The sequence below is a fragment of the Streptomyces sp. NPDC056160 genome (assembly GCF_042268205.1).
GTDB lineage: Bacteria > Actinomycetota > Actinomycetes > Streptomycetales > Streptomycetaceae > Streptomyces.
The window spans coordinates 1-50,957 of sequence record NZ_JBHJUW010000053.1 but is presented as its reverse complement, the minus strand read 5'-3'; the positions used below and the strand labels follow the sequence as shown (position 1 = coordinate 50,957).

At 70.5% G+C, this 50,957-nt stretch carries 46 protein-coding genes and 6 pseudogenes; 27 read left to right on the top strand and 25 right to left on the bottom strand.

The annotated features are described in order from the left end of the window. Positions 1-217 precede the first annotated feature (217 nt). Positions 218-907 (top strand): hypothetical protein, encoded by a 690-nt coding sequence (locus ACFC02_RS20925; protein WP_376359177.1) that lies wholly within the window; start codon positions 218-220, stop codon positions 905-907. Positions 908-914: 7 nt separating this feature from the next. On the opposite strand, the gene ACFC02_RS20920 is transcribed toward ACFC02_RS20925, so the two are convergent. Then, the gene (locus ACFC02_RS20920; protein ID WP_376359168.1) at positions 915-2,126 is read right to left on the bottom strand and encodes a right-handed parallel beta-helix repeat-containing protein; all 1,212 of its coding nucleotides are present in this window, start codon (positions 2,124-2,126) and stop codon (positions 915-917) included. Between the two features lie 215 nt (positions 2,127-2,341). Between ACFC02_RS20920 and ACFC02_RS20915 the strand changes: the two genes are divergently transcribed. Beyond that, complete coding sequence (locus ACFC02_RS20915; RefSeq protein WP_376359165.1) at positions 2,342-3,499, top strand: Dyp-type peroxidase; 1,158 nt, start codon at positions 2,342-2,344, stop codon at positions 3,497-3,499. Positions 3,500-3,606: 107 nt separating this feature from the next. Here ACFC02_RS20915 and ACFC02_RS20910 read toward each other — a convergent pair whose 3' ends face one another. After that, entirely contained in the window at positions 3,607-4,500 is an 894-nt protein-coding gene (locus tag ACFC02_RS20910; protein ID WP_376359161.1) for a helix-turn-helix domain-containing protein, read from the bottom strand. 96 nt (positions 4,501-4,596) lie between these two features. On the opposite strand from ACFC02_RS20910, the gene ACFC02_RS20905 reads away from it, so the two are divergent. From ACFC02_RS20905 to ACFC02_RS20890, 4 genes are all read left to right on the top strand, one after another. Further along, complete coding sequence (locus ACFC02_RS20905) at positions 4,597-5,187, top strand: non-oxidative hydroxyarylic acid decarboxylases subunit B (RefSeq protein ID WP_376359158.1); 591 nt, start codon at positions 4,597-4,599, stop codon at positions 5,185-5,187. Between the two features lie 56 nt (positions 5,188-5,243). Further along, positions 5,244-6,671: a non-oxidative hydroxyarylic acid decarboxylases subunit C gene (locus ACFC02_RS20900; protein ID WP_376359155.1), complete on the top strand. Its 1,428-nt coding sequence runs from the start codon at positions 5,244-5,246 to the stop codon at positions 6,669-6,671. 101 nt (positions 6,672-6,772) lie between these two features. Further along, the gene (locus ACFC02_RS20895; RefSeq protein WP_360970827.1) at positions 6,773-7,006 is read left to right on the top strand and encodes a non-oxidative hydroxyarylic acid decarboxylases subunit D; all 234 of its coding nucleotides are present in this window, start codon (positions 6,773-6,775) and stop codon (positions 7,004-7,006) included. A gap of 74 nt (positions 7,007-7,080) precedes the next feature. After that, the gene (locus ACFC02_RS20890) at positions 7,081-7,212 is read left to right on the top strand and encodes a hypothetical protein (RefSeq protein WP_376359152.1); all 132 of its coding nucleotides are present in this window, start codon (positions 7,081-7,083) and stop codon (positions 7,210-7,212) included. Positions 7,213-7,225: 13 nt separating this feature from the next. Here ACFC02_RS20890 and ACFC02_RS20885 read toward each other — a convergent pair whose 3' ends face one another. The 4 genes and pseudogenes from ACFC02_RS20885 to ACFC02_RS20870 all read right to left on the bottom strand — a co-directional run bounded on the left by ACFC02_RS20885 (position 7,226) and on the right by ACFC02_RS20870 (position 11,380). Next, positions 7,226-9,553, bottom strand: a complete 2,328-nt coding sequence (locus ACFC02_RS20885; protein ID WP_376359149.1) for a spherulation-specific family 4 protein — start codon at positions 9,551-9,553, stop codon at positions 7,226-7,228. A gap of 462 nt (positions 9,554-10,015) precedes the next feature. Further along, positions 10,016-10,267: a tautomerase family protein gene (locus tag ACFC02_RS20880; RefSeq protein WP_376359174.1), complete on the bottom strand. Its 252-nt coding sequence runs from the start codon at positions 10,265-10,267 to the stop codon at positions 10,016-10,018. Between the two features lie 59 nt (positions 10,268-10,326). Further along, positions 10,327-10,548 (bottom strand): annotated as a pseudogene (locus tag ACFC02_RS20875) (MBL fold metallo-hydrolase); the annotation flags it as partial. A 97-nt stretch (positions 10,549-10,645) separates the two neighbouring features. Next, positions 10,646-11,380 carry a CDP-diacylglycerol diphosphatase gene (locus ACFC02_RS20870; RefSeq protein ID WP_376359146.1) on the bottom strand — a complete coding sequence of 245 codons (735 nt, stop codon included), beginning with the start codon at positions 11,378-11,380 and terminating at the stop codon, positions 10,646-10,648. Positions 11,381-11,902: 522 nt separating this feature from the next. On the opposite strand from ACFC02_RS20870, the gene ACFC02_RS20865 reads away from it, so the two are divergent. The 3 genes from ACFC02_RS20865 to ACFC02_RS20855 all read left to right on the top strand — a co-directional run bounded on the left by ACFC02_RS20865 (position 11,903) and on the right by ACFC02_RS20855 (position 15,586). Then, entirely contained in the window at positions 11,903-13,726 is a 1,824-nt protein-coding gene (locus ACFC02_RS20865) for a glycoside hydrolase family 15 protein (protein ID WP_376359143.1), read from the top strand. Between the two features lie 274 nt (positions 13,727-14,000). Then, the gene (locus tag ACFC02_RS20860; RefSeq protein ID WP_376359140.1) at positions 14,001-14,951 is read left to right on the top strand and encodes a zinc-binding alcohol dehydrogenase family protein; all 951 of its coding nucleotides are present in this window, start codon (positions 14,001-14,003) and stop codon (positions 14,949-14,951) included. A 2-nt stretch (positions 14,952-14,953) separates the two neighbouring features. Continuing rightward, positions 14,954-15,586, top strand: a complete 633-nt coding sequence (locus tag ACFC02_RS20855; protein ID WP_376359137.1) for a TetR/AcrR family transcriptional regulator — start codon at positions 14,954-14,956, stop codon at positions 15,584-15,586. A 697-nt stretch (positions 15,587-16,283) separates the two neighbouring features. On the opposite strand, the gene ACFC02_RS20850 is transcribed toward ACFC02_RS20855, so the two are convergent. Next, positions 16,284-17,123 carry an SDR family oxidoreductase gene (locus ACFC02_RS20850; protein WP_376359135.1) on the bottom strand — a complete coding sequence of 280 codons (840 nt, stop codon included), beginning with the start codon at positions 17,121-17,123 and terminating at the stop codon, positions 16,284-16,286. A 497-nt stretch (positions 17,124-17,620) separates the two neighbouring features. On the opposite strand from ACFC02_RS20850, the gene ACFC02_RS20845 reads away from it, so the two are divergent. The 4 genes and pseudogenes from ACFC02_RS20845 to ACFC02_RS20830 all read left to right on the top strand — a co-directional run bounded on the left by ACFC02_RS20845 (position 17,621) and on the right by ACFC02_RS20830 (position 21,225). Continuing rightward, the gene (locus tag ACFC02_RS20845) at positions 17,621-17,848 is read left to right on the top strand and encodes a ferredoxin (RefSeq protein ID WP_376359132.1); all 228 of its coding nucleotides are present in this window, start codon (positions 17,621-17,623) and stop codon (positions 17,846-17,848) included. Then, positions 17,845-19,236 carry an NAD(P)/FAD-dependent oxidoreductase gene (locus ACFC02_RS20840; RefSeq protein ID WP_376359129.1) on the top strand — a complete coding sequence of 464 codons (1,392 nt, stop codon included), beginning with the start codon at positions 17,845-17,847 and terminating at the stop codon, positions 19,234-19,236. The genes ACFC02_RS20845 and ACFC02_RS20840 overlap by 4 nt, the downstream gene beginning before the upstream one ends. A 13-nt stretch (positions 19,237-19,249) precedes the next feature. Further along, positions 19,250-20,485, top strand: a pseudogene (locus ACFC02_RS20835) (cytochrome P450). A 62-nt stretch (positions 20,486-20,547) separates the two neighbouring features. Continuing rightward, on the top strand, positions 20,548-21,225 hold the full coding sequence (locus tag ACFC02_RS20830) for a GAP family protein (protein ID WP_376359126.1): 678 nt from the start codon (positions 20,548-20,550) through the stop codon (positions 21,223-21,225). A gap of 253 nt (positions 21,226-21,478) precedes the next feature. Here the strand turns inward: ACFC02_RS20830 and ACFC02_RS20825 are convergent. Continuing rightward, positions 21,479-22,033 (bottom strand): annotated as a pseudogene (locus ACFC02_RS20825) (alcohol dehydrogenase catalytic domain-containing protein); the annotation flags it as partial. Positions 22,034-22,056: 23 nt separating this feature from the next. On the opposite strand from ACFC02_RS20825, the gene ACFC02_RS20820 reads away from it, so the two are divergent. Together ACFC02_RS20820 and ACFC02_RS20815 are read left to right on the top strand one after the other, a co-directional pair. Beyond that, positions 22,057-22,209 carry a hypothetical protein gene (locus ACFC02_RS20820; protein WP_376359123.1) on the top strand — a complete coding sequence of 51 codons (153 nt, stop codon included), beginning with the start codon at positions 22,057-22,059 and terminating at the stop codon, positions 22,207-22,209. Positions 22,210-22,368: 159 nt separating this feature from the next. Further along, positions 22,369-22,803: a VOC family protein gene (locus ACFC02_RS20815; protein ID WP_376359120.1), complete on the top strand. Its 435-nt coding sequence runs from the start codon at positions 22,369-22,371 to the stop codon at positions 22,801-22,803. Between the two features lie 121 nt (positions 22,804-22,924). Here the strand turns inward: ACFC02_RS20815 and ACFC02_RS20810 are convergent, their stop codons facing one another. Both ACFC02_RS20810 and ACFC02_RS20805 read right to left on the bottom strand, forming a co-directional pair. After that, on the bottom strand, positions 22,925-23,773 hold the full coding sequence (locus tag ACFC02_RS20810; protein WP_376359117.1) for a class I SAM-dependent methyltransferase: 849 nt from the start codon (positions 23,771-23,773) through the stop codon (positions 22,925-22,927). 316 nt (positions 23,774-24,089) lie between these two features. After that, positions 24,090-24,425: a hypothetical protein gene (locus ACFC02_RS20805; protein WP_376359114.1), complete on the bottom strand. Its 336-nt coding sequence runs from the start codon at positions 24,423-24,425 to the stop codon at positions 24,090-24,092. A gap of 439 nt (positions 24,426-24,864) precedes the next feature. On the opposite strand from ACFC02_RS20805, the gene ACFC02_RS20800 reads away from it, so the two are divergent. The 3 genes from ACFC02_RS20800 to ACFC02_RS20790 all read left to right on the top strand — a co-directional run bounded on the left by ACFC02_RS20800 (position 24,865) and on the right by ACFC02_RS20790 (position 28,669). Further along, a complete protein-coding gene (locus ACFC02_RS20800) occupies positions 24,865-25,239 on the top strand; it encodes a hypothetical protein (protein ID WP_376359112.1) in 375 nt (124 codons plus the stop codon). Between the two features lie 32 nt (positions 25,240-25,271). Next, the gene (locus ACFC02_RS20795; protein WP_376359110.1) at positions 25,272-25,628 is read left to right on the top strand and encodes a hypothetical protein; all 357 of its coding nucleotides are present in this window, start codon (positions 25,272-25,274) and stop codon (positions 25,626-25,628) included. A 440-nt stretch (positions 25,629-26,068) separates the two neighbouring features. Beyond that, positions 26,069-28,669 carry a M4 family metallopeptidase gene (locus ACFC02_RS20790; RefSeq protein ID WP_376359107.1) on the top strand — a complete coding sequence of 867 codons (2,601 nt, stop codon included), beginning with the start codon at positions 26,069-26,071 and terminating at the stop codon, positions 28,667-28,669. Positions 28,670-28,858: 189 nt separating this feature from the next. On the opposite strand, the gene ACFC02_RS20785 is transcribed toward ACFC02_RS20790, so the two are convergent. From ACFC02_RS20785 to ACFC02_RS20770, 4 genes are all read right to left on the bottom strand, one after another. Continuing rightward, positions 28,859-29,659 carry an MBL fold metallo-hydrolase gene (locus tag ACFC02_RS20785; RefSeq protein WP_376359104.1) on the bottom strand — a complete coding sequence of 267 codons (801 nt, stop codon included), beginning with the start codon at positions 29,657-29,659 and terminating at the stop codon, positions 28,859-28,861. 344 nt (positions 29,660-30,003) lie between these two features. Then, positions 30,004-31,440, bottom strand: coding sequence for a hydrolase (locus ACFC02_RS20780; protein WP_376359101.1), 1,437 nt, complete (start codon positions 31,438-31,440; stop codon positions 30,004-30,006). 713 nt (positions 31,441-32,153) lie between these two features. Next, complete coding sequence (locus ACFC02_RS20775) at positions 32,154-32,891, bottom strand: polysaccharide deacetylase family protein (RefSeq protein ID WP_376359098.1); 738 nt, start codon at positions 32,889-32,891, stop codon at positions 32,154-32,156. Further along, positions 32,888-34,279 carry a glycosyltransferase gene (locus ACFC02_RS20770; RefSeq protein WP_376359095.1) on the bottom strand — a complete coding sequence of 464 codons (1,392 nt, stop codon included), beginning with the start codon at positions 34,277-34,279 and terminating at the stop codon, positions 32,888-32,890. Before ACFC02_RS20770 ends, ACFC02_RS20775 begins: the two co-directional genes overlap by 4 nt. A gap of 165 nt (positions 34,280-34,444) precedes the next feature. On the opposite strand from ACFC02_RS20770, the gene ACFC02_RS20765 reads away from it, so the two are divergent. From ACFC02_RS20765 to ACFC02_RS20750, 4 genes are all read left to right on the top strand, one after another. Beyond that, positions 34,445-34,861 carry a BlaI/MecI/CopY family transcriptional regulator gene (locus ACFC02_RS20765; RefSeq protein ID WP_376359092.1) on the top strand — a complete coding sequence of 139 codons (417 nt, stop codon included), beginning with the start codon at positions 34,445-34,447 and terminating at the stop codon, positions 34,859-34,861. A gap of 4 nt (positions 34,862-34,865) precedes the next feature. Beyond that, the gene (locus ACFC02_RS20760; RefSeq protein WP_376359089.1) at positions 34,866-35,882 is read left to right on the top strand and encodes a M56 family metallopeptidase; all 1,017 of its coding nucleotides are present in this window, start codon (positions 34,866-34,868) and stop codon (positions 35,880-35,882) included. Positions 35,883-36,094: 212 nt separating this feature from the next. Then, positions 36,095-36,382 carry an ATP-binding cassette domain-containing protein gene (locus ACFC02_RS20755; RefSeq protein ID WP_376359086.1) on the top strand — a complete coding sequence of 96 codons (288 nt, stop codon included), beginning with the start codon at positions 36,095-36,097 and terminating at the stop codon, positions 36,380-36,382. An 82-nt stretch (positions 36,383-36,464) separates the two neighbouring features. Next, a complete protein-coding gene (locus ACFC02_RS20750; RefSeq protein ID WP_376359083.1) occupies positions 36,465-36,866 on the top strand; it encodes a hypothetical protein in 402 nt (133 codons plus the stop codon). Between the two features lie 219 nt (positions 36,867-37,085). Here ACFC02_RS20750 and ACFC02_RS20745 read toward each other — a convergent pair whose 3' ends face one another. From ACFC02_RS20745 to ACFC02_RS20735, 3 genes are all read right to left on the bottom strand, one after another. Continuing rightward, the gene (locus ACFC02_RS20745; RefSeq protein WP_376359080.1) at positions 37,086-37,985 is read right to left on the bottom strand and encodes a dihydrodipicolinate synthase family protein; all 900 of its coding nucleotides are present in this window, start codon (positions 37,983-37,985) and stop codon (positions 37,086-37,088) included. A gap of 77 nt (positions 37,986-38,062) precedes the next feature. Further along, positions 38,063-38,797 (bottom strand): B3/4 domain-containing protein, encoded by a 735-nt coding sequence (locus ACFC02_RS20740; protein ID WP_376359077.1) that lies wholly within the window; start codon positions 38,795-38,797, stop codon positions 38,063-38,065. A gap of 37 nt (positions 38,798-38,834) precedes the next feature. Further along, positions 38,835-39,671, bottom strand: a complete 837-nt coding sequence (locus tag ACFC02_RS20735) for an EamA family transporter (protein ID WP_376359074.1) — start codon at positions 39,669-39,671, stop codon at positions 38,835-38,837. 118 nt (positions 39,672-39,789) lie between these two features. On the opposite strand from ACFC02_RS20735, the pseudogene ACFC02_RS20730 reads away from it, so the two are divergent. Both ACFC02_RS20730 and ACFC02_RS20725 read left to right on the top strand, forming a co-directional pair. Further along, a pseudogene (locus ACFC02_RS20730) lies at positions 39,790-40,238 on the top strand (helix-turn-helix domain-containing protein); the annotation flags it as partial. Positions 40,239-40,607: 369 nt separating this feature from the next. Continuing rightward, complete coding sequence (locus ACFC02_RS20725; protein WP_376359071.1) at positions 40,608-41,306, top strand: hypothetical protein; 699 nt, start codon at positions 40,608-40,610, stop codon at positions 41,304-41,306. Between the two features lie 85 nt (positions 41,307-41,391). Here ACFC02_RS20725 and ACFC02_RS20720 read toward each other — a convergent pair whose 3' ends face one another. Further along, positions 41,392-42,102 (bottom strand): DUF4232 domain-containing protein, encoded by a 711-nt coding sequence (locus ACFC02_RS20720; protein WP_376359068.1) that lies wholly within the window; start codon positions 42,100-42,102, stop codon positions 41,392-41,394. Positions 42,103-42,448: 346 nt separating this feature from the next. Here ACFC02_RS20720 and ACFC02_RS20715 point away from each other — a divergent pair. Both ACFC02_RS20715 and ACFC02_RS20710 read left to right on the top strand, forming a co-directional pair. Next, positions 42,449-43,333, top strand: a pseudogene (locus tag ACFC02_RS20715) (hypothetical protein); the annotation flags it as partial. 405 nt (positions 43,334-43,738) lie between these two features. After that, positions 43,739-44,164, top strand: a complete 426-nt coding sequence (locus tag ACFC02_RS20710; protein WP_376359171.1) for a MarR family winged helix-turn-helix transcriptional regulator — start codon at positions 43,739-43,741, stop codon at positions 44,162-44,164. A 285-nt stretch (positions 44,165-44,449) separates the two neighbouring features. Here the strand turns inward: ACFC02_RS20710 and ACFC02_RS20705 are convergent, their stop codons facing one another. The 4 genes from ACFC02_RS20705 to ACFC02_RS20690 form a co-directional block, all read right to left on the bottom strand. Then, positions 44,450-44,749, bottom strand: a complete 300-nt coding sequence (locus ACFC02_RS20705) for a hypothetical protein (protein WP_376359065.1) — start codon at positions 44,747-44,749, stop codon at positions 44,450-44,452. 387 nt (positions 44,750-45,136) lie between these two features. Continuing rightward, a complete protein-coding gene (locus ACFC02_RS20700; RefSeq protein ID WP_376359062.1) occupies positions 45,137-46,399 on the bottom strand; it encodes a sialidase family protein in 1,263 nt (420 codons plus the stop codon). Between the two features lie 253 nt (positions 46,400-46,652). Beyond that, a complete protein-coding gene (locus tag ACFC02_RS20695; protein ID WP_376359059.1) occupies positions 46,653-47,147 on the bottom strand; it encodes a hypothetical protein in 495 nt (164 codons plus the stop codon). A 63-nt stretch (positions 47,148-47,210) separates the two neighbouring features. Continuing rightward, complete coding sequence (locus ACFC02_RS20690) at positions 47,211-47,354, bottom strand: hypothetical protein (protein WP_376359056.1); 144 nt, start codon at positions 47,352-47,354, stop codon at positions 47,211-47,213. 403 nt (positions 47,355-47,757) lie between these two features. On the opposite strand from ACFC02_RS20690, the gene ACFC02_RS20685 reads away from it, so the two are divergent. Beyond that, entirely contained in the window at positions 47,758-48,678 is a 921-nt protein-coding gene (locus ACFC02_RS20685; RefSeq protein WP_376359053.1) for an endo-beta-N-acetylglucosaminidase H, read from the top strand. Between the two features lie 243 nt (positions 48,679-48,921). Here ACFC02_RS20685 and ACFC02_RS20680 read toward each other — a convergent pair whose 3' ends face one another. From ACFC02_RS20680 to ACFC02_RS20670, 3 genes and pseudogenes are all read right to left on the bottom strand, one after another. Continuing rightward, positions 48,922-49,248: a hypothetical protein gene (locus ACFC02_RS20680; RefSeq protein WP_376359051.1), complete on the bottom strand. Its 327-nt coding sequence runs from the start codon at positions 49,246-49,248 to the stop codon at positions 48,922-48,924. A 34-nt stretch (positions 49,249-49,282) separates the two neighbouring features. Continuing rightward, positions 49,283-50,515: pseudogene (locus ACFC02_RS20675) on the bottom strand (IS256 family transposase); the annotation flags it as partial. Positions 50,516-50,571: 56 nt separating this feature from the next. After that, the coding region (locus ACFC02_RS20670) for an HNH endonuclease (protein ID WP_376359048.1) at positions 50,572-50,957 on the bottom strand (386 nt) is incomplete at its 5' end.

Sequence of the window (50,957 nt, the reverse complement as noted above, 5' to 3'; positions counted from 1 at the left end):
GGCCGAGACGTCGTCTGTCACCGGACCGCCGAGTGACGCCACGACCGCACGGCGGCGGGGCAAGAGGACGAGCGAGAGGATGAATCGAAGAGTGTCAGCGTCGAGCCGCACGCGCAGTGCGAGAAGCCGGCAGGCCCCACCGGACCGTGCGGCCCAAAGACGCCGATGGCCGCGACCTCGCCGGGCGGCAGCCGCCATCGGCGCAGCCGCCGCCGTGGTGGCTGCGGTAGCCGTGTTCCTGGCCGTCGGCGACGGCTCCGGTCCCACCGGTCCGCGCGCACTGACGTCGGACGAGGCGAACCGGCTGGCGATCACGCGGTTCCGCAACTACGAGGCGCGCGGTCGCGCGGTGACCATCACCGTGCCGGGCACCGCCGGCGGGCTGACCGTCACGGGATCCGTCGACTACCGGGGCAAGCTCGGTTACGGCGTGGTGCGCGGCACCGGGCGCGCCACGTCCAGCGACGGGCTGATCGAATGGACGGCCACCTCGGTGTCGGTCCACCCGATGACGAAGACTCCGGCGTACGCACCCGCGGCGCCGCCCCGATCGGGCTGGTACAGCCGTCCGATGCTGTCGTCCGGCAGCGCCCTGGACAGTTCGCTGACCATCGCGCTCGGTCTCGGCAGCGACCGTCCGGACAACGCCGAACTCCTGCCGCAGAACGGCGCCGCCTGGTGGGGACGGGACCAGGTGGACGGCCATGGCGTGGACGTCATGACCGGGCCGGCCGCCCGCAACCGCTCCGGTACGGCGGGCAACGTGCGTTACTGGGTCGGCTCGGACGGCACCATGTACCGGGTCCGCGTCGGCGTGGGTTCCGAGCCGCAACCCGTGGTCATCGATTTCGACACCCACGAGTACGTTCCGGTCAAGCCGGTGCCGGGAGCCACCCCGGCACCGTAGCCGCAGTTCAGGACGTCTGCACCCGTGCGTTCGAGGCGAGCAGGGACGCCGGCGGCAAGGGGATGCCCGCTGTCTTCGGCAAGGCCGGCACGGCCGGCACGACGGTGGCGCCCGTAGTGGCGGCGTGGGGGAACTGCGGCTGCGGACCAGGCGCCGTGACCTCGGTGAAGGGGATGCCACCGGGCGCTGTCGGCGTCGCCCACCTGCCGGCCGGCGAGGGCGACCCGGCCGGACGCGGACAGGACGCGGTGGTCGCGAGCCGGGCGGGCACCGTGGTCCGCAGATCGTTGCCCCGCAGGCAGTTGCCCCGCCCCCGGGTGGCGGTGGGGAACGTCCAGCCGACGTCGACACCGTTGCCGGTGAACGTGTTGTCCACGATCTGGTTGCCGACCGGGGGTATGTCGGCGGTCGCGGTGATCACCAGCCCGACGTTGCCGTTGCCGGAGATGCGGTTGCGGACGAACTGGTTGTCGCTGCCGCCGTCGATGCCGATGCCGGTGCCCCACCCGCCGTCGGCCTGCTGCGGGGTGGCCCGCTGCTGGTTGGCGGCGATCAGGTTGCCCGCGATGACAGCGCCCTGCTGCGGGAGCAGCTTCTCCTGGTGGTCCGAGTCGGTGGTGAGTCCGACCCGGTTGCCGACCAGGCGGTTGCCGACCACGTACATGTCTCCGCCGGCGTTGGTGCCTTCGTAACCGACCGCGTTGAGTTCGGCGATGTTGTCCCGGACCACGATGCGACAGGGTTTGCACTGTCCGACGTAGATCCCCGAGTCGGCCCCGCCCGACGCGTACGAGTGCTCGATGACACCGTTCTGCGCGGAGAACGCGTAGATGCCGTACAGGCCGTTGCGGGTCGCGGTCACGTACGAGACCAGGAACGACTTCAGGAAGGTGACGGGCTCCTCGCCGGTGTCGTAGCCCCCGCTTCGCCCCGGCAGCCCGGCGGCCGCCTTCGCCGAACCGGTGACCAGGACCCCGTTCTGCGTGTTGTTCTCCACGGTCAGGTTCTCCACGGCCACCCCGGGCGCCGCGACGACGACACCGTTCGGCTGCTGCAACCGTCCGTCGATGACGACCTTGTCCCGGGACACACCGCGAAGAGTGACGCGCGCCGTGTCGATCCTCACCGACTCGTGGTACACCCCCGCAGAGACCAGCACCAGGTCACCGGGCCGGGCCAAGGACACCGCAGCCGAGATCGTCGGGGCATCGGCAGGCACCCGGATCGTCACCTGCGCACCGGCCGGTCGCCGGCCTTCGCCTGATCCGCCGTCACCACCGCCGCACCCGGCCACAAGGGTCAGCGTGACCAGTACCGCCGCCAACACACGAAGAGCTAATCGAGGCATGATCCCAGTCTCGCACGAGGTCCAATTCCTCGCCCAAAACAGGGGGTTGACCGGCAGGCGCTCTCCGGTTGTGGCACTCTGCCCCCATGCACCGACCCGATCACCACCCGTCGCGCCGCACGTTCCTCGATGTCACCGGCGCCGTGGTGGCCGCGGGCCTCACCGCCGGGTGCACAGCGGACGCCGCGCAGCCGGGCCGGCACGCTCCTTCCGCATCGTCCACGCCCGTGACGGTTCCGGCGACGGGCCGGCACCAGGCAGGCGTCACGCTTCCCCAACCGGCCCAGCGCAACCTGCTGGCCGTGGTGGCCGACCTCGATGCCGACGTGGCTCCCGGACCGCTGCTGGCCGAACTCGGCCAGGCCATCCGCGCCCTCGTCGCGGGCACCGACCGGCGGCTGCTGGGCCTGCCGCCGGGCGACCTCACCGTGACCGTCGGCGTGGGCCCCCGGCTGGTGCGCACGGCCGGGGTTTCGCTGCCCGGCGCGATCGACCTCCCGGAATTCTCCCGCGAGCGGATGGACCCGCGAGCGCGCGGCGGCGACCTGCTGATGCAGATCTGCGCCGGCGACGCGCTGCTCCTGCCGGTCGTCGCCGCCGCGCTTGTGGACCAGGCCGGTGAACGCATCCACGAACGCTGGCGGCAGTCCGCACGCCGCGGTGCGAACGTGCCCATGGGCAACGGCCTCACCGCGCCACGGAACCCGCTCGGTTTCATCGACGGCATCGTGGGCCCGCACACGGCCGCCGAGCAAGAACGCGACCTGTGGCTGGCCGGCCCCCCTGCGGTCGCCGGCGGCACCCTTGCCGTACTGCGGCGCATGGAACTCGATCTGCCCCGGTTCGCCGCCCTGTCCGTGGCCGAGCAGGAAGCGGTCTTCGGGCGGCGCCGAGCCAGCGGCGTCCCCCTCTCCGGCGGCACCGTCGCCTCGGGGCCGGAACTCGGCGCCAAGACGGCGGACGGACGCTACGTCGTCCCCGCGGACGCCCATGTGCGCAGGGCCAACCCCGCCGTGGTCGGCACCGGCCTCATGCTCCGCCGCTCCTACAGCATCGACGACCCCGCCCCGGGCCTGCTCTTCATCAGCTTCCAGAACGACCTGCGGACCTTCACCGCCACCCTCACCCACATGGACACCTCCGACGCACTGCTGTCATTCACCACCACAACCGCCGGCGCGACGTTCCTGATCCTCCCCGGCTTCGACCGACAACACCCCCTCGGCTTCCAGCTGTTCCGCTGAACACGCGCCTGTGGCTCCGACCTGATCAGGCGGCCGGCTCGCGGCGGCGCGGACCAGGAAGGAGGGGGAGGAGCAGGTCTCCCAGTGGTCATCGAGACCGACGGTCGCTACCCGCCCCGTGCCGTCCGGCGGAAGGCCGTCGGTGTCGTTCCGGTGCGCTGCCGGAAGAACTTGGTGAAGTCACCGGCCCCGGCGAACCCGAGCTGCTCGGCCACCGCGCCGACGGGGAGCCCGCCGTGGGCCAACTCCCGCTTGGCCTCCAGAACCACCCGTTCATCGACATAACGCTTCGCCGACATCCCGGTGGCCGCCTCCGTGGCCCGGGTGAGGGTACGCCGGCTGTAACCGAGAGCGGCGGCGTAGTCCTCCACCCGCCGGGTGACGGCGAAGTCCCGCTCGACGGCCGTGTGGAAGCGGCGGAACGTCTCGCTCGGCACCGGCCTGCCGGGTTCGGCTGCGTAGGCCGCCGTCAGCCGTTCCACCAGCACTGCCAGCAGGTGCCGCAACACCCTGAGATGCGCTTCCAGCGGCAGCTCCGACGCGGCGTCGTACTCGTACCGCAGGTGGTCCAGAGCCCTCCGCAGCCCCTCGGCAACCGGGCCGGCCGGGCCGAGCGGGCCCCGCGCGAAGGGCGGGTCGGCGACGGTAGCGGCGGTGGTCGCCGCGTCCGGGAAGCCGGGCGGGAAGGCGACCACCACGCCGTCCGCCTCGGGCAGGTCCGGGCCCCAGCGCTGCACCTGTCCCGGCCGGATCCACAGCCAGTCGCCCGCCGCCGGCTCGTACGTCGTGAAGTCCACGGAGACGGTGAGCCGGCCGGAGCGTACCGCGACGAGCTGGTGGAAGGCCGGCCGCAGGGGAGCGTATGGATCGTTGCCGTGCCGCAGCGCGCGCCCGGCCAGCCCCGCCAGATCCATCAGCTCCAGACCGGGCGGCGACCCGGCCGTGTGCCGGAACACCAGCTCCCGGATCACCGGTGAGGAAGACTGTCCGTTTTTGCCCATCGTGAGTCCCGAGCTTACCGCCGTGTGCCATGGCCGCGCTCCTAGGGTGAAGACGTCGGCGCAGGTCAGCGCCGCAGGGGTGAGAGGTGCCGTTGTATGAGACTGATCGTGGGGATCACGGGTGCCACGGGTGCCGTCCTCGGTGTCCGTTTCCTTCGGACACTGGCCGAGCTTCCGGAGGTGGAGTCGCATCTCGTCCTCAGCCGGTGGGCACGCACCACGATCGAACTGGAGACCGGCCTGTCCGCGGACTCGGTCGGCGACCTGGCCGACGTCGTGCACCGCCCGGAGGACCAGGGAGCCGTCATCTCCTCCGGTTCCTTCCGCACCGACGGCATGGTGATCGTGCCGTGCTCGATGAAGACGCTCGCCGGCATCCGCGCCGGCTACGCCGACGGGCTGGTGGGCCGGGCCGCGGACGTCGTCCTCAAGGAGCACCGCCCGCTCGTGCTGGTGCCCCGGGAGACACCGCTGAGCGAGATCCACCTGGAGAACATGCTCGCGCTGTCCCGGATGGGCGTCCGGATGGTGCCGCCCATGCCCGCCTTCTACAACCATCCGCGGACCGTGGACGACATCGTCGACCACCTCGTCGCGCGCCTCCTCGACCAGTTCGACCTGCCCGCCCCGGCCGCCAAGCGGTGGGAGGGCATGCGGGCCGCCCGGGCCCTGCGGCCGGCGTCCTGACGCACACCACGGTCGGCTCCCGTCCCGCTTCCGCAGCAACCTGTCACGGAGTACCCATGCCCTACGACGACCTCCGCTCCTTCCTCGACACCCTCGACCAGGAAGGGCAACTGCTACGTGTCACCGAGGAAGTCCTGCCCGAACCCGATCTGGCCGCCGCCGCCAACGCCACCGGCCGGATCGGGGAAGGCGCCCCCGCCCTCTGGTTCGACAACGTCAAGGGCTTCACCGACGCCCGCATCGCCCTCAACGTGCACGGCTCCTGGGCCAACCACGCGCTCGCCCTCGGGATGCCCAAGCACACCCCGGTCAAGGAGCAGGTGGCCGAGTTCGCCCGGCGCTGGGACGCCTTCCCCGTACCGCCCGAACGACGCGAGGACGCGCCGTGGCGCGCCAACAGCCAAGAGGGCGGCGACATCGACCTCTTCTCCGTGCTGCCCCTGTTCCGTCTCAACGACGGCGACGGAGGCTTCTACCTCGACAAGGCCGCCGTGGTCTCGCGCGACCCCGAGGACCCCGAGAGCTTCGACAAGCAGAACGTCGGCACGTACCGCCTCGAGGTCGTCGGCCGCAACCGGCTGGCCATCCAGCCCGTCCCCGTCCACGACGTCGCCCTGCACCTGCGCAAGGCCGAGGAGCGGGGCGAGGACCTGCCCATCGCCATCACCCTCGGCAACGACCCGGTGATGGCGATCGTGGCCGGCATGCCCATGCGCTACGACCAGAGCGAGTACGAGATGGCGGGCGCCCTGCGCGGCGCGCCCGTGCCGATCGCCACCGCCCCGCTCACCGGCTTCGACGTGCCCTGGGGCTCGGAGGTCGTGATCGAGGGCGTCGTGGAGAGCCGCAAGCGCCAGATCGAGGGGCCCTTCGGAGAGTTCACAGGACACTACTCCGGTGGCCGCCGGATGCCCGTGATCCGCGTCGACCGGGTCTCCTACCGCACCCGCCCGGTCTTCGAGTCGCTCTACCTGGGCATGCCGTGGACCGAGTGCGACTACCTGGTGGGACCCAACACCTGTGTCCCGCTGCTGAAGCAACTGCGCGCCGAGTTCCCCGAGGTCCAGGCCGTCAACGCCATGTACACGCACGGCCTGCTGGCGATCATCTCCACCGGGAAGCGCTACGGCGGTTTCGCCAAGGCGGTCGCGATGCGCGCCATGACGACCCCGCACGGGCTGGGGTACATCACCACGGTCATCGTGGTCGACGAGGACGTCGACCCCTTCGACCTGCCCCAGGTCATGTGGGCCGTGTCCGCGAAGGTCAACCCGTCCGGCGACGTGCTGATCATGCCCAACCTGCCGGTCGTCGAACTGGCGCCCGCCGCGCAACCCGCCGGTATCACCAGCAAGATGATCATCGATGCCACCACCCCGGTCTCCCCGGACGTACGCGGCAACTTCTCGACGCCGGCGAAGGACCTGCCCGAGACGCGCGACTGGGTGACCAGGATCCAGGGCCTCATGGCCGCACGCGGCTGAGCCACCTGGCGCCCCAGCGCCCCTCCGCGCCCTTCCGCGCCCTTCCGCGCCCTTCGCGCACCCGACACCCCGACCTCCGACCTCCGAGAAGGAGATACCGCATGACCGAGTGCCCCCGCTGCGCCTTCGGGACCATCGAGACGCTGCACTCCTCGCCCGTCCCCGGCGTCTGGGACGTCCTGCAGTGCCGACGCTGCCTGTACACCTGGCGCACCACCGAACCCGCCCGCCGCACCCGACGCGAGGCCTACCCCGAGCAGTTCCGGCTGACCCCCGAGGACATCGAGGCCGCCTCCGAGGTTCCGACGGTGCCGCCGCTGCGCACTGTGGCCTGAGAGGCGTACGGCACTCGTTCGCCCGGGTCCGGCAACGGGTGTGCCATGAACACCACCTGCCGGCAGGGATCTTCGTGATCCTGACCAAGGGCCTCGCCCGGGCTTGCCTCCTGGTCCAGGCCCAGGGCCTGCCCGGTGGCACCCGGGCCGCGGACGCCGCCGCCCGCCCGCACACCTGGCTGGTGTGCGGGCGGGCGGTCTGCTGAGGCCCCGGACCGATCAGGCGCAGTACCGGCCGTTGCCGTCGGGCCCGCCGCCCAGGGCGGTGGCCGACACACCGCACGGCGAGAAGATCTCCGTGCGGGTGTTGTAGCCCTCCGCCTGGAGCACGAAGTTCTTCGTCGCGGCCGTGGAGGTACCGAGGGGGAGGGTCCAGGTGTACGTGTAGCCGCTGACGGTGACCGGTACGGTCGCCACCGGCGTCCACGACCAACTCCCGTCGTACACCGTACTGGCGTAGCGGTAGAGCGTGGTGCCCTCCACCATGTAGTCCGCGCAGACGAAATTCCACGCGTTGTAGTTGATCGGCCAGGCGGGCGCGTCGCAGCCCGTTCCGTCGCCCGACCAGACGTACAGGCGGTGGAACGAGTACGGGACCAGGAAGTCCGCCGAATAGGTCGTGGACGACGCCGACGCGGACACGCTCACACCGCTGACCGTCTTGCCGCCCGGCAGCGACATGGTCGTGACGGTGACGGGGGCGGAGTAGCCGGAGGCGTCGCCGTTGGCGGCCCGGGCGCTCACGGCGATGCCGTATGCCTTGCCGCCCGGTGTCAGTCCGCCGACCGTCGCAGTCGTCATCGTCCCGGGCAGCTTCAGCACGTGCGAGCCCACTTCGAGCTCGTACTGGGCGGCACCGCTGACGGGCGACCAGGTGAGCGTGGCGGAGGTGTAGTCCGACTTGGTCACCTTCAGAGCGGCCGGCGCGGCCGGCGTGCTGCCACCGGTGGTGTAGGCGTCGGCAGGGGCGACGCTCGGTGAGCCGCCCTCGACCGCGCCCTGCTCGGCCGTCCAGTAACTGCCGGCCGGCAGCGTGTCGTAGGGGTTGGAGAGGGTGTCGTCGGTGATGTCGACATACCCCGCTCCGCGCTCCTCGGCCTTCTTGGCCACCGCCTGGACCTGGTCCGCGGGGGTGTCGTAGATGATGTGCCAGATCTCCGAGGGGCTCTTCGGTGTCCAGCCCAGGTTCTGGTAGCCGGAGCCGACGTAACCGGCGTAACTGCCCTCGTAGGTGAGCAGCACATCGGCGGTGCCCTCGTAGCACTGCGGCACGATCGCGCCCGGGTTGAGCACGGTCATCGCTCCCGGGTGGGCGCGCTTCACGTAGTTGTTGATCTCGTGGTACCAGGTGGGCACCTCGTTGCCGGTGCCGCACTCGTTGTAGCCGTCGTCGAAGAAGATGCCGCCCATGGCGCTGCCGTAGAGGCTGTACCAGGCGTTGATGTCCTCCTCGATCTGCATGATCCAGTCGGCGGCGGCCTTCGAACCGAGTCGGGTGGCGCGGTTGTCGGCCAGCCCCATGTACCCGGTGTCGACATAGCCGAGCACCTTCTTGCCGGACGCGGCGGCCCGGTCGATCACACGGGCCCAGGAGGAGTCGGCCGCCGAACCCGGCCCGTTGAGCACATTGGCCACCACGACGGTGGTCTTGTCGGAGGGCGAGGCGATCAGCCGGTCCCACGCGGGGTCGGTGGGATAGATGTACGAGGCGACGGCGATCTGCTGCTCGCTGGTTCCGGTGTTGAGCCCTCCCCAGTCCCGCATCGCCTCGTTGAGGAGTTCCTCCAGCTCGGTCATCTGGTCTCCGACGGCCCGCGCGCCGTCACCGACGGTACTGCCGAACCGGGAAGTGAGCCCCGGGGCCTGCGCCTTCAGCCAGTTGCCGAAGTTCTTGAAGGCCGTGGCGAGGTTGGCCTTCGCCCACGGCGCCAGGTACTTCTCCCAGGTGTAACCGCCGGCCAGTCCCAGCAGACCGGCGATGATGATGTCCCGGGTCGCCTGGGGCGTACCCAGGTCTTTGTCGAAGCCGTGCTTCACGATCATCGTCACCATGGCGGTCACCGTGGTCTGCAACGGGGTGCAGACCAGGGGGATGATCGCGGCACCCACACCGGAGGCCGTCAGGCCCCCGATGCACAGCACTCGCAGTCCGTAGCCGGCGGCCCAGCCGATGACCGTGGAGGCGACCCATGCCCAGAAGCCGCCGGTGGCTTCGACCTCGGCGGCGGGAACGGTGACGGTGAAGCCGTCACCGCCGGAGGTGGCGGCCACCGTGCCGTCGAAACTCGGCCAGTCCGAGGTGTCGATCGCGGCACCGTTGACCGAGTCCGCCGCGATGTCCTGCTTGATCGCTTCGCCCAGCCCGCCGTGGTCGGCTATCTCCGCCTGCATCTGCGGGACGATGTCGCGCAGGGTGGCCGGGTCAGCGCCGATGTCAGAGGCCTTCAGAGTGAGAGCGAAGTCCCCGCTCGACGTGGTGGCCGTGGTGATCGCCGAGGCGACATCGGCCGCCGACCTCGCCGACGTCGCCGCCTGAGCGGTCTGCACCGACGTGAGAAGGCCACCGAGTATCGCCACGGCCACCGTGAGGGCGACCAACGGCCGCCGCACGCTGTGGCTGTCCCGCCGACGGGCCGGACCGCCGGGACCGGCGTACCGCGGTAGTGAAGCCGCGAATACCGCGGCCTTTGCCACCCATGTGCAGGAGATTCTCAGAAATGTGCGCACCTTGGTGCAGCTCTCCCTGGAATGAGAAGGAATCGGTGACCGTCGCCTGTCGGGCGGCGGTCACCGATGGAAGACCTTGTCAGTCAAGAGGAACCAGGAAGCCCGGGCTGGGACGGTCGGTGAATTCCTCCTTCCGGTACGACGTCCTCCGGGTGATCACCAAGTGTGGGTGCGCATCAACCGCTGCATATCGCGCCGTGAGGCAGGACGTGGTGACGCCGGGAGCGGACAGGGGCGCGGCGTGGTCCCACGTTCCTGCGCCCGGTTGCGGGGCGGATGGTGTCAGGGGCTGGGGACGCGCAGGAAGCCTTCGGTGTACTGTGCGCGCCCGAAGCCGGACGACCAGTCCTGAGGCCCGTTCTCGACGATGTCGATGAAGACGTCCTGGCCGCCGACGCCGAGGGGTTCCAGCTGCTCGGCGACGGCCTCGAAGACGCGTTGCTCGACCTCGGTGGCGCGTCCCGACTGGGTGAAGATCTGGATCATCACCAGCCGGCCGGTGCGTGCGAAACCGAGGCCGGCATCGAGGGCGATGACGTGATCCGCGTCGTGCTCGGTGACGACTGGAACCTGTCCCGCTCGGGGATGTCCAGCACGCGTGCCGCCCCGGCGTGCAGGACGGCCGCGTCGATGTCCGGCACCCGGCGGGAGATCTCCGCGACAGTGCGGATCGAGGCGTTGTCGCCGCTGACGTAGACGGTGGGAAGGCCCTGCCCGGACAGCACGAATCCGGTGACTTCGCCGTTGACGTTCCCGTCGGCGTCGCGCTCGCCGTCCTCGGGGCCGTGGACCGCGGGGAGCGCCGGCACGGTCACACGGGCTGCGGTCTTGAAGGGAGTCCGCAGGGTCTGCATGGTGTGGTCGGGGTGGACGGGCTGGCCGGAGTCGGCCCGAGCAGCGGGAGCACCTGAATCACTTGCAGATGAGGACGCTGTCGCAGTAACCGATTCCCTTGGGGACAGGCGCAGTGTGGGGGAGGTCTTTCCGGCTGTTCAGAATGTAATACCCGTCGGCCGGTCCGGCACCCGCCCCGATGACGATCATCGTTTGCTCGCCCATCTGTTCGTGCGTGGGGGTGACGACAGATTCGTACAGCGCATTGAAGAGGTTGTACTGCTGGAAGCTGTCGACGTGGACCACGCGGTAGCTCCGCGGGTCCGGCTGCGGTGGATTCTTCTCCTCGTCCACGCCGGTGACCGTGGTCAACCGGTTGGGCCAGCTCTTCAGATCCCCGGCGACCGTGCCCGCTTGACGGGCTTTGTCGAGCTCGGCTTTCACCCCTTGGCGTACGGCGGACATGTGGATGTGCAACTGGTCGTGGGAGCGGGACCCGGCCGCGTTGATCCCCAGCCCGACAGTCCCCCATCGCGGTTTTGAGAACCAGTAGTCGGATCGCTCCACAGCTATCTGCCAGTAGTTGTTTCTGGCGAATGCGCCGGATATGAGGGCCGGGCACTCGATCCCTCTGATGCGATCGGTGGGAACGAGGAGGTATCCCTTTTTTCCTTTGGACACCAGCCAGAAGGTGCCGACCGGCCTCTCTTGGCACTCCCAAGCCATTTTCCACAGGGAGTCCGGGTCACCGGGGTCTCCGCACAGGACGTCGGACGGTGCGGTGAGGGTGTTCTTCCCATGCTCGCCGGTCATGGCAGCACCTTTCGGGGTGATCGAGCGGCAAGTGGCGTGCCCGGCGGGGAGCGTCCTCGGGCCGGTCCTGTTCAGAGGGATCAAGGCATCCGCTGCCGCCCCGGTCGAAGGGACTTCGCGGGTTGCCTGCGCTGCCGGTCCGCTGTGGCCGGGCGCCGGTGCAGACGGCGTCGTGCTGCCTCGGGAGCGTGACTCACTGCCTCAGGGCTTGACTTCGAGCCGTACCACCACCGTGTCACCAACCCCGAGGCGGCGCATCTGCTGTTGCGACGACGGTCCGCGGGTGGGGTCGAGCGAGGCCGCCGCTGTGGCCTGAGGCCGTCGCTGGTGGAACCAGCGTGCCACCCAGGAGTGCCAGGTGACGCCGACCCCGGGCGTGCTGCCGGCCTGCTGACGACATCGACGGCGACGGCGACGAAGGCGGGTGGTGTCGGCGGTGGCAACCCTCGCTCCTGGTGCCGCATCCCATGGCAGCCGTGCCGCGCAGGGCGGACAGTGGAAGCAGGCGCACGGAGAAGCGAGATGATCATGGACCGTTACCCGCCCATCGCCGACCACGGACTCGTCGGCGACCTGCAAACCGCCGCTCTGGTCTCCTCCCGGGGGGTCGTCGACTGGTTCGCTGCTCCCCGGTTCGACTCGCCCAGTGTCTTCGCCGCCCTGCTCGACCACGACCGCGGCGGCCACTTCCTGTTCGCGCCGGAGCACGAGACCACCACCTGTAAACAGCTGTATTACCCCGACACGGCAGTGCTGGTCACGCGTTTCATGTCGCCGGACGGTGTCGGTGAAGTCTTCGACTGCATGCCACCGGATCGCACCGGCACTCCCACTGACGAGCATGTGCTGATACGCGGTGTGCGGGCGGTGCGCGGCACGGTGCGCTTCGCTCTGGAGTGCCGTCCGCGCTTCGACTACGGCCGGGCCACGCACCGTCTCGACCTGCGGGACGGCACCGCCACGTTCCGGGCACCGGACGTCACTGCCCACCTGCAAGGCACCTTCCCCCTCCAGCGCGACGGCACGGACGTGCGGGGTACGGTGACCTTGAGAGCGGGCGAGGTGGCCGCGGCGGTCTTCACCGTCGGCGGGGCCGATCTCGCGACCCCACCGCCGCTCACCCCGCAGGGGGCGATGGAGCGCTTCTGGGAGGTCGTGGACTTCTGGCAGCGCTGGGTGCACTCCTCCCGGTACCACGGCCGCTGGCCGGGTGTCGTGCACCGCTCGGCGATCACGCTCAAACTGCTCACCTACGCACCCACAGGCGCTCCGGTCGCCGCGGCCACCATGGGGCTGCCCGAGCAGATCGGGGGCGAACGCAACTGGGACTACCGCTACACCTGGGTCCGGGACGGTTCCCTGTCCGTGCGTGCCCTGCTCGACCTGGGGTTCGCCGAGGAGGCGGCCCAGTTCACCCGCTGGATGGGCGATCGCCTCCAGGCCCGGGAGGGCGTGGACGACGAGCCGCTGCAGATCATGTACCGGGTCGACGGGGACCCCCAGGTGCCGGAAGAGATCCTCTCGCACTTCGAGGGCTATCAGGGTTCGTATCCGGTGCGGCTGGGGAACGCCGCGGCCGATCAGCTGCAACTGGACATCTACGGGGAGGCGCTCTACGCCTTGTCGGAGGGACACGATGTGGCCCAGGGAGGCAGCTACCACGGCTGGAAGAACCTGGCGCGGACGCTGGACCGGCTGGCCGATTCCTGGGACCGCCCCGACGAAGGCATCTGGGAGACACGCGGTGGGCGCCAGGACTTCACCTTCAGCCGGGTGATGGAATGGACGGCCTTCGACCGGGGGTTGCGCCTGGCGAGAGAGCAGAGCCGTCCCGCCGACGTGCCGAGATGGACCGCCGCTCGCGACGCGATCCTCGAACAGGTGATGGAGCGGGGCTGGAGCGAGAAGCAGCAGGCCCTCGTGCAGCACTACGGGAGCGAGGTCCTGGACGCTTCGCTGCTGCTCATCCCGCGGGTCGGGTTCCTGGCGCCCAGGACGGCCAGCTGGCTGTCGACCCTGGACGCGATGGAACGCACGCTGGTGTCGGACAGCCTCGTCTACCGCTACGACCCCACGGCCTCCCCGGACGGACTCCGGGGCTCCGAGGGCACCTTCAGCCTCTGCACCTTCCTCTACGTGGATGCCCTCGCCCTCGCCGGCCGGACGCGTCCGGCGCGCTACGCCTTCGAGAAGATGCAGACCTACGCCAACCACGTCGGCCTGTTCGCCGAGGAGATCGGTCCCAGCGGCGAGCAGTTGGGCAACTTCCCGCAGGCTTTCACGCACCTGTCGCTGATCATGGCCGCCACCACCTTGGACGACGCCCTCGATCAGCAGCGGGACTGAGTGGAGCGACCCGGAACTTTCCGAGCGCAGGCCGACGTCTGGCCATGACGGTGCAGTGAGGTATGCCGCCGGGGAAACGCGGCAACGCCCCCCAGCCACCTGCCTGGCCGCCTCGATCCCGCGCAGCAGCACGCTTCCCTCGGGGCGATCACCCGCAACATGTGCGTCCGAGGTCGTATGGCCGACTTTGTGCCGTCGGTTGACGGGGGTCGTCTCGGTCTATTACGTTCCGATGCGAATCGGAATGTTATTGAACGGTGTCAGAGGAGGTCGCGTGGAAGCGGTTGTGGTGCAGGAGTCGGGAGAGCTTTCCGTGAGGGACGTGCCGCGGCCCGTGCCTGGTCCGGGCCAAGTGCTCGTCCAGGTGGAGGCGATGGGGATCGGCTACGTGGACGTCATGGCCCTACGAGGTGACTACGGTGGCTTTCCCGGCGTGGGCGCTGTGCCCGGCATGGAGATCGCGGGCCGGGTGACGGCACTGGGGCCGGACGTGCCGGAGGAAATGGTCGGCCGACGGGTCTTCGCCCTGCTACCCCGGTTCGGCGGCTTCGCCCGCCTGGCCGTCGCCGACGTCGGCCAGGTGCTGCCGGCCGCGGCGGACTGGTCCGCGAGGGACACGGTCGCGCTGGGCATCAACGCACTCGTCGCCGAGACGGCACTTGAACGGGCGGGAGTCTCCGCCGGGGAGCGTGTGCTGATCCGCGGTGCGGGCGGAGGCATCGGCGTGCTGGCCACACAGATCGCACGTGCACGCGGGGCGGAGGTCACGGCCGTCACCTCCTCCGAGGTCCGGGGCGAGCTGCTGCGTTCCCTGGGCGCCGCGCACCTTCTCGACCGGACGGCTGCCGCCGCCACGCTCCCCGAGTCCGCCTACGACATCGTGGTGGACACGGTGACCGGCCCCGACCTCGGCAGGTACCTCGGGCTCCTGCGGCCCAACGGACGCTACGTCCTGTGCGGAGCGGCGGGCGGCCCTCCGGGGCCGGACGCCTTCGCACCGCTGCTGAGGGACTTCCACAGGTCGCCGGCCCTGTTCGCCCACAGTCTCCGCTCGGCGACAGCGGAGGAACTGGCCCGTTCCTGGGAGCGGATCGAGGCGCTGCGTGCGGCCGGTCACCTCTCGGCTGTGATCGACCGGACGCATCCGCTGGCGGAAGCGGCTCGCGCCGTGGCGCACGTGGCGGAGGGCAGGCCCTTCGGAAAGGTGGTGCTGATGTCCCGATAACCTTGTACGGCAGCAGCAGCGGGAAAGGGACCCAGGAAAGCGGTATGGCGCGTACGCGGGACGAACGGATCGACCATGCCGTGCTGACCGCGGTCTCGGAGCTCCTTGAGGAGTACGGCTATGGGGCGTTGACCATGGAGGCCATCGCCGCCAGGGCCGGCACCAGCAAGCCCGCCATCCGTCGCCGCTGGAAGAGCCAGAAGCATCTCGTCGTCGACGCCCTGGCGCACGACCGGGTCGGCGTCGTCAGTATCGATACGGGCTGTACCGTCTGTGACGTCGTCGGACACCTCGAGGCGCTGCGCCGGGGGTTGACCGAGCCGAGGTTCGGGCGCCTGCTTCCCGCGCTCGTGGCGGACATCGCCGACGACCCGGAACTCCACGCCCGTTTCCTCAGTGTCGTGTGGGAACCCCGCAGAGAGGCGTGCCTGCGGTCCCTGCGCAAGGCGGAAGAACGGGGCGACCTCCGACCCGGCCTGGACGCCGACCTGGTACTGGACCTGTTCGCGGCCCCGGTCGTCTTCCGCACGCTTTTCGGGCACCGTCCCCTCGCACCGGATTTCGTCGAGGAGATCGCACACGCCGTTCTGAGGGGCGTGGGAACCGGCGTCGATCACCGTTGCGCGGAGGCTTGAGGCGGTGTGACAAGTGCTGCTCGCGCCCGGCGAGGCAGTGCTCGCACTCCCGGCAGGAGTCGACCACGCAGCCGATGCCGACGCGCGGAGCCGGCGCCGTACCGGATGGGCCGTGCGGCACTGGCGGTGGGGTTGACGGGTTGAGCGTGCGCCCCAGACCTCCGATGACAGGCACCCTCGCGAATTGCGGCTCGAAGGCCCAGCGGCACCAACCAGACCCTTACGGCGGGGCCGATGCCTGGGGCCGGGCCGGCCGGGCAGAAGGGTCGGTGCCCGGCCCGGCTGCGGGCATCGCCGAGGATCTCGTCCCGCGCTGGATGAGCGTCCACAGCGGCCCTCGGCCCGGCCCACCAGGTGCTCGCACACCGTTCCCCTTCGGCGGCTTCCGCCAGGCGTGCTTCCGCCCTGTCCAGTGGCTCGGCTCCCATCGTCGGCCGGGTGTTCGACGGGGTGCCCGGCAGCCAGCACGCCAGGGCGACCAGGTGCGCCGCCGGTTTGTCGTACGCGATTCATGCCGTCTGAAGCAGTCGCTCGGGTACCGCTCCCGCTTCATGCCCCGCATCTCGACATGGACGTGCCCGGCAGGCGGCCCTGCGTGACGATCAGTACCACGATCGAGCGATCACGAACCGAGGAAGATCGCACTTCACGTCCACCGAGACCGAGAAATCCGTACGCCGCGCCGGGACCGAGCGGTTCAGCCGCCGGTGGCGAACCCGGGGAAGAGGGTCATGCCGCCATCCACGTAGAGGGTGGTGCCGACCACGTAGTCCATGAGGTCCGAGGCGAGCCCGGCGACCGCGTGGGCGATGTCCTCCGGATCGCCGACGCGCCCGTAGGGAATCAGCTGCAGCAGTTCCTTCTCCGCGTCGGGGGTGGTCCAGGCGCTGCGGTTGATGGGCGTCTTGATGGCTCCGGGAGCGACTGCGTTGACCCTGATCCTGTGCGGTGCGAGTTCCTGGGCCAGCGTCTCCATCATCATCTGCACGCCGCCCTTGGAGGCCGCGTAGTTGACGTGCCCGGCCCACGGGATGAGCTGGTGCACCGAGCTCATGCAGATGATCTTCCCGGCCGCGCGCGACACCTCGGGGACGACTCCCCTCCTCAGGAACTCCTTCGTCGCTTCCCGGGCGCACAGGAACTGGCCGGTGAGATTGACGTCCAGCACCTTCTGCCACTGGGACATCGTCATCTCGGTGAACGGAGCGTCGCGCTGCAGCCCGGCGTTGGCCACGAGGATGTCGATGGTGCCGAACTCCGCCACCATCCGGTCGATCATCGCGACGACCTGGTCCTCCTGGGAAACGTCCGCCTCGTACGCCATCGCGCGCACGCCGAACCCCGTGATCTCCTCGACCACCTGCTCGGCCTCTTCACTCCCGGCGACGTAGTTCACGACCACGTCGGCCCCGGCGCGCCCCAGGCCGATGGCCGTCGCCTTGCCGATGCCCGAGTTCGCGCCGGTGACAAGGGCCTTCTGGCCCTTCAGAAGGTGTGAGGGTATGACGCCCTGAGGGGCTCGCTGAGTCACGCTCACGCCGGTTCTCCTTCTCGACTGGCTGCCCCCGAACTCGTGTGAGCCCGGTCGGCTCCTGTCGCCACCGAACCACCCCTGCCCCCACGGCACACGCCGGGTTCGGGCGGATTGCGCCGAACGGTCGAACGCGACCGGGCCCCCGGCGGCGCCGGACTCCGACGCCGATCCGCGCAACCGCCCTTCCCGGGGTGCGGGCGAGGTGCGAAAACGCTAGGCTTTTTCGCAGTTAGGTCAGTATTTCCCAGGCGGTTTCACCCGCCGGTCGCCTTGTACGCGATGACCATCAGCATCTGTGGCGACCAGACGATCGCGGTGCAACTCCTCGCTTCCGCGGATCTGAGCACCTCGCTTCCGCCGAGCTGAGCAACGGCTGCATCCCCTCGCTCTCGCCGTCTCGCGCTTTCCGCGCCTCTCGCGTGCCGGGCGCGGTGTGCTCATCGCGCACCGAGTGGCACCGGTTTCCGGGGCCGCGGCTTGTGATCCCTGCGGAGGCCGGGATGAGAGTTGTCGTCGATCTTTCCCGATGCGAAGGATATGCGCAGTGCGCCTTCCTGGCTCCGGAGGTGTTCCGGATGCACGGCGAGGAAGCGCTGATGTACGACCCGAGCGCGGACGACGCCCGGCGCGAGCAGGTGCTGCGCGCCGCGGCGGCCTGCCCGGTCCAGGCGATTCTGGTCGACCAGTTGGAGGGACGGGCCTCGTCGGCGGAGGCGGCGGCGCCATGACCAGTGCCGACAATCTGCAAGCGTTCAAGCGTGACGGCCGCATCGTGGTCGTCGGGGCGTCACTGGCGGGACTGTGGGCCGCGGAGACACTGCGCGACGAGGGTTTCACCGGCTCACTGACCATGATCGGTGACGAACGGTGCGAACCCTACGACCGGCCTCCCCTGTCCAAGCAGGTACTGACCGGGTGGGTGCCGGCCGAGAACACCGCACTGCCGCGCCGTCGCGACATCGATGCGCAGTGGCTGCTGGGAGTGCCTGCCAGCGGGCTGGACCTGGCGGCCAATCAGGTGCGTCTCGCCGACGGACGCGCCGTGCCCTTCGACCGGGTGCTGATCTCCACCGGTGTCCGGGCCCGGCCGTGGTTCGTCGAGAGTGAGGCGGCTCTGGACGGGGTCTTCGTCGTGCGGACGCGCGAACACGCCGCGGGCCTGCAACGAGCCCTCGCCGCCGGGCCCTCCCGGGTGCTGGTCATCGGCGCGGGGTTCACCGGGTCCGAGATCGCCTCAGTCTGCCGCGAGAGGGACATCCCGGTGACCGTCGCCGAACTCGCGCCGGCCCCGCTGGTCGGCGCACTCGGTGCCATGATCGGCCAGGTCGCGGCGGACATGCAGCGCGAGCACGGTGTCGACCTGCGCTGCGGTGTCAAGGTCACCCGGCTGGAGGGCGACGCGCAGGGACGTCTTCGCCGCGCTCACTTCGACGACGGCACCACCATCGACACCGACGTGGCGGTGGTCGCCCTCGGTGGCATCCGCAACACCGAGTGGCTGCACGGATCGGGGCTCGCGGCTGGTGTCTGGGGGATCGCCTGCGACACCGGCTGCCGCGCCCTCGACCTCAACGGCCTGGTCACCGACGACGTCTTCGCCGCCGGGGACGTGGCACGCTGCCCGAACCCCATCTACGAGTACCGGCTCATCTCGCTGGAACACTGGGCCAACGCGGTGGAGCAGGCCGAGGTGGCGGCGCACAACATGGTCAGCGGCCAGGCGGACCGGTGGCCCCACCTGTCCATCCCGCTGTTCTGGTCGATCCAGTTCGGGGTCAACATCAAGTCCGTCGGCGTGCCGACCTTCGCCGACGAGGTGGTCGTCACCCAGGGATCAGTGCCCGAGCACCGCTTCGTCGCCGCCTACGGCTACCACGGCCGCGTCACCGCGGCAGTGAGTTTCAACAACGCGAAGTGGCTGGACCACTACCGCCGGCTCATCGAGACGGCCGCGCCCTTCCCGCCTCCCTCGGCCACGCCCGACCAGCCCGCCGACATGAAACCGGTGCCCGTCGACTTCCCCGGCCCGACCCTGCTCGCCCAGGGCGCCACCGTGGTCGTCACCGGCCACAACCCGAGTGAGCGGCGCGTCACGGCCGCGTACCAGCACCGGTAGGAGGGAGAGCGAGATGACCGCGACCGGGACGACCGGAACGCTCCGACGGATCCTCGACTACTCCTCCCGGGCCGACCCGTACCCGCTGTACGCCGAACTGCGCGAGACGCCCGTGGCCAGGCAGGAGGACGGCACCTACGTCATCAGCACCTACCGTGAGATCACGGACATCCTGCACAATCCCCACCTGAGCTCGGACACCCGCAGTCTCTGCCGTCCGCCGGCCGGGATCGAGGCACAGGCCACGCCGGCGTTCATCAACCTCGACCCGCCCGAACACGACCGCCTGCGCCGTATGGCGATGCGCCACTTCGGCCCCCCGCACACCCCGGGGCTCCTGGCCGGCATGGAACCCGCGCTGGCCGCCATCGTCAGTGGTCTGATCGACGACTTCGAGGGGAAGGAGCGGATCGACATCGTCGACGACTTCGCCTACCCGTTCCCCGTCGCCGTGATCTGCCACCTGCTCGGTGTGCCACGCGAGGACGAACCGAAGTTCCACGTCTGGGTGGACGACCTCATCAACTCCATCGACTACGACCCCAGAACCGACCCGAAGGAGAAACTGGACAAGGGCCAACAGGCCCGTAAGGACCTCCGCGAGTACCTCGGCGGCCTGCTGGAGCGACGTCACGGACGGCCCGGCGACGACCTGCTGTCACGGCTGGCCAACGACGACGGACCCGACGGCCGGATGACCGACGACGAGATCGTCGCCACCGCGAACCTGTTGCTCATCGCCGGCCACGAGACCACCGTCAACCTCATCACCAACGGCATGCTGACGCTGCTGCGCCACCCCGAGGTGCTGCGGTGACTGCGCGACGATCCGGACCTGGTCGTTCCCCTGGTCGAGGAACTGCTCCGTTACGAACCGCCCGTGCACATCATCCCCTGGCGGGCGGCGTACAACGACATGACCGTCGCCGGCACCGTCATTCCCCAGGGTTCGCAGATCATGCTGATGCTGGCCTCGGGCAGCCGCGATCCGGACCGCTTCCCCGAGCCCGACCGCTTCGACCCCGACCGGCGTGACAACCAGCACCTGGGGTTCGGCAGCGGCATTCATCTGTGCTTCGGCGGCCCGCTGGCCCGGCGGGAAACCCAGATCGCGCTGACCGAGCTGGTGCGCCGCCTGGACCGGCCCACGCTGGTGGCCGACCCCCCACCGTACCGGCGCAGTCCCGTGCTGCGCGGGCCGATCCATCTGCACGTCGAGCGGAGTGGTGGTCAGCATGCCTGCCGATGACATGAGTGCCGCCGGCCCGGCCTGGCGGTGCACACGATCCCTCCACCCCTGAGGAGGCCGCCGTGGGTCACGCCGTCGGGGACGTACTCGGTCTGGCAGCCGGTGTCGCGATCAGCCCGCTCCCCATCGTGGCGATCATCCTCATCCTCGCCACCCCGCAGGGACGGGTGAACGGCACCCTGTTCGCGCTCGGGTGGTTCCTGGGCCTGGCGGCCCTCGGCGCGATCATGCTCGCCGTGGGGGGCCCTGGCGGGGCGGCCACGCACAAGCACCCCGCCACGTGGGTGGGGACTCTCAAACTCGCACTCGGCGTGCTGCTCGTCCTGTTCGCCGTCCGGCAGTGGCTACGGCGGCCCCGGGACCCCTCACAGGCGCAGTTGCCGAAGTGGATGGCGGCGATCGATCATTTCACCCCCGCCAAAGTCCTCGGCCTCGGGCTCCTGCTCTCCGCGGCCAACGCGAAGAACGCCCCCCTCACCATCGCCGCCGGCGCCTCGATCAGCTCAGCCGGAATCTCCGTGCCGCAACAGATCGGGTCCCTCGCGATCTTCGTGGTCATCGCCTCGCTCGGGGTCCTCGCGCCGCTGGCCGTCTACCTCTGCCTGGGAGAACGGGCCAAGAGCATCCTCACCGGCTGGCGGAACTGGGCCGCGCGGCACAACACTGCGGTCATGGCCGCTCTCTTCTTCGTGCTCGGACTCAAACTGTCCGGCGACGGGATCAGCGTGATCGCATCCTGAGGACTCCGCCGACGGGCAGCCGCAAGGAGGCCCCTGCAAGCAAGACAAGAGTCCCAGAGGGACGTGCTGGGATGTCCTTCCGGCCCACGGCAGGACGCTCAGGTGGGCAGGGGCTGTGCGTTCGAAGGGTCTCGCGGGCGACGGGCGGCGGCTCGCCGCAGGCCACCGCGACGCCTTCGGCGTGAAGCGGCTGCGCACCGGACTGCTGCTGTCGTGGTCCGGGTTCTGTGCATCGTCAGCCTGGTCAAGGAACTCACCTACGTCCACTCCGAGCGGTCTCGCTTCCCGCGGCGTCGATCACGACGTCGTAGACACCTGCTGCCGGGCCGACTTCGAGGCGTTCCGCCGCAATCCGCTGGTGTGTGTGGCGTACCTCGATGTCGACCTCGTAGCCGCGCTGCCGGGCCGCGGCCGCGGCCAGCAGTCCGATGCTGCCGCCGCCGACGACTGCCACCCGTTCCCCTGGCGTGAGCGCCGCGCTGCGGACGCCGTGCCAGGCCACTGCCGCCGGCTCCACGAGGCAGGCGTCGCCCACGTCCAGGCCGTCCGGAAGCGGGACGAGCATGTCCTCGCGGACCGTCACGGCGTCGCACATGCCACCGTCCCTGAATATCCCGAGCGTTCCATGCACCGGGGCGTCGCACCGCTGGACATGACCGGAGCGGCATTGGGCGCACTCGCCGCAGTAGACCGTGGGCTCGACGGCGTAGCCCCGGCCGTCGGCGGTCGTGCCGGTGAACTCGTGACCATAGGTGTACCCCTGGGCGCCGCCGGCCGCGAAGTTCACGTCGGTCCCGCAGATGCCCGCCGAGGCGACGGCGAGGCGACGCGGTGACCTTCCCTCTCCTCGTCCAGCACGCCGACACCCTCGCGGAGGTCACCGGCGACGAGGAGTTCGAAGTCGGCCTCAACGCCTTGCTGACCGGGTTCCGCGTCCTGATCCAGACCATGGACACCACACGCGATGGGGGCCGTGCAGTGTGAAGCGCCAGGGGCCTGATGGAGGTCCGATTGCCTGAGGGAATCGAGTCATGGCCACAGAGCCGCTGGTCTCCGAGGCGGCCGGAAGCGCGACGGGTGGCGGCCGGATCCGCTTGCGGAAATGAGCGGCAGAGCCCGAGGCCCCCTTGGTACGGTGCACCGATGTCAGAGATCAAGAAGTTCCAAGTCACCTTTGACTGCGCGGAACCTGAGCGCGTCGCTCGTTTCTGGTGCGAGGTGTTGGGGTACGTCGTGCCGCCGCCACCGGAGGGGTTCACCACCTGGGACGATTTCAACCGCACCCTGCCTCCTGAGGAGCGGGGTTCATGGTTCGCCTGCAGTGATCCCTCGGGTGTGGGCCCGCGCCTGTACTTCCAGCGCGTCCCCGAAGGCAAGAGCGCCAAGAACCGGGTGCATCTCGACGTCCGGGTCGGCACCGGGCTCGTGGGGGACGAGCGCCTCGCCACGCTCGAAGCCGAGTGCGCACGACTGGTCGCGCTCGGTGCCACCCACGTGCAAACGCTCTATGCCGATGAGGAAAACGAATCGTGCATCCCGATGCTGGACATCGAGGGCAACGAGTTCTGTATCGACTGAGCATTCTCCGAGCCGGGGAGGCGGGGGCCGCCCCCTGGGACGTCTGTGCAGGGCGGTGGGGGCAGGTCAGGCGGGGAGCTGCCCGGGGTGACCCATGTCCTCGATGTCGCGGAGCAGCGCTCTACCGGCGGACCGCCGAGATCAGTCCGCCGGGCCGCTCCTCGCGCTGGGGCGGGGTGCTGATCGGGCGGCCGTAGGCGGCGGCGCGCTCGCGCAGGGTGTGGCTGTCGGCCGCCCAGCCGTGCCCCGCCAGCCAGCCCACCGGGTCGTCGGGCATCTCCGAGACCCACATGGACACCGCCGATCCCGGCACGGCGTCCGCCCCGAAGCGCTCGATCACACCGCGCGAGCCCAACGTCAGCCCCATCCGGCTGCCTGCCGCCGACCGCGCGCCGATCCGGGCCAGCAGCAGCTCCACCGCGTCCTCGGGCAGATAGATCAGCAGCCCTTCGGCGATCCACACGGTCGGCAGCGCCGGGTCGTGCCCTGCGGCGGCCAGCGCGCCTGGCCAGTCCTCACGCAGATCCACTGCGACGGTGATCCGCTCGCAGCGTGCGACGGCCCGCTCCTGGCGCAGCACCGAAGCCTTGAAGTCCAGGGGCGCGGCGGTGTCGACCTCGAATAGCCGGGTGCCCTCGGGCCAGTCCATCCGGAAGGCCCGGCTGTCCATGCCGGCGCCGAGCAGCACGACCTGCCGGACCCCGGACGCGGAGGCCTCCTGCAACAGGTCGTCGAGGAACTTCGTCCTGATGACGATGGAGAACGCCACGCCCAGCCGGCGGCGTCGCGCGGCCTCGTCACGAGGCGCAGGCGAGGAGGGCCACAGGCCGCCGGCGGTGGCGAAGGCCTGGGCCAGTGGGTCGCGGAACAGTGCGTCCTCCCGCTCGGTCTCCAGCGCCCGCACCCTGGCCACCCCCACCGCCGTGGCCCAGACTCCCGACGGCTGCACCCGCTCCTGCTCATCAGTCACCGCGCCAGCCTAGATGATCGATACCAAGGGCGGATGAGCGGAGCCAGGTTCATGCGCGCCCGGCGGTCATGCGCGCACTGACCGCCTACGACCGCTCACCCCTTTGGATGCGGCGCGACGGCCGTCGGTGGTCAGCCAGTGCGACCGCTCCGCCTTGAACTGCGGCGGACGGCTCAAACTCGTGGCATTCACCTCGGCCGGTCCCCGCCATGTCACGTCAGGTTTGCCAGATCACAGGCGTGCGTCGGCCCCGGTCCGGTCAGGGGCGACGAGGCCTGTCATGCTGGTCCGCGTTCGGACTTGACGTGGTGTGTGGTCATCCCGTCCATCCGGTGTGGTGCAGCCAGTCCTCGAAGGTCATCAGGTCGGGGTGCAGGCGGCGCAGGAGGTTGATGTCCCGGTCTCGGGTGTAGAGATCACGGTCGGCGAAGAACTGGAACATGGCTGCGTAGTCGTGGCTGAAGTCGGGGACGGCGGCGCGCAGGTCGTCATGCGGCGTCGGAATGTAAGTGCTGGGGGTGCCAGTGACCCGCGCGAAGGTGGCGGCGATCTCGTCGCCGGTGAGGCTGTCGCCGATCACGGCGAGGTCGCGGGCGCCCCAGGACTGCCAGTTGTCGAACATGTGGCCGGCGAACCAGGCGATGTCGTCCACGCCGGCTCACCGGGGCTGCGGCCGCTACAGGGCGGCTGGTGGGCCGCATATCCCTGCCCGTGTGCTTCGCGCTTGCCGCGGCCGCGACGGCGCTGTGTGCTGCAACTGTGTCCTGCACCGGCCTCATCGTCCCCCCGGAAGGACGTCCGAGCCTGGAAGTGATACGGGTGTGCCGCCGACGCGCTGAAGCGAGACCGGAACCGGGGGGCCGGCACTCCAGGGGAACGACTCGCGCAGGAAGTCTTCGGCAGCTGTGCGACTACACCGGCCGCGGCTCGCCGGCAGCCGTAACTCACCGGCCGCCCGGCAGGAGTTGCCCTTGAGGAGCCGGACTAGCGGCTGGCCTGCGGCGGGAGGGAGAATGCCGCAGCCGGGGGCGGGGCAAGGTTCCGGCGGTGAGGATGGAGCGCCGTCCGACGCCAAGACGAGGAGGCCGCGGGTGCTGACTGCGCTGGGACTGGCAGACGAGGAGGACGTGGTCTACCGCGTCCTCGTCGCACACCCGGGAGTGCGGGCCGCCGAACTCACACGGACACTGGCTGCCCTGCCCGTCGGCGCGACCCGGGTCGTCGCCTGGTCGGAGCACGGGGTGGCCGCGGTGCTGCACCGGCTGGTCGGCACCGGCCTGGCCCTCGCCGACACCGACTTCGGCGAGGAGCCGCGCTACCGGGCCACACCACCGGCCCTCGCCCTGGAGCCGCTGCTCTCCGCCCGGCGTGACGGCCTGCGGCAGGCGGAGAGACTCATAGCCTGGCTCACCGAGCAGTACCAGGAGGCCCAGAGCAGCCATCCCGGGGCGCTCCCGGAGCGTTGATCATTCATGAAACCGGACTACTGGAAGCCCTGGTGGCGCTCTTTCACGCCTACCGGGAGCGCGGCTGGCGGCTTGTCGGCCCCGAGCAGACGGGGCCTGCCCCGGGTCCGCAGGCCGGCCCGGACGAGGTGGACCTGTCGATCCTGGGGCTGCTGCACGTGGGTCTGACGGACGTCAGCATCGCCCGGCAGCTCGGCCTCGGTCATCGCACGGTGCAGCGCAGGCTCAGCCGGCTGATGCAGCTGGCTGACGCGCGGACGCGCTTCCAGCTGGGCTGCCAGGCGGTGCGGGCGGGCTGGCTGACCGGCAATGACGGAATGTCCGCACCGGCGCCGAACCCGGTGGTGGAGAACGCCGGCCCACCGGAGCCGGCTGAGCCGCGTACCTGAGAGCCCCGGAGTGCGGTCAGCGGCCACCTCAACCCCGCACCGCGACGAGCACGTTCCTTTCGGACGATCCACCGCGTCCACGAACTCCTCGTCGAGCGGCCATGAAGTGAACCCGCCTGCACTCTCCCCCCTGGAAAGCGACAGAAGCGGCCCAACCAGTGCCGGTCCGGCGGGACATGAGGCGTATCTACGCCAAGGCGCATTCACGCCTGTGGTGATCCCTTGTCCGCGGAACGCTTGATACCGAACCATCGAGCCACCGAACGCACAGGACCACGGACTCTGCGTATCGGTGCCAATCCACGTACCCGTGTGAGATGGGGAGAGTTCCCGTGTTCCCGACAAGAACAAGACGGCTCCACCGATCCGTTGCCGCTGCAGTGGTGGTTGCGGCCGCGGTATCGGCGCTGCCCAGCGCGTCGGCCCGGGCCGAGGACGAGGTGTCTCTGCCCGCGAACGTCACCGCCGGCCAGGCCCCGGTCGCACCGGTCATGACCGAGGGCCTGGACCACGCCGCCCGGGAGGGGACTCCCGCCGAGGCAGCCCGTGCGCACCTCAAGGCCCATCAGGACAAGTACAAGGTCCTGGTCTCCGACCTGCAGACCCTGAAGACCACCAAGGTCGGCAAACAGTCCGCGGTCCGCTTCCAGCAGAAGCACAACGGGGTGCCGGTCCTCGGCGCCGAGTACGCGGTGCAGACAGAGCCGGCCGAGGGCGGCCAGAAGGTCACCTCCGCCACGGGCACCCTGTACACGGATCTCACCGTCTCCACCACCCCGAAGGTCACCGAGAAAACCGCCGAGCAGCGGATGTTCTCCCTGGACTCGCACCTGGGCACCGTCAAGGGTGCCCAGACCGCCGAGCACGGTCTCGTCGTGCTTCCGAACTCCCACGGCGGCACACTGACCTGGCACTTCACCGTGACCGGTGCCCGGGGTGACGGCAGTCCGGTGCGCCAGGAGGTGTACGTCGACGCGAGCGTCGGCGGCATCGCCCTGTCGTACGACAACATAGACGCGGCCGACGCCGCGCCCGTGACGGGGACCGGCGTGCGCGTGGACGGCTCTGAGGTGCAGCTGAACGCCAATCATGACGCGGACGGTTCGTACACCCTGGTCGACTCAGCCCGCGACATGTACGCGCGGACCGGTGGCCAGATACGCACCTACGACGCGCAGCGCAAGAACTACACGCTCGTGGCGGGTGGCCCGGTCACCGACGACACCCCTCTGGTGAAGTCCGCCACCGACCGCTTCGACGGCGCGAACACCACCTCCGGCGCGGTCGACGCCCACATCAATGCCGCCAAGGTCTACGAGTACCTCAAGGACCGGCTCGGCCGTGACGGCATCGACGGCAAGGGCGGCAGCATCTACTCCGTCGTCAACGTCGCCAGCAACGGCAAGGACTACGCCAACGCCTTCTGGGACGGCTCCAAGATGGTGTACGGCCACATGAACGGCGTGCCGCTGTCGGTGGGGCTGGACGTGGTCGGCCACGAGATGACGCACGGCGTCACCGAGCACGCCGCCGGACTCGTCTACCTCAACCAGTCGGGCGCCCTCAACGAGGCGATCTCCGACTACTTCGGCAACGCCATGGAGACCGCCGACAAGGGCATCGCCATGAGCGACCCCACCTCCGGCCTCGTCGGCGAGTACCTCTGCAACGGCACCAAGCCGCTCAAGGACTGCGCCCTGCGCGACCTGAACGACGGCCGCAACGCGCAGAAGGACTACCTGCCCATCACGCTCGACATCGACAACGGCGGAGTGCACTCCAACTCCACCATCGTCGGCGGCGCGCTGTGGGACCTCCGCAAGAGCATCGACACCAGGCTCGCGGACCAGATCATCTACCGGGCGGCGGAGAACTACCTCACCCCGCTGTCCGGCTTCACCGACATGCGCAATGCGGTCACCCTCGCGGCCAAGTCCATGAAGGTCTCCACCGCCGACCTCGCCGCGATCGACAAGGCCTTCGACGCTCACGGCATCGAGCAGGGATGGGAGCACAAGGGCGGCACGCACGACGCCACCACCCTCGCCGGCAACATCCTGCCCGCCTACGAGGTCTACGGCGGCGTCGACGAGCAGGCCGCCCAGATCAACGGCGACGTCTACGCCATCCCCCACGGCGATGCCATCGCCTGGGACCAGGGCAGCGCCGCCTTCGGCATCACCGTGGGCCGCTTCTCCAAGCACCCGCGGCACGAGTTGGCCCAGAAGGACGCCTACCTTCTCGACCCGTCCCTCGACAACGACCGCATCGCCTTCACCCGGATCTCCGCCGACGGCGTCGGCATCTACCAGGCCGGAAGCAAGGGCCAGGGCGAGATCAAGAAGCTGGTCGACGAGCCGGGCGTGGACGAGACCGAGCCGGTCACCGAGAACGGCGCCCTCGCCTACATCCGTACCGCCCCCGACGGCGAGCAGGACGTCATGCTCCGCAAGGCGGACGGCACCACGGTCGATGTGACGCCCGAGCCCGGCACCAAGGCCTCCCACCTCGCCATGAAGAACGGCACGATCGCCTGGGCCGGCGGCGACGGCACGTACCTCTACGTCTACGACATCGCCACCGGCAGGACGCAGGACAAGCGCATCCCCGGCTTCCTGTTCAACTACATCTCGGACGTCCAGCTCACCTCGGACCGCGTCTTCTACCGCATCACCGGCGGCTTCCTGCTGCCGTCCACCACCATCGGCTCGACGCCGGTCGACGACGTGACCCAGATGGCGAATCTGCGCTTCCCCGCAAGCCTCTACGCCGCCCAGTTCTCCGTGAACGACGACTACCTGGCGTACTCGGCTTACGACCTCTGGGGCGCCCTGGGCTCCTGGAGCGGCCCCACCAAGGTGCAGGTCGCCGACACCTCCGACGTGCTGGCCGGTCTGAACGGATTCAGCCGCGTCTCCTGCTCCTCCGGCTCGCAGCTGGCTCCGTCCCTCGGTGACGGCCGGCGCGTCGTGTGGCTGGACACCACCGCCGCCACGACGGACGTCGTGACCCGCTCGACGTTCGCGGGCACCTGCGAGTAAGCAGGGGCGGCACCGAACCCGAGAGCGATACGGCGCCGAGGGCGGTCACCGTCGAACGGTGGCCGCCCTCACCCGACCAAGTGCGGCGCCGGCCCCGCGATGAGGCGGCGGGCCGTCCGGCTGGTCGTCTTCTCCTTCGGCGGCTGGATGAACTCCGCTGGTCCGCGCCGGCGCACGCTTCGAACGAGGTCAGCTCGTCGAACGTTCGGGGGAGCCCGCCGCCTGGGCAATCTCGAAGGTGGAGCCGGGAGTGGCGTAGTCGATGGGCCCGTCGAAGCAGGCCGCGGCTCGAGCCACCGCTTGCTGCGGCGTGAGGAAGCGGCCGACATGGGTGACGATCAACCGACCGGCCCCGGCCGCGCTGGCGGTCGCCCCGGCTTCCTCGGGAGTGTGATGCACCGGGTCGCCCTCAGTGGGTAGCTGCGCACTCTCGGCCTCACACAGCAGCGCGTCGCATCCGTCGGCCAGCTGGGTCAGTCCGGTGCACGGTGCAGTGTCCCCTGAGTAGACCAACGACCGGCCCGACGCCTCGACGCGCAGCGCGAAGGCCGGGATGCCGTGCGCCACCGACCGGCTGAACAGCCGGAGCGAGCCGACGTCCGCATGGTGCCCGTCATACAGCTCGGTGATGGCGAAGGCGGATTCGATCGGGCTGCGCGTCGACGTGTTGGTGAGGAAGCCCGCCAATCGGTCGGCGATACCCGGCGGACCGAACAAAGGGATCGGTGCGGTGAGACGGACGTCCGCATACAAGGCGCCGTAGTACGCGGTGAGCAGATCGGCACTGTGATCGGCGTGCAGATGCGAGATCCAGATCGCGTCCAGTTCGTCCAGTCGGGCGTGACGCTGCAGCGGACCCAGGGTCCCGCTGCCCGCATCCACCCACACATGCGTGCCTCCGCTGGAGACCAGGTAGCCGGAACACGGGTTGTCCACGCTCGGATACGGTGTCGCGCAACCCAGGACCGTGAGGCGAAGATCATTGGCCATCCCGAGAGCCTAGCTAGTACTCCCGCAGCACTTTGACGCTTTCCCTGTTCAGGGGCGGTTTGGGTGAGTGCGGTGGGCTGATTGCCGGCCGGTGTTCTCTTTCCCGGGCCGCCCCTCGATCGAGTGCAGCCGTCGCTGACAGCGGCAACGGTCTGGGCAGCCTCCGGGCGTGGTCGACGAGCGTGCAGTTGGGATCTGGAACGACGAACCTGAGGAGTCGTTCCTGCGGTCGCGGCGGGGTCCGGTCAGCGCGGCCGACCTGCTGGAGAGGGCCGCCGCGAGTACCGCAAGGCCGGCAGGCTGCTGTCGGGCGACGGCTCCTGGCAGCCCGCCGCCCCCCGCTGTCAGACCGTGAGTTTCACGGCCTCGAGCCAGACACCGTTGTCCAAGGTGCCCGCGAAGACGATGGCCGGGCGCTGGTCACCGCACGTCTGAGCGCCCCAGGCCCGACTCCAGACACTGGAGGTCTGGCAGATCCGGCCGTCGCCGACGTTGATCGCGAAGCCCGACATGTTCGGGGCGTCCTTGGCGGCACGGCCGATGTAGTTGTCCTTGCCGTCCGCGACGATGGCCGTCCACTTCTCGTAGTGGCCCTTGCCGTCGGTCGACTGGGGGTCGTTGACGAAGGCGTTGGCGGCCGAGCCGGCCACTCCCGTCGTGGAGACGTTCAGTGCCTTGATCTTGGCGTCGCTGCCCGTCCGGCCGGTCATCGTGCCGTCGCACACAGGCTTCTGCCAGCCCTCTCCGGCGACGAAGGCGCGATAGCAGATGTGCCGGCCGCCCGGGTCGTTCTTGGCCAGGCGCCGCACGGCCGTGGCGGCGGTGTCCGCCGGGGGCTTGGCGGTCACGGTGGCCGCAGGGGCCCCTCCACCCCCGCCGTCCCCGCCCTTCGGGTCTGCGTCGGCCCCGTCCTTCGATTCCTGCGGCGGCATGGAGGGCGTCTCGGGCGCTGAGCTGAGAGGCGGCGGTTGCGGTGCCGGCGCCGAGGGGGCGGGCGCGAGGGTGCTGCCGGCCTCGGCGACCTTCTCGTTGGCGCCGGTGCCGAACCTGGGCTGGTAGGCGATCCAGAGCATCACGAAGGTGATACTGAGGGCCACCAGCACGCCGAAGAACGTGGCGAGCCAGCGGGGCAGGAACCCGCGCTGGAGGTAAGTGCCCTCGACAGGGACGGCGCTGGCGCCGGACCGCTGCACGGCCAGCGTGTACGGCCGCTGCTCCTTCGCCCCGAACCAGATGATCTTCCGCGGCCTGAGAGTGGCCTTCACGAACGCGGCACGGCCCGGCTCGATCTGCACATTGCTCGGATGGATGTCATACGACAACTGGTCACCGTTGTCGCTGCCGCTGACCGACGCGGTGACCTTCGTGTTGCCGAGATTGTCCACCGCCAGACGCGGACGGCCCCGGAAACGCCCCTTCACCGTCGGCGGCACCAACTCCGCCCGCACCTGCGTGAACGGCGTGATCGTCAGGTTGCCCTCAGGGACGGTCACCGCCTCCGGGTGCTCCGTCGGCGTGATCCGCACCGCGTACGGGTTCGGACCCGCCGTGGCGTCCGGAGTACGCGGCGGCGCGAACGTCAGCTCCACCGTCCCCGTCGTACCGGGGAACAACCGCAACGTCTGCGGCTCCACCGTCGTCCAGGGCGCGATGTCACCTACCGGCTCGAAGCGATATTCGTCGACGACGTCACCGGTGTTGCGCAACCGTAGCCGCACACGCGTACTGTCACCGGGGTCCACGGTCGCCGACGCCGGCTCCAGGGAAGTCCAAAGGCTCACCGGTCGACGCTATGCGGGCCCCCTTCGCCCGTCACGAGTCGCCGGGGCACGACCGCTGCCCGAAGGGGAGGAAACGCGACACCCTCCCGGTCCCAGGCGGAAACCTTCGGATCCGTCCGGGCCGTACGAGCACGTCGCAGGTGGTTCCTGACCGGAATGCGGGTCGCGTTCCTGCCGGTCCGTCGCCGGGAGCGGCGGGTGGTTGTCGCCCGGTCACCCCACCGGGCTCGCCCTGCGAGACCATCCGCCTGCCTGCAGCTGCCTGGACGTCGCGTCGTCCGACCTCGATGACCGGGATGCCCAGGGCCCGCTGGTGGAGCAGGGGGCCGCCTCGCCCACGCCCAGTCACCCAGGACGAAGCCGACGCCGCCGCGGCGACCGCCGTGAGGCTTCCGGCCGATGCCGCCACCCACCACGCCCGCGTCTGCCGCGTGCTGGAGGACCACGGCGTGATCCCGGCGCCCGCCACCGAACTGCGCTCCTTCACCACCCTCGACCCGTCGTCTACGGCGACCTCACGCTGCGGTGATGTTCCTGCCGTGGGCGGGCGAGCCCGGGGCGATGTCAGCTCGACGTCGCTGCCGCAGCCGGTGAGGGGTTGCCGGGATTCGTCGATGTGTTCGACATCGGCGAAGGCGCCGGGTGACGGCGACGGCCCGCCGGGCCGTGATCCGGCGAAGGGGGACCGGCAGGGGATCACCGACCTCGCTGTGTCACGCCGGATGAGACCATCCGTGATCGCTCAACCGGCCGACCTCGTACCCCCGTTGCGCACACGTGTCGAGGATGCGGGGGAGCGCGCCCAGGGTCGAGCGCCACGCGCCTGGGGCGGACGTGCAGTCCGAGTCGTGGAGCAGGATGGTTCCCCCGCCGTCCAGATCGGCCGTGACGGTGCGGTGGACGGACTCAGGCGTGGCGCGGGCGGTCCAGTCCTCGCCCCAGCAGGTCCACAGCACGGGGGTGAGACCGAGGCGGTGGGCGGCCAGGTGCGCGGCGGTCGACATGACGCCGTACGGGGGCCGGAAGAGCGCCGGCTGCTGCCCCGTGACCTCGGCGACGGTGTCGCGGGCGCGGGCGAAGTCGTCGTACGTGGCGCGCGGGCCGCGCAGCAGCAGCGGGCGGTGCAGCCAGCCGTGGATCCCTATCTCGTGGCCCGCCGCGGCGATCTCGCGGACCAGGCCGGGCGAGCGGTGCGCCTCGCGGCCCAACAAGAAGAAGGTCGCGCAAAGTTGGCGCTCGGCGAGGAGGTCCAGGAAGTGCGGGGTGGACATCCGGTCGGGTCCGTCGTCGAAGGTGAGGGCGATGTGGCCCGGCCGGCCCCGGCCGGAGAGGCGAGGCATGGCGCGGTTGCGCAGCGGCCCGAAGGTGGAGACGACGGGCGCGGCATGGGCGGTGACGAGGGCGGCCAGGGCGGCGGCAGAAGCGGTGCGGACCAGTCGGGCGGCGGTCACGAATGATGGCCTTGGGGGGCGTGGGCCGGACGGAGGTCGTCCAGGTCGAGACCGTGCCCGAGGGCGCGGATCACACCTGGGCCGTCGTACGCGGTGGCGATCCCCGTGCCGACGGCACACGCCCACACCCCGCATGCCACGGCGGTGGTGGCGACGAGCCGGCGTGCCGCTGGACGTCGCCTGTACGCGGCGGGCCGGGGCGGCAGCGGCGGCAGCCCGGCGCGGTGGACGCGCACTGTCTCCGCGGCGGGTCCGTCGTCGGGCTCGGCAGCGAAGAGGGCGAGTCCGGCCGCGCGTTGGCGCAGTCCGAGCGGGCCGTCGACCAGGTCGCACAGTACGGCCTTGAGGCGGGCCGGGTCGCGGATCCAGACCGCCGCCCCGGCCTCTTGCAGAGCGGCGGCGTTGGTGATGCCGTGACCCGGTATGCACCGGTAGCTCGCGACGGGCAGACCGGTGGCGAACGCCTCCAGGGAGCTGAGTCCGCCGGCGTTCTGGACCAGGACGTCCGCGGCGTGCAGCAGCGCGGGCATGTCGTCGACCCAGCCATGGACGTGTTCGATGCCGTCCGCGCGAAGCTGCTCGGCCAGCGCCTCGTTGCGGCCGCAGACGACCACGGGGACGGCAGCGCCGCACTCGCGCAACTCCAGCGCGACCTGCCGGACCGGCCCGACGCCCCAGGAGCCGGCGACCAGCAGCGCGAGCGGGGCGTTCTCCGGCAGCCCGAAGCGGGCCCGGGCCGTTTCGCGCTCCAGCGCGCTGCCGGGACGGAACCGCGGATCCACCACCGGCCCGCACACCCGGACGTCCCGCGCCCCGGCGGCCCGGGCCTGGGCTGCGGGCACGGCATGTGCGGCGAGGTGGACGTCGACACCGTCGGCCACCCACAGCGGGTGCACGGAGAAGTCGGTGAGATACGTGAGGACGGGCACGGCCAGCCGCCCGCGGAGCCGCAGGGCGCCCAGGACACGGCTGGCTCCCGGGTAGGTGGAGACGACCGCGCCGGTGCCGGGGTGCAGCGCACGCAGCACGCGCTCCTCGGCGGTCCGCAGCAGTGCCCGCGCCAACGGGCCGCCCCCACCGGCGCGTTCGGTGCTGCGGTAGACCCGCTGGTAGGCCCAGGGGGCCTGGACCAGCATGCGGTGGTAGCCGTCCCGGACCAAGCGCCCGATCCGGGCGGGCAGCAGGTCCAGCAGGTCGAAACGGTCGACGACGAGGCCCTGGGCCGTGAGCCGGCGTTCCAGTTCGGCGGCAGCGCCGTCGTGGCCGGCTCCGATGCTCGCCGAGACGATCGCGACGCGCTCGGCTCGCGCCGCGTCGGACACCGGCTGGGGACGCAGGGCGGCGGCCGCCAGGGCGCGCAGGTGCACCGAACTTCCTGGGTGGGGCATAGGGGCTCGTTCCTCCGCAGGTGGGTGGGCGGCCGAACTCTACAACATGTAGTAGGTAAGCTCGTACAACATGTAGTAGATCCCGCGGTGGAGGCGCCGCCGACGTCCTACAAGCCGTAGTAGATTCCCGGGTAGGGTGGACCACCCGTGGGAAGGCGGTGAACGGTGCGCGACCGAAAGAGCGGCGACGAAGGCGGCGGGGCGACCGGCAGGAGGGCACGTGGGGAGCTGGAGAGCGGTGTCCTGGCCGCCCTGTGGGCCGTGGACGAGCCGCTGACCGCTCGGCAGGTCCTGGAGCGGCTGCCAGGGGGCCTCGCCTACACCACGGTGCTGACGATCCTGTCGCGCCTGCACGACAAGGGCATGCTCGTACGGCACCCCGTAGCTCGCGGATACGCCTACGCGCCCGTCCGGGACGAGGCGTCCGACACGGCCGTGCGCATGCACAGCCTGCTGGAGCGCGGCTCCGACCGGGAGGCGGTGCTCACCCGTTTCGTGAACGAACTCTCCCAGGAGGACGAGCAGTTGCTGCACCGCCTGCTGGGCGAGCAGGACGCCGGGCGCTACGACGACGGGCAGTGAGCCGGTGAGGATCAGCGTCTACGTCCCGCTCCTGGTCACCGTGGTCCTCGCTGTGCTCGCCCCCCGGGCGGCCCGTCGGCCGGCGCCGCGGCCCGCGGCCTGGTCCCTGGCGTGTGCGGCGCTCGTGGCGGCGACCGGCTGGCTCGGCTCACTGGCCCTGCTGGCGTTCACCGGTTTCGCGCAGATCCCCGAGGTCGCCGAGGAGGGCCACTGGTCGGTCACTGTGCTGCGCACACAGGACCCCGTCTCCCTGACCGTCGCGGCCGTCAGCGCCCTGGCCCTGGTGTGGGGGCTCGTGTCACTGGGGGTGGCCGCCGTACAGCAGGTCCGCCACGTCCTGTGGGCCCGGCGGGAATGCGACCGAATGCCCGGAGACACCGAACTGGCGGTGATCGACGACGAGGTCCCTCAGGCGTTCGCACTGCCCGGTGCCCCCGGACGGATAGTGGTGTCCCGGGGGATGCTGCGCTGTCTCGGTGACACGGAGCGCGACGCCCTCCTGGCGCATGAACGAGCCCATCTCGACGGCCGCCACCACCGTTTCCAGACCGTGTGGCGACTCACGGCTGCCGCCAACCCCCTGCTGCGACCGCTGGCCGGGGCCGGTGGCTTCGCCCTGGAGCGATGGGCCGACGAGGAGGCCGCGGCCCGAGTCGGCAGCCGGACGGTCGTCGCCCGCGCCGTCGGGCGCGCGGCTCTGGCCTCCGCCGGCGCGTCGCGCCCCGCGGCCCTGGCCGCGACCGGCGGGGCGGTGCCCCAGCGGGTGCAGGCCCTGCTGGCCCCACTGCCGCCGCGCCGCACCCTGCCCTTCGTGGCCGGCTCCCTCCTGCTCACTCTGTGCTGCGCCAGCCTGGCCAACGCCGTCTCGGACAGCGAGAGCCTGGTCGAGAGCGCGGAACGGGCCCAGTGCGTGGCCGATGCCGGGGCGACGGGCGTCGCGGGGACGGGGCGCCCGTCGCAGCGGCCGGACGTCTGCTGCCACCACGGCGGAGCCGACGAGCACGGAAGGCACCGCAGGTAGGCGCGTAGTGCCGCGGCCCTTGGTGTACGCCGCGGTTCAGCCTGCCGGTACCACCGGATCCGGGTGATTCGGCACTTGGCGTTGCCAGGGGGGTGCCAAAGGTGCTGCTGGTGGCGTCGGCGGCGAGACGCCGGACCCCGACCGGGAGAACGCGAATGGTCGACGCACGGCGGTTGACCAAGAGGTAGGGCGAGAAGGCGGCTGTCGACGGGTTGGACTTCGTCGTGCAGCCGGGGGCGGTGACCGGCTTCCTTGGGCCCGGCGGCCCCGGGAGGTCCACGGCCATACGCATGATCGTCAGCCTCGGTGCCCCGACGAGCGGCTCCGCCACCGTGAACCGCCCCCCTACGCTCGCCACCGAGCTCCGCTTGCAGGAGGTCGGTGCTCCTGGCGGCCCAGTCGATCCCCCGGGCCGCTCGGCCTGCAACCAGCTCAGGGTGCTCGCGCTGCTGCTCGCCCGCGCACGCCGCAAGGAGCCTGACTCCGAGGTCGGCGGCTGAGGACCGTTCAGGCACCTGCCGCGGCGGGAGCCGGTCGCAGCCGGGTGACGACCCGGCTCGCGGCGGTCTTGTACGGCAGCCCGTGGGCGAGGACCGGCAGCAGCAGGTGCGGTCTTCGGGCAAGGACGCGGTGATCAGTACGGCGCTCGCGCTGCTGTTGTTCATGTCGCAGGGGAGCGTCATCGACGAGGCGGTACTCGCCTCCGGCCGCAGGACGCGGGGCGGCGACCTGATCGAGGGCCGAGGGAGAGCATGCAGACCGATCCGCTGCCGCCGGGGCGGCCGCGATCGACAGCGGGCGTGGCCGGGTCAGGGCGGATCCCAGAGCGCCACTTGCGAGGAGGGGCGAGGCCAGGACGAGGCCCCCCATCGTCGGCTGATCTCCCTCACCCCGGCGGTCCACACGGTGGCCCCGACGGCGGCGGGCATCGCCACGATCAGTTCGAGGGAAGGCAGCGGCCCGCCGCATTGCGGTTGGTGGTGAAGGGGGGTGAGGGTCGTCGCGGGCGTGATGCGCCGCATCGCGAACCGGGAGAGGGGGCTGCTTCGCGGGCGAGGCCCGGCGCCGCACGGCGAGAATGTATCCGTGGTCGCCCCCGCTCCCTGTGGTGATGCCGGGCAGGGGGATGGCTCGAACGCCGCCACCCCCTCACTCTGCGCGAGGGGGCTGGCGGGTCACTTGCGCGAGGGGGTTGGCAGGCCGTCAGGTGCCGAGCTGCAACTGCTCGATGACCGTGGCGAGGTGGGCGCGTTCCTCGGCGTCCAGGCCGCGCAGTGGCAGGGGGAGGTTGCGGTGGGCGGTCAGGCCCAGGTGAGCGGCGGCCGCGGCGACGACCCGCAGGGATCCTCCGTGCTGGGCGAACAGGTCCCACAGGGGCTGGAGGCGTTCGGACTCTTCGAGGGCCCGCTCGTGCCGCCCGGCCTGGGCCGCGCGGGTGAGGGCGAGGGCCGGCTCGGGGAAGGTGCCGCCGATCACCGAGTACCAGACGTCGCATCCGGCGCCCAAACCCCGGGCTGCGGCCGCGTCCCCGCTGATGCCCACCGTCACCGTGTCGGGAAGGAGCCGGCGCAGGTGCTCGACACGAGCCCGGGCCTCCGCCGGATCGGCGGGAAGCGCGGGGATCTTGATGGACGCCACCTGCGGCAGCCAGGCGAGGCGCGTATACAGCTCGTCGGTGAAGGTGAAGTGCGTGGTGCCGGGGTTGTCGTAGATCACCAGGGGGATCGAAAGGCTCGCGGTGACTTCTTCGAACAGGCCGAAGACGTCGTCGCCGGTCAGCGGCTGGTAGGACACCGGCGCCAGCAGAACTCCGCCGGCGCCGGCGTTCTGCGCGTCCTCGGCGGCCTGAAGCACTTGGCGGGTGCGCAGCGCCCCGATACCCACGATGACCGGCACCCCGTCGGCGTGCTCGACCGCGATGCGGGCGACACGGGCGCGTTCCTCGCGGCTCAGGTAGGCGTAGGAACCGGTGGAGCCCAGCGCCCCGATCGAGTCGACGCCCGCGGCGGCGAGCCGGCCGACCAGCGTGGCGAACGCCTTCTCGTCGACGTTGCCGTTGCCGGGGACGGGAGTGAGCGGGAAGGCGCTCAGACCGGTGAACAAGACGAACCTCCAAGGGATGCGGGTGGTCCTTCAGCGGTGGTGGGCCGCACGGTCACCACCGCTTCTGGTGCCGCCGTTCAGGCAGACGGGCCAGGGAGTGGTGGGCAGGCGCTGGTGTCGGGGTGTGCCGGGCTGAGGTGGTGCACGGTGCTCTGCTCGCAGTGCGGCTGGAGCAGGGTCTGCAGGTCACTGGCCGCGGCCTTGAGCAGGTGTCCGTCGCGGGTGGCGGCGACGGTCTCCAGGACGAAAGCGACGTGGGTGGAGACTTCGGTGACGCGGGTGCGGTGGGCGTCGCGGTGGTTCCAGTGCCGGGTGAGCACGTCGGTGGTGTCGGTGTAAATGATCTCGCCGGGCTCGGGGTTCTCGATGGTGCCGGGTTCGCCGAGCGGGGTGAAGGTCTCGCTGCCGTCGGCGTAGCGGATCTCGACGTCGCCGCTGACGTGGTCGAGGTCGAAGGCACCGGCGGGCAGGCCGTGGCGGAGGGAGACGCAGTTGTAGGAGTCGACGGCCGGGTTGATCCGGGGCAGCGTGCCCTTCTTCGCGAGACGGCGGCCCAGGGCGTCGACGCTGGGGCGGACGCGGCGGGGGTTGGTGCCGAAGGAGCGGTAGGTGGCATGCCATGCCTCGATGCGTGGGTCGCTCTCGTCCGCGGGTTGCCAGGCGCCGGCGGCGAGCTGGCCTTCCAGGTCCTCCAGGGCGGCGGTGGTGGCGGGCCAGGGCTCGCCGCCGCGCAGGCCGGTGGCGGTGACGACGGCGATGAGGGTGTCGGGGAAGGCGTCGGCGACAGCGGGGCCGATACCGAAGGCGGTCATCAGGTGGTCCGTTCAAGAGAGGCGGCTGAGCGGCAGGTCAGGTGAGGGCGAGGAGGCTGACGGCGACGGCTGCGGTGCCCAGGCCGATCAGCTGGCCGCGGTGGATCCGCTCGGCGAGGACGCTGCGGGCGAGCAGGACGGTGCCGGCCGGGTAGAGGGAGGTGATCACGGCGACGACGGCCAGATCACCGCTGCGGGCGGCGAGCAGGAACAGCAGGTTGGCCACCGAGTCCAGCACGCCGGCCGTCACCGACATCGCGTACGCGGGCTTCTCCGAACCCAGCCGCTTGAACATCACCCCGGCAGCGGCCAGGGTGACCGCGGAGGACACGGCGCGTCCGGTGATCAGCGGTCCGACGCCGCTGTCGGACGGCGCCTGGTGCAGGAAGATCAGCTGCAGGGCGATGGCGGTCCCGGCGCCGAAGGCCAGCAGCAGCGCGGTGCGCGACGGGCGGGCCGACTTCGCGCCGTGCCCGGCGCTGACCAGCACCACGGCCGCCAGCGCCAGCGGCAGGCCGATCAGCCCGGCCGGCCCCAGTTGCTCGCCCTGCACCAGCCCGACGCCGACCGGCAGCATCGCCGAGACCAGCGCGGTGATGGGGGACAGGACGTTCATCGGGCCGATCGCGAGTGTGCGGTAGAGCAGGGCGAACGCGGCGGCCGACGCGACGCCGGAGGCGGCGCCCCAGGCGAGGGTGGCGGGGGCGAACGAGGCGCCGAGGAAGGGCCACAGCAGCAGCTCGACGGTGAGCGAGGCCGGGGCGGCGATCATCACGGTGCGCAGGACGTGGGCCTTGCGGGCGCCGAGGCCGCCGAGGAAGTCGGCGCATCCGTAGGCCAGTGAGCTGCCCAGGGCCAGCAGCAGAGCGATCACGGGGACATCCCTTACTGTCAATGGAACGACTACACCGTACAACGCACTGACCGCCAGTCGTCAACCGAACGACCGCGCGGTGCAATGCACTGATTCGCTCTCTGGAATGGTGATAGCGATGGCCGAGACCGAGGCGGCGTTGCGGACACTCGCGCACAACGTCCGCGCTGCTCGCGCCCGCGCCGGACTGTCCCCGGACGAACTCGACCGACGCGCCAACGTCAGCAAGGGCTCGCTGTGCGCGCTGGAGAAGGCGCAGGGGAACCCGAACTTCGCCACCCCGGTTCGGCTGGCCGGCACCCTCGGCACTTCGGTCTCCGTCCTGCTGGAAGGTGCGGCGCAGGAACGCGTACGGGTCGTGTCCGGTGACGCTGCGATGCCGCTGTGGGCGGGGCGGCGAGGCCAGGCTGATGCTGACAACTCCCGGACCGGCCCCGGTCGAGGTCCGGCGCTGGAGGCTCCAGCCCGCAGAGGAGTACCCCAGCCACCCCCCACCAGGCCGGCGTGATCGAAACCGTCAGCGTCAATGAGGGCCGCATGGTCCTGGTCGTCGACGGCGTCGAGCACTCCGGGCACATGCTCAGGCGGACCAGAGCGCCACGGAAAGTGGCCATCGGAACAGTTCTCGCAACGCTCCTTGTGATCGGCATCAGCGCCACCAGCGCGCAGGCCGCACCCGCGAAGTACAGCACCACCGTCGCCGGGACCGCTCCGGAGAAGACCGCCTACGTCTCCGCCGCCGCGAGCTGCCGCCTCATCACCATCACCATCACCCGCACCAGCACCAGCACCAGCATGTGCATGGGCGAGCGCGTCCTCAACGGCGACGGCTACTACGTCCACATCAAGTAGGACCAGCACCCAGCCTGCGCCCTGCCACACTGGCCTCGGGCACAACATGGCCGGCAAGCACATCAGAGACGACGGGGGTTCTCCATGCCGCGCTCGGCGTGGCCCGTCCTCAAGGGCCTTACCCGCCCGTTGAAGATGAAGGAGTGGGGCGACCTGACGGTCATGGCCCCAGACACCGACGGACCCGAGCCACACGGCCGCGGGCTCCTGTCGGCGGGGAAGGACTGGCTGCACATCGACGCCGGCAGTGCCCTGGAGAACCCTGTCGTCACCCTCTACGCCGGAGCAGACCTGGGGGCGGAGAAGGGCTGGGACGAGGTCGAGGAGATCACCGTGATCTCGACGACCGGCTTCCTGGCCCTGTGCGACAGCGGATACGCACCGGTACGCAGGGAGAACCTCGCCACCGCCGGGCCGGGCCCCTACCTGCTCCGCGTCCACGCAGCCGACCGCTCGACGGACGGCAAGAAGACCCGCTTCCTGATTCAGGTCATCCCCGGCGACCGCGCCGGCGCCGAATCCGGGTCGGCGGCCCCCGCCGTCGAGGAGGCCGCAGGTCCGCTCCTGGTCCGCACGTCCTTCGACCAGCCGAGCGAGTGGGCGCGCCTGCTCCAGGCCGTCGAAGGAGGCTCGGTGAGAGTGCCACGGGCCTGGGCCTCTGACACGGGACTGACATGTCGAAGACCGGGGCGAGACCGCCGGTGGCCGGCCCGTCCACTGCGGCCGTCCCTGGCACAGTGGAGTTGGTCCTCCGGAGTCCCTTGCGGGGGCTTTTGTTCGTGAGACCCTCCGGCCGCGTGGGCCACGACCCACAACCCACGGGGGCTCCGGGGCCGGTGTCTTGCGGGGGCCGGAGTTGTCGGTGCGGTCACTTGCCGGTGCCGGTGTGGTAGCCGACCGGGTCGACGTATACGTCGGGGGCGTTGCCGGCGGTGGCGGGGACGGTGATGTTCAGGCCGTCGAGGTTCATGACGTCGAAGACGGTTTCGTTGGGCGGGGTGATGGCGAGCCTGGTGTAGGTCTTGCCGGAGCCGCTGGTGTCGGGGATGTAGTGGAGGAGGAAGCGGGTCTCCTCGCCGGGGGCGATGGTGACGGTGGGCGCGGTGGTGTCGGTGCGGGCGGCGTCGGGGCCCTTGTCGCCCAGGCCGTCGGGGCCGAGGAGTTGGACGCCGGGGAAGCCGTGCATGCTGCAGGTGGCGGAGCCGGTGTTCTTCAGGTTGACGACGATCTCGTTCTTGACTCCGGCTGATGCGGCGCTGAAGCCGAGGTGGTCGGTCTTGCACAGGGCGCCCGACGCCGTGGTCCCGGTCCGGGCGGCGGTCTTCTTCCCTGTGCCGCCGCTGGTTCCGGTGCGGCTGCCGGTGCTGCCGCTGGTGCCGGTTGCGGTGCCGCCGGTGGTGTCGCTGGAGGTGCCGGAGGAAGCGTCGGCCGCGCCCTGACCGCCCGTGGAGCTGTTCGTGGAAGCCGACGTGCTGTTCTGTGTGGCCGTGCTCGAACCGTCGCCGGCGCCGCACGCGGTCAACGAGAGGCCGGCCGCGGCGACGATCACGGCGAGGGCGGAGATCTTCTTGACGCGCATGCGCACTCCTTGGAAGTGGTCTTGTACGGCCCGCTCGAACTGGCGAGCCGCTGTCGCTTTTGAGGATGCCTGCTTCCGGACGGGCCGTTGCGCTGTGACGTGGATCAAGATGTTCCTGTGACAGGCGAGTTGATGGGCCGTGACAACCCCTGGCACGAAATGGGACGAAGTCGGTGAACCGGCATGGCTGCCGGAACTCGACGGAGCCGGCCGTGTCCAGCACAGAACTTGGGCAGGCTCATCGCTCACAGGAAGTTGCCGAAGACCGAGAAGGCCGAGGAGCGGACGCTCCGGCTGGCCTTCGACCTGATTCCGCCGCCAGTGGCCCACATCGCGTGGCGCTCATGTGCGACGAGCACCGCCCGGTGTTGGAGCTGCGCCGGACACTGGCGTGGCCGGCGAATGCGGTCGCACAATCCGTTGGAGGGACGGACCAGCACCGCAAGCTGGTCTGCCGACCCCCACCACCAGCTCGGGTTCCACCAGCGTGACGGCCGGCGTCTCCCGGCTGCCACACCCGACGGAGAACGACCAGCCCGTCCACGGATGCCCGCGCTGCCCTGCCGCGAGCAGAACGCCGACCCGCCAGTCGAGTCAGAGCGCGGCGAGGCGGCCCGGGCCGGAAGTCGTGGCAAGCACCGCGGGCCATGCTGGCGGGTCTGAGCACCGACCACTACAGCCGCTGGAACAGGGCCGGCAGGCGACGGTCTCCGAGACCGTGCTCGCCGCCCTGACACGGGCTCTGCGGCTGGACGAGGTGGAAGCCGTGCATCTTCGCGACCTCGCCGCTCCGGCGACGCGGGCCCGCCGACCGGCACCGGCACCGGCACCGGCACCGGCACCGGCACCGGCAGTGCAACGCCCCGATCCAGGACTGCTGCGTCTGGCCTCGCCCCTGGACCACGTCCCGGTGTTGCGGTTCGGCCGGCGTGCCGAGGTACTCGCGCACAACGCCCTGCTGCGAGCGGTTCTCGGACGTCGTCTGCCGCCGGGCTCATCCTTCATGAACCACCTGTTCCGCGATCCCCTCGCCCGGGAGCGCATCGTCGACTGGGCCGAGTTCGGCGTCCGGTCGGTCGCCGCGATGCGTACGGAGGCCGGCAGGCGACCAGGCGATCACCGGCTCATCGCGGCCGTGCACGACCTGCGGCGTGCCGACCCGGACGTCGCCCGCTGGGGGGACGACCACACCGTGCGTGACTACGTTTCGGTACCCGAACGCATCGCCCCTCCGGAGGCCGGGCTCCTTGACTTCAACATCGAGATCGTCACCGCACCCCACGCTCCCATCAGCACCTCATCGTGTACACCGTGGAGCCCGGCTCGTCCACGGCCCGGGTACTGCCGATCCTGGCCGACTGGGCCACCCCGGCGACCGCCTCGACTGGACCACAGGACTGAAAGCCGAGCGATTCCTTCGGAGCACCGTGCGGACCAGGCGAAGACGCCGACAGCGATGACGAAGCGCGCAGGCCCTGGCCCGGCAGGACGGGGCCTGCGCGTCGGCCGGGGCAACGGGAGCGGCGTGTTGCGGCAGGCGTGTCCGCGGACGTCGAACGAGTGGACGTTGCAGTCGGTGGTGGCGGTGCAGCAACCTAGTTGTACAGATAGGTTACACACATTGAGTAGGGGGGTGATGAGCGATGATGCGCTGGCTGAAGACCTGCGGCAGGCGATCGGGAAGCTGGTCCGCGCCGTACGGTTCGCGGACACCATGCCCTCCGGAGAGGCTGCCCTCCTCGGCCACCTCGACCGAGGCGGTCCGCTCACCACGGCCGACCTTGCCCGCCTGCGCGGCGTGACCCACCAGGCGGCCGCCAAGTCCGTGAAGGAACTCCTCGGCGATGGCCTGGTGCGCGCCGAACACCACCCGACTGACGGCCGCAAGCTCCTGCTGCACATCACGGACACCGGCCGCCTGCGCCTCCAGCAGGAACGCGCACAGCGCGCCGCCTGGCTCAATACCGCCATCCGCGACACGCTGAGCGCTGAGGAGCAGCGGCAACTCCGTCGGTGCGTCACCCTGCTGACCCGCCTGACTACCCGCATCACCGGACAATGACTGGCAGGCCATCTCATTCGGCTGTCGTCCGCTTCGTCCGGGCCGTCGGGAGCCACAGCCCGCCGGGGGGTCGCGGAGTGTCAGAGGGATCGCGAGTGGTTTAGGCTCCGCCGACTGTTTCCGGACGTACTCGGGGCCCGCGGGGGAGCGGTCCTGGTCCCGCTGCGCGGTCGACTCCGCTGAGAGGATGGCTTGTGAGAGCCCTGAGGGGCGCCGGTTGGGTCGGCGCCCCTCGGTCATTGCTGTGTGAGCGCTAGGTCGGCGCCGCGCGGGTGCCGCCCCTGGTCACTGCTCCCCGGAGCAGGTGCCCAGGACGGTCACCCAGATGTTGCCGTCGCCGGTGCTGCCACTGGCCACCACCGTGGAGTAACAGCCGCGCGGGAGCTTGTAGTCCGCGTTCGCCCGGGCGCCGTCCAGCGAGCTGCTGACCCCCGTGGCGTAGACGTAGTAGGTGGATGAGTCCGCCGTCACCGCTGCTCGGGCCGGCGCGGCACTGGCGGCCGACGCGGGGGCGGCCAGCGCGGCACCGGCCAACAGGGTCGCCGCGACCGCGGCGAGTGTGGTTGTCGCGAGCTTTCCGTTCACGGAGTCCTCCCGATCAATAACCCTGCGACGCACGGTAGTTACGCCGCACGCAAGGAATCTAGAGAGCAACTTCGCATTGCGCAACAAGAGTTGCACCCTGTGCAATCATAGGTCGTGGCTGCCGTTCCAGGGCGGGTCGCCCGGGTGCCTACTGCGACACGAGGCCATCCCCGCCAAGCCCATGCCCATGCCCAGCCGCCACCGGCCAGGGGTTCGCTCAGCGCCCCGGTGATCGGGGAGATCCTGGCCGACCTGGCGGTGGACGGCACGACACGCCACCCCATCGCACTCTTCGACCCGGCCCGGCTCCGGCGCGGCCCTGCGGGAGGGCCGCGCCGGACATGGCCGGAGGCCGATGCGTCCACGCACGGCCCCTGAAACCGACGGTCAGGAAGTGGTGCGGCCGGCCGGGAACTTGCCGTGGGTCAGTGTGCCGATGGCCGAGTAGGCCCGGCAGCTGCCCGACTCGTCGTAGTCCGTGGTGATCTCCAGGACCCGGTGTCCGTCCGGTGAAGGCAGCAGCGCGGGGCTGTAGTTGGGGCAGGGGTTGTTGCGTACGTCGGAGACGCTGACCGGAGCCTGGTGTGCCTGCCAGGTGCCCCGTCCTCCGCTGGTGCTGGTGAAGAGGGTGCCGCCGGTGCCCGGGGCCGCAGCGCCGTTCTGGTCCACCAGCATCTGGCCGGTCAGGAAGAGGGTGCCCTCCCTGCCTCCGCCCGCGGACCAGGCCAGGGTCGGGGTGTGGGCGAAATGCTCGCCCGCGGCGTCGGTCGGCACGGAGCCGGGCGCGGCCGGGTCGCCCCAGTGCCAGGCGTCGCGCGAGGTCCGCAGGTGCACCACGCAGTCGTCGGCCCGGCCGGTCCCGCAGACCTCGTACGTCATGACGTAGGTGCCGGTGGGCAGGCGCCGGACCGTCGCCATGCCCGGCCGCAGCGCCGGGTCGTCGCTGCGCACGACAGCCTGCGACGCGGACCAGTGGACGCCGTCACGGGTGAACTTCTCGGCGAGGAACTGGCTGTGGGCGGGCTGGTCGGTCTCGTCGGAGTAGTACATGACCAGCCGGCCGTCCGCGGCCACGGTGAACTCCGGTTCCCACAGCCCGTGCGCGTTCGGTGAGGCGGCGGCGGTGCTCAGGTACTGCCAGCTCCGGCCGGCGTCGGTGCTGCGCCACACCCGCAGGGACATCCGCGGATCACTAGCGCCCTGGCCCACCGAGCCCGCCCACAGGAGTGTGCCGCGGGGCAGCGCGCCGATGCGGCGCGGCAGTTCGTAGAGAGTGGTGCAGCACAGGCCGGTGCGGGCCGCGACTGGGTCGCTCACCCGTCCCACGCGGGCGAAGGACCGGCCGCCGTCGTCACTGCCGTAGATGTCGCCGGCCGGCCCGCCGCTCGGGAAACCGGTCACGGTGGTCAGGATGCGGCCGTTGTCAGCTCCGTTGTGGGCGAGCCGGATGACCCGTGGGTACATCGCTGCGTCGGGCCCGAGGGGCCGGCCGGTGGCCGCGGCCCCGGCCGGCACGGCCGCCGTCAGGATCATCACCAGCGCGGCGAGGAGGGCGGGCAGGGCCGCACCCCGGAGCGCGGCGCGGGGCGCCGTTCGGGCAGCGGCCCGCCGGAGCCGGCCGGTACGTGCAGGGCGTGGGAATAGGTTCATCGGTTGCTTCCTGAGAGGTTGGCGTTCGGGAGTGTGCGTTCGGGCGGGACAGGTCGCAGTGACGGCATGTCAGAAGCCGTTGGTCAGGCAGGAGTCGGGGTTCCGGCCGAGACCCGCCTCGTACATGGCGCGGCAGCTGCCGGGGTAGGAGGTGCCGTTGCGCCGGCCGGTGAGGTGGATGCGGTCACCGGAGGGCGTTTGCAGGACGCTGCCGCCGCAGGTCCGGTGACCTGGCCGCCAGTGGAATCCATGGTCAGCCGGCTGCCGGGGGCCTTGCCAGGGGCTGGTCGCCGACCGGCTGGTAGGGGCCGAGGGGACTGGTGGCGACGCCGACGCCCTCGTGACCGGCGGACGGGTCGTGGGCGGTGAAGTGCATCAGCCAGGTGCCGTCGCCGAGCGGAGAGACGTCGGGGGCCCAGGAGTCGCCTTGGGCCCGGGCCCAAGGCGGCGGGTTGGGCATGGCGTCGGTACCGGTGAGGGCCGAGGGGCCGTCGGGTGAGGGAGCGGTGGCGGTGGCGTAGGTCTTGCCGTCGGCGGTGGTGGCGTAGGCGAAGTAGGTGGTGCCGTCGGTGGCCACGGACGGATCGGGGAAGTCCTGGTCGACGGCGACGGTGAACCCCGGGTCGGAGTGGGCCGGGGTGGCGAGTGCCGCGAGGACAGCGAGCGCCGGGACCGGCAGGGCGGCCAGACGCTGCCGGGGCCGCCTGGCGGGTGGGGAGGCTGGAGAGCGGGTGTCGTGGGGGGACATGGGTCACCTTTCGTCATGAGGATGCGCGAGGTGGGCGCCCGCGCGGGCCCGCGCCGCGGGGCCCTACCGTTCGAGGCTGAGGTCGCCGAACGAGGCCGTGTCGGCGCGGTGGCGCACGCCCACCATGCCTACCGGGAACGAGTCGCAGGGACCGGTGAAGGTGACGGTCGTGCGCGGGCCGCCGCCGACCGGGGCTGTGCTCACCATGAGGACAGCGCTCCGCACGGTGAACGCCGTGAACGGGCCTGGGGGTCGCAGTTCACGTTCAATCAGAGCTCCTTGTCCGAAGAAACGTAGGTCGCGTCGACATGATCGGTCACTCTGACATGGCTTTGTACAACGTTGCAATGGGTCGGCGTCTGGCGCGGCCACGGGCCGCCGGCCGGCACTGAACATCCCCGACGTCTCCTGCTGGAGCCACCCGCGCTCTGCCAGGCGCCTGGTCGCATCCCCTGTGGCATGTCGACCTCCCATGGTTTCCGTTGGTGTGGGAGTCGTGAAGAGCTCTCGCCTGGTTCTGGGGATTCGGTCGCGGGAGCGGAAGGATCGGGGCACTCGGCGCTCGCGGACAGCTCGGGCGCCGCTCCATGCGATGGGAGACCGATCAACGATGTTCACTCCGGTGCGGAACAGAGTTCGCACGGGCGCGCTCGCGCTCTTGGCCGTTACGGCCCTCGTCTTCAGCGCGGCCGCCACGACCGGCGCGGCAGAGGCCGCCCCCGCTCCCGCGAAACAAGGACCAACCTCGGTGGCCTACGTCGAGGTGAACAACAACAGCATGCTGAACGTCGGCAAGTACACCCTCGTCAACGGCGGCGGCAACGTCTTCGACATCGCCGTGATCTTCGCGGCGAACATCAACTACGACGCGAGCGCGAAGGCGGCAACCCTGTACTTCAACGAGAACGTGCAACGCGTCCTCGATAACGCGGCCACGCAGATACGGCCGTTGCAGCAGAAGGGCATCAAGGTCGTCCTCTCGGTGCTCGGCAACCACCAAGGCGCCGGCTTCGCCAACTTCCCGTCCCAGCAGGCTGCTTCGACGTTCGCAAAACAACTCTCGGACACCGTGTTCAAATACGGCCTCGACGGCATCGACTTCGACGACGAGTACGCCGAGTACGGCAACAACGGCACCGGCCAGCCCAACAACAGCTCGTTCGTGTACCTGGTGTCGGCACTGCGCACGAACATGCCGAACAAGATCATCAGCCTCTACAACATCGGCCCGGCCGCGTCGCGCCTGTCCTACGGCGGCGTCGACGTCACGTCCATGTTCGATTACGCCTGGAACCCGTACTACGGCACCTGGCAGGTGCCCGGCATCGCGCTGCCCAAGTCGAACCTCTCTCCGGCGGCCGTCGAGATCGGCGGGACCTCGCAGAGCAGGGCCGCCGACCTGGCCCGCCGCACAGTCGCTGAGGGGTACGGCGTCTACCTGACGTACAACCTCGACGGCGCCGATCGCAGCGCCGATGTCTCCGCGTTCACCAGGGAGCTGTATGGCAGTGACGCCGTCTACGCACCGTAGACCGAACGCACTTTCCGGCCCCCGATGCCCCCTTCGGGGCTTGCCGCATCCCGTAGGCCCGCCCCCCGGGCAGGTCACGCCTCCGACGACCGGGCGGACCTGACCTACAGGCGGATACGACTGCTGGGAATGCTGGAGGACATCGAACCGGCGACAGCACCGAACGGCGCAGGCGCTGTCGCAGTCCGACTCGACGATCAGCCGGGTGCGAGCAATAGTCAAGACTTGTGGATCAGCAGTTGCTCAGCTTCGAGTTGATCGGAGCCTGGTGAGTCCTCCGACCGCCGAGAGCTCGTCGTTGAGGGACCCGGCAGCGGCCGGTGGCGTGACGAGCAGGAGTACCGACACGTCGGGGTGCTCGTCCTCGTAGAGATCGTCTTCCCCGTCGTCTCCGGGAATGGCGTTCGACTGGACCTGGAGGCGGGTCGTGTCGGCGAGGGTGGCCAGGAAGTAGACGCCGAGGTAGTCGCTCTCGCGTCCGGCGAAGGCCACGTCGAGTCGGTCGGTGAGCAGGCCGGCCAACTCCTTGGCCGTGTAGGAGTTCGTGCCGTAAGTGTCGTAGGCGGTCATCTGGGCATTCTCCTCAGGCCGCGTGGCTCTCGGTGCGTTCGACCAGCAGGCCGCTCTCGAACCGGGCTCCGGTCCGGACGAGTGGGACCAGGTGGGCTCCGGTGATCGCCCGCCAGCGGGCCTGGGCGGACTCGACCAGCTTGAACACCATGGCCAGGGCCGCGGCCGGGCTGCCGGCGCCCCGGGTGACCTTCGTCCGCAGCTTGACCGTGGAGAACGTCGACTCGATCGGATTCGTGGTCCGCAGGTGGACCCAGTGCTCGGCCGGGAAGTCGTAGAACGCGAGCAGCTCGTCCCGGTCGTCGGTGACCTTCGCGACGGCCTTGGGCCACTTCGTGCCGTAGGTGCGGGCGAACGCCTCGATCCCTTTCTCGGCGTGCGCCCGGTCCTCCGCGTTGTAGATCTCCTGCATCGCCTTCGCCGCGCCCGGCTGTGCGGACTTCGGAAGACAGTTCGTGACATTCCGGGCCTTGTGGACCCAGCAGCGCTGGTGCCGTGCGGCGGGGAAGACCTCGGCCAGGGCCTTCCACAGGCCCATCGCGCCGTCGCCGACCACCAGCTCCGGGTCGCGCATGCCCCGGCGGCGGCAGTCGCGCAGCAGGTCCGCCCACGACTCGGTGGACTCCCGCAGCCCCTCGGCCAGGGCGATCAGCTCTTTGGTGCCGTCCAAGCGGACGCCGAGCAGGACCAGCACGCACGAGTGCGCCTGGCCGAGCCGCACCTTCGGGTGGACCCCGTCGGCCCACACGTAGACGAAGTCGCGGTCCGACAGGTCACGGTCCTGGAAGGCGGCGTGGTCGTCGCTCCACTGCTTCGTCAGGCGGGTCACCGTCGCGGGCGAGAGCCCGGCCGTGCCTCCGAGGAACTGCTCCAGCGCGGGCACGAAGTCCCCGGACGACAGTCCGTCCAGGTAGAGCAGCGGCAAGACCTCCGAGATCTTCGGTGACTTGCGACACCACGGCGCAAGGATCTTGGAGGAGAACCGCTTGCGCTCGCCGGTGGCCTCGTCCACACGCCGGTCGTTGACGCGCGGCGCGGTGACCTCGACCGGCCCGGCCGCGGTGACGACTGTCCGGAGCCGGTGGTGGCCGTTGCGGACGACCAGGCGCCGCCCGCGCTCGTCGGTCTCGGCAGCCAACTCGGCTATGTACTGGTTGACTTCCACCTCCAGCGCGGCAGCCAACATCCGGCGGGCGCCCTCGCGGACGATCTCGTCGATCAGGGAGCCGGACTCGATACCGCCGTCGGCGTTCACTACGCTCAGCAGTCGGGTAGCCGGGACGCATTGCTGCGTCCCGGCCCCCTCAGAACCGGACGTGCGAGTCATCCCCGCATCCGGCTCAAGCTGGCCTGTGGCTGCCGGTGGGTGTCATGCTTCCGGTCGCCAGCGTGTACCTGGCGATGACAGGTCGTGTGGATCAGCTCCAGGTTGCTCGGGTGGTCGCTGCCGCCCTTGCTGCGGTAGGTCAGATGATGCACGTGGATAGCCCGGAGGCTTCCCGTGAACCAATTGGCCCAGTCCTGAACGTCGTCCGGGTCGAACCCGGCCCCGTCGATCAGATCCAGTCCGCACCTGGGGCACAGCCCCCGCTGACGGTAGGCGAGGGAGAGGATCTTCTTGGGCTCCCCCACGGCCTGTATCCGCTTGCGTCGACGGTTCCCCCAGTACTCTTCCAGCTCCGGATCGTCGGGCGACGCGTCGTCCTTGA

Bases quoted from the DNA above. Each gene is read 5' to 3' on its own strand.
- ACFC02_RS20695 (WP_376359059.1), bottom strand. From the start codon at position 47,147: ATGTCCCCCCACGACACCCGCTCTCCAGCCTCCCCACCCGCCAGGCGG.
- ACFC02_RS20700 (WP_376359062.1), bottom strand. From the start codon at position 46,399: ATGAACCTATTCCCACGCCCTGCACGTACCGGCCGGCTCCGGCGGGCC.
- ACFC02_RS20910 (WP_376359161.1), bottom strand. From the start codon at position 4,500: ATGGGCAAAAACGGACAGTCTTCCTCACCGGTGATCCGGGAGCTGGTG.
- ACFC02_RS20840 (WP_376359129.1), top strand. From the start codon at position 17,845: ATGACCAGTGCCGACAATCTGCAAGCGTTCAAGCGTGACGGCCGCATC.
- ACFC02_RS20815 (WP_376359120.1), top strand. From the start codon at position 22,369: ATGTCAGAGATCAAGAAGTTCCAAGTCACCTTTGACTGCGCGGAACCT.
- ACFC02_RS20725 (WP_376359071.1), top strand. From the start codon at position 40,608: ATGCCGCGCTCGGCGTGGCCCGTCCTCAAGGGCCTTACCCGCCCGTTG.
- ACFC02_RS20785 (WP_376359104.1), bottom strand. From the start codon at position 29,659: ATGGCCAATGATCTTCGCCTCACGGTCCTGGGTTGCGCGACACCGTAT.
- ACFC02_RS20680 (WP_376359051.1), bottom strand. From the start codon at position 49,248: ATGACCGCCTACGACACTTACGGCACGAACTCCTACACGGCCAAGGAG.
- ACFC02_RS20690 (WP_376359056.1), bottom strand. From the start codon at position 47,354: ATGGTGAGCACAGCCCCGGTCGGCGGCGGCCCGCGCACGACCGTCACC.
- ACFC02_RS20905 (WP_376359158.1), top strand. From the start codon at position 4,597: ATGAGACTGATCGTGGGGATCACGGGTGCCACGGGTGCCGTCCTCGGT.
- ACFC02_RS20740 (WP_376359077.1), bottom strand. From the start codon at position 38,797: ATGACCGCCTTCGGTATCGGCCCCGCTGTCGCCGACGCCTTCCCCGAC.
- ACFC02_RS20900 (WP_376359155.1), top strand. From the start codon at position 5,244: ATGCCCTACGACGACCTCCGCTCCTTCCTCGACACCCTCGACCAGGAA.
- ACFC02_RS20685 (WP_376359053.1), top strand. From the start codon at position 47,758: ATGTTCACTCCGGTGCGGAACAGAGTTCGCACGGGCGCGCTCGCGCTC.
- ACFC02_RS20865 (WP_376359143.1), top strand. From the start codon at position 11,903: ATGATCATGGACCGTTACCCGCCCATCGCCGACCACGGACTCGTCGGC.
- ACFC02_RS20770 (WP_376359095.1), bottom strand. From the start codon at position 34,279: ATGCCCCACCCAGGAAGTTCGGTGCACCTGCGCGCCCTGGCGGCCGCC.
- ACFC02_RS20720 (WP_376359068.1), bottom strand. From the start codon at position 42,102: ATGCGCGTCAAGAAGATCTCCGCCCTCGCCGTGATCGTCGCCGCGGCC.
- ACFC02_RS20895 (WP_360970827.1), top strand. From the start codon at position 6,773: ATGACCGAGTGCCCCCGCTGCGCCTTCGGGACCATCGAGACGCTGCAC.
- ACFC02_RS20915 (WP_376359165.1), top strand. From the start codon at position 2,342: ATGCACCGACCCGATCACCACCCGTCGCGCCGCACGTTCCTCGATGTC.
- ACFC02_RS20845 (WP_376359132.1), top strand. From the start codon at position 17,621: ATGAGAGTTGTCGTCGATCTTTCCCGATGCGAAGGATATGCGCAGTGC.
- ACFC02_RS20870 (WP_376359146.1), bottom strand. From the start codon at position 11,380: ATGACCGGCGAGCATGGGAAGAACACCCTCACCGCACCGTCCGACGTC.
- ACFC02_RS20710 (WP_376359171.1), top strand. From the start codon at position 43,739: ATGAGCGATGATGCGCTGGCTGAAGACCTGCGGCAGGCGATCGGGAAG.